This window comes from Geothrix fermentans DSM 14018 (assembly GCF_000428885.1).
Classification (GTDB): Bacteria; Acidobacteriota; Holophagae; order Holophagales; family Holophagaceae; genus Geothrix; species Geothrix fermentans.
Genome location: NZ_AUAU01000018.1, coordinates 1 through 54,952, shown reverse-complemented (window position 1 = coordinate 54,952; position 54,952 = coordinate 1). Strand labels below are relative to the sequence as shown.

At 69.5% G+C, this 54,952-nt stretch carries 50 protein-coding genes, 3 tRNA genes and 1 pseudogene (1 of these 54 cut by a window edge); 26 read left to right on the top strand and 28 right to left on the bottom strand.

Features of this window, described 5'->3' with window-relative positions:
- From tig to G398_RS0107700, 6 genes and pseudogenes are all read right to left on the bottom strand, one after another.
- A protein-coding gene (gene tig / locus G398_RS0107725; protein WP_026853173.1) for a trigger factor crosses the window boundary here: on the bottom strand, positions 1-1,646 show its 5' portion. 31 nt of this gene lie to the left of the window's left edge; only the first 1,646 of its 1,677 coding nucleotides appear in the window; it begins with the start codon at positions 1,644-1,646; the stop codon falls past the left edge of the window.
- Between the two features lie 33 nt (positions 1,647-1,679).
- A tRNA-Leu gene (locus G398_RS0107720) sits at positions 1,680-1,764 on the bottom strand.
- Between the two features lie 25 nt (positions 1,765-1,789).
- Positions 1,790-1,866, bottom strand: a tRNA-Arg gene (locus G398_RS0107715).
- 302 nt (positions 1,867-2,168) lie between these two features.
- Complete coding sequence (locus G398_RS17055; protein WP_052571663.1) at positions 2,169-3,089, bottom strand: adenosine deaminase family protein; 921 nt, start codon at positions 3,087-3,089, stop codon at positions 2,169-2,171.
- Between the two features lie 44 nt (positions 3,090-3,133).
- Positions 3,134-3,430 (bottom strand): annotated as a pseudogene (locus G398_RS17050) (FYDLN acid domain-containing protein); the annotation flags it as partial.
- A gap of 79 nt (positions 3,431-3,509) precedes the next feature.
- Positions 3,510-4,568 carry a hypothetical protein gene (locus tag G398_RS0107700; protein WP_026853172.1) on the bottom strand — a complete coding sequence of 353 codons (1,059 nt, stop codon included), beginning with the start codon at positions 4,566-4,568 and terminating at the stop codon, positions 3,510-3,512.
- Positions 4,569-4,685: 117 nt separating this feature from the next.
- Between G398_RS0107700 and G398_RS0107695 the strand changes: the two genes are divergently transcribed.
- From G398_RS0107695 to htpX, 4 genes are read left to right on the top strand one after another with little or no spacing between them, the layout of a single operon-like run.
- Complete coding sequence (locus G398_RS0107695; RefSeq protein WP_026853171.1) at positions 4,686-5,045, top strand: STAS domain-containing protein; 360 nt, start codon at positions 4,686-4,688, stop codon at positions 5,043-5,045.
- Between the two features lie 14 nt (positions 5,046-5,059).
- Entirely contained in the window at positions 5,060-5,485 is a 426-nt protein-coding gene (locus tag G398_RS17045) for an ATP-binding protein (RefSeq protein WP_157492323.1), read from the top strand.
- Between the two features lie 14 nt (positions 5,486-5,499).
- Positions 5,500-7,071, top strand: a complete 1,572-nt coding sequence (locus G398_RS0107685) for a PP2C family protein-serine/threonine phosphatase (RefSeq protein WP_026853170.1) — start codon at positions 5,500-5,502, stop codon at positions 7,069-7,071.
- 34 nt (positions 7,072-7,105) lie between these two features.
- On the top strand, positions 7,106-7,945 hold the full coding sequence (gene htpX, locus G398_RS0107680) for a zinc metalloprotease HtpX (RefSeq protein ID WP_026853169.1): 840 nt from the start codon (positions 7,106-7,108) through the stop codon (positions 7,943-7,945).
- 285 nt (positions 7,946-8,230) lie between these two features.
- On the opposite strand, the gene ychF is transcribed toward htpX, so the two are convergent.
- Positions 8,231-9,331, bottom strand: coding sequence for a redox-regulated ATPase YchF (gene ychF, locus G398_RS0107675; protein ID WP_026853168.1), 1,101 nt, complete (start codon positions 9,329-9,331; stop codon positions 8,231-8,233).
- A gap of 130 nt (positions 9,332-9,461) precedes the next feature.
- On the opposite strand from ychF, the gene G398_RS21050 reads away from it, so the two are divergent.
- The 5 genes from G398_RS21050 (at position 9,462) to G398_RS0107650 (ending at position 11,855) form a co-directional block, all read left to right on the top strand.
- The gene (locus G398_RS21050; protein WP_026853167.1) at positions 9,462-9,698 is read left to right on the top strand and encodes an acyl-CoA carboxylase biotin carboxyl carrier protein subunit; all 237 of its coding nucleotides are present in this window, start codon (positions 9,462-9,464) and stop codon (positions 9,696-9,698) included.
- 48 nt (positions 9,699-9,746) lie between these two features.
- Positions 9,747-9,959, top strand: a complete 213-nt coding sequence (locus G398_RS0107665) for an acyl-CoA carboxylase biotin carboxyl carrier protein subunit (RefSeq protein WP_026853166.1) — start codon at positions 9,747-9,749, stop codon at positions 9,957-9,959.
- Between the two features lie 65 nt (positions 9,960-10,024).
- Positions 10,025-10,129: a biotin/lipoyl attachment domain-containing protein gene (locus G398_RS22175; protein ID WP_482184092.1), complete on the top strand. Its 105-nt coding sequence runs from the start codon at positions 10,025-10,027 to the stop codon at positions 10,127-10,129.
- Complete coding sequence (locus G398_RS0107655; RefSeq protein ID WP_026853165.1) at positions 10,129-10,914, top strand: enoyl-CoA hydratase-related protein; 786 nt, start codon at positions 10,129-10,131, stop codon at positions 10,912-10,914. The genes G398_RS22175 and G398_RS0107655 overlap by 1 nt, the downstream gene beginning before the upstream one ends.
- Complete coding sequence (locus G398_RS0107650) at positions 10,914-11,855, top strand: cation diffusion facilitator family transporter (protein WP_026853164.1); 942 nt, start codon at positions 10,914-10,916, stop codon at positions 11,853-11,855. Before G398_RS0107655 ends, G398_RS0107650 begins: the two co-directional genes overlap by 1 nt.
- A gap of 115 nt (positions 11,856-11,970) precedes the next feature.
- On the opposite strand, the gene G398_RS0107645 is transcribed toward G398_RS0107650, so the two are convergent.
- From G398_RS0107645 to G398_RS17040, 4 genes are all read right to left on the bottom strand, one after another.
- On the bottom strand, positions 11,971-13,017 hold the full coding sequence (locus G398_RS0107645) for an SPFH domain-containing protein (protein ID WP_026853163.1): 1,047 nt from the start codon (positions 13,015-13,017) through the stop codon (positions 11,971-11,973).
- Between the two features lie 117 nt (positions 13,018-13,134).
- Positions 13,135-13,485, bottom strand: a complete 351-nt coding sequence (locus G398_RS0107640) for a PepSY domain-containing protein (protein ID WP_026853162.1) — start codon at positions 13,483-13,485, stop codon at positions 13,135-13,137.
- A 50-nt stretch (positions 13,486-13,535) separates the two neighbouring features.
- The gene (locus G398_RS0107635; protein ID WP_026853161.1) at positions 13,536-14,594 is read right to left on the bottom strand and encodes a 3-oxoacyl-ACP synthase III family protein; all 1,059 of its coding nucleotides are present in this window, start codon (positions 14,592-14,594) and stop codon (positions 13,536-13,538) included.
- Between the two features lie 43 nt (positions 14,595-14,637).
- Positions 14,638-15,558 carry a formyltransferase family protein gene (locus tag G398_RS17040; RefSeq protein WP_052571660.1) on the bottom strand — a complete coding sequence of 307 codons (921 nt, stop codon included), beginning with the start codon at positions 15,556-15,558 and terminating at the stop codon, positions 14,638-14,640.
- Between the two features lie 77 nt (positions 15,559-15,635).
- On the opposite strand from G398_RS17040, the gene G398_RS0107625 reads away from it, so the two are divergent.
- Positions 15,636-16,694 (top strand): tetratricopeptide repeat protein, encoded by a 1,059-nt coding sequence (locus tag G398_RS0107625; RefSeq protein WP_026853160.1) that lies wholly within the window; start codon positions 15,636-15,638, stop codon positions 16,692-16,694.
- Between the two features lie 4 nt (positions 16,695-16,698).
- Here G398_RS0107625 and G398_RS0107620 read toward each other — a convergent pair whose 3' ends face one another.
- The 3 genes from G398_RS0107620 to G398_RS0107610 all read right to left on the bottom strand — a co-directional run bounded on the left by G398_RS0107620 (position 16,699) and on the right by G398_RS0107610 (position 20,203).
- Entirely contained in the window at positions 16,699-18,381 is a 1,683-nt protein-coding gene (locus G398_RS0107620; protein ID WP_026853159.1) for a tetratricopeptide repeat protein, read from the bottom strand.
- Between the two features lie 64 nt (positions 18,382-18,445).
- The gene (locus G398_RS0107615) at positions 18,446-18,649 is read right to left on the bottom strand and encodes a cold-shock protein (RefSeq protein ID WP_026853158.1); all 204 of its coding nucleotides are present in this window, start codon (positions 18,647-18,649) and stop codon (positions 18,446-18,448) included.
- Positions 18,650-19,057: 408 nt separating this feature from the next.
- Positions 19,058-20,203, bottom strand: coding sequence for an acyl-CoA dehydrogenase family protein (locus G398_RS0107610; protein ID WP_026853157.1), 1,146 nt, complete (start codon positions 20,201-20,203; stop codon positions 19,058-19,060).
- A gap of 165 nt (positions 20,204-20,368) precedes the next feature.
- Here G398_RS0107610 and G398_RS0107605 point away from each other — a divergent pair, with 165 nt between their 5' ends.
- The 3 genes from G398_RS0107605 to G398_RS0107595 all read left to right on the top strand — a co-directional run bounded on the left by G398_RS0107605 (position 20,369) and on the right by G398_RS0107595 (position 23,107).
- Positions 20,369-21,724 (top strand): aminotransferase class I/II-fold pyridoxal phosphate-dependent enzyme, encoded by a 1,356-nt coding sequence (locus G398_RS0107605; protein WP_026853156.1) that lies wholly within the window; start codon positions 20,369-20,371, stop codon positions 21,722-21,724.
- Positions 21,725-21,872: 148 nt separating this feature from the next.
- Positions 21,873-22,640: an SDR family NAD(P)-dependent oxidoreductase gene (locus G398_RS0107600; protein WP_026853155.1), complete on the top strand. Its 768-nt coding sequence runs from the start codon at positions 21,873-21,875 to the stop codon at positions 22,638-22,640.
- A gap of 83 nt (positions 22,641-22,723) precedes the next feature.
- Positions 22,724-23,107 (top strand): DUF302 domain-containing protein, encoded by a 384-nt coding sequence (locus tag G398_RS0107595; RefSeq protein ID WP_026853154.1) that lies wholly within the window; start codon positions 22,724-22,726, stop codon positions 23,105-23,107.
- 293 nt (positions 23,108-23,400) lie between these two features.
- Here G398_RS0107595 and G398_RS0107590 read toward each other — a convergent pair whose 3' ends face one another.
- Both G398_RS0107590 and G398_RS0107585 read right to left on the bottom strand, forming a co-directional pair.
- Positions 23,401-24,546, bottom strand: a complete 1,146-nt coding sequence (locus G398_RS0107590) for an MFS transporter (RefSeq protein ID WP_026853153.1) — start codon at positions 24,544-24,546, stop codon at positions 23,401-23,403.
- Positions 24,543-25,736: an MFS transporter gene (locus G398_RS0107585; protein ID WP_026853152.1), complete on the bottom strand. Its 1,194-nt coding sequence runs from the start codon at positions 25,734-25,736 to the stop codon at positions 24,543-24,545. Before G398_RS0107585 ends, G398_RS0107590 begins: the two co-directional genes overlap by 4 nt.
- Positions 25,737-25,805: 69 nt before the next feature.
- On the opposite strand from G398_RS0107585, the gene G398_RS0107580 reads away from it, so the two are divergent.
- Complete coding sequence (locus tag G398_RS0107580; protein WP_026853151.1) at positions 25,806-27,329, top strand: acyl-CoA carboxylase subunit beta; 1,524 nt, start codon at positions 25,806-25,808, stop codon at positions 27,327-27,329.
- Between the two features lie 52 nt (positions 27,330-27,381).
- Entirely contained in the window at positions 27,382-27,903 is a 522-nt protein-coding gene (locus G398_RS0107575; protein WP_026853150.1) for a DinB family protein, read from the top strand.
- Positions 27,904-27,910: 7 nt separating this feature from the next.
- Here the strand turns inward: G398_RS0107575 and G398_RS0107570 are convergent, their stop codons facing one another.
- Positions 27,911-28,753, bottom strand: a complete 843-nt coding sequence (locus G398_RS0107570) for an RMD1 family protein (RefSeq protein WP_026853149.1) — start codon at positions 28,751-28,753, stop codon at positions 27,911-27,913.
- 237 nt (positions 28,754-28,990) lie between these two features.
- Between G398_RS0107570 and G398_RS17035 the strand changes: the two genes are divergently transcribed.
- The 5 genes from G398_RS17035 (at position 28,991) to G398_RS17030 (ending at position 36,461) form a co-directional block, all read left to right on the top strand.
- A complete protein-coding gene (locus G398_RS17035) occupies positions 28,991-30,487 on the top strand; it encodes a methyl-accepting chemotaxis protein (RefSeq protein ID WP_157492322.1) in 1,497 nt (498 codons plus the stop codon).
- 76 nt (positions 30,488-30,563) lie between these two features.
- Positions 30,564-32,213, top strand: coding sequence for a tetratricopeptide repeat protein (locus tag G398_RS0107560; protein WP_052571658.1), 1,650 nt, complete (start codon positions 30,564-30,566; stop codon positions 32,211-32,213).
- Between the two features lie 150 nt (positions 32,214-32,363).
- A complete protein-coding gene (locus G398_RS0107555) occupies positions 32,364-32,957 on the top strand; it encodes a YceI family protein (protein ID WP_026853147.1) in 594 nt (197 codons plus the stop codon).
- A gap of 92 nt (positions 32,958-33,049) precedes the next feature.
- A complete protein-coding gene (locus tag G398_RS0107550) occupies positions 33,050-33,745 on the top strand; it encodes an alpha/beta hydrolase (protein ID WP_043484259.1) in 696 nt (231 codons plus the stop codon).
- An 88-nt stretch (positions 33,746-33,833) separates the two neighbouring features.
- A complete protein-coding gene (locus tag G398_RS17030; protein WP_043484257.1) occupies positions 33,834-36,461 on the top strand; it encodes a zinc-dependent metalloprotease in 2,628 nt (875 codons plus the stop codon).
- Positions 36,462-36,529: 68 nt separating this feature from the next.
- On the opposite strand, the gene G398_RS17025 is transcribed toward G398_RS17030, so the two are convergent.
- The gene (locus tag G398_RS17025) at positions 36,530-37,279 is read right to left on the bottom strand and encodes an outer membrane protein (RefSeq protein ID WP_043484255.1); all 750 of its coding nucleotides are present in this window, start codon (positions 37,277-37,279) and stop codon (positions 36,530-36,532) included.
- 112 nt (positions 37,280-37,391) lie between these two features.
- On the opposite strand from G398_RS17025, the gene G398_RS0107535 reads away from it, so the two are divergent.
- Together G398_RS0107535 and G398_RS0107530 are read left to right on the top strand one after the other, a co-directional pair.
- Positions 37,392-38,270 (top strand): hypothetical protein, encoded by an 879-nt coding sequence (locus G398_RS0107535; protein WP_026853145.1) that lies wholly within the window; start codon positions 37,392-37,394, stop codon positions 38,268-38,270.
- A complete protein-coding gene (locus tag G398_RS0107530; RefSeq protein WP_026853144.1) occupies positions 38,267-39,136 on the top strand; it encodes a phosphatase PAP2 family protein in 870 nt (289 codons plus the stop codon). The genes G398_RS0107535 and G398_RS0107530 overlap by 4 nt, the downstream gene beginning before the upstream one ends.
- Here the strand turns inward: G398_RS0107530 and dtd are convergent.
- Positions 39,120-39,554, bottom strand: a complete 435-nt coding sequence (dtd, locus tag G398_RS0107525) for a D-aminoacyl-tRNA deacylase (RefSeq protein WP_026853143.1) — start codon at positions 39,552-39,554, stop codon at positions 39,120-39,122. The two genes, G398_RS0107530 and dtd, sit on opposite strands and share 17 nt — an antisense overlap.
- A gap of 125 nt (positions 39,555-39,679) precedes the next feature.
- On the opposite strand from dtd, the gene G398_RS17020 reads away from it, so the two are divergent.
- Complete coding sequence (locus G398_RS17020) at positions 39,680-42,397, top strand: S9 family peptidase (protein WP_084512217.1); 2,718 nt, start codon at positions 39,680-39,682, stop codon at positions 42,395-42,397.
- A gap of 65 nt (positions 42,398-42,462) precedes the next feature.
- Here G398_RS17020 and murJ read toward each other — a convergent pair whose 3' ends face one another.
- From murJ to ggt, 8 genes are all read right to left on the bottom strand, one after another.
- On the bottom strand, positions 42,463-44,058 hold the full coding sequence (gene murJ / locus G398_RS0107515) for a murein biosynthesis integral membrane protein MurJ (protein ID WP_026853142.1): 1,596 nt from the start codon (positions 44,056-44,058) through the stop codon (positions 42,463-42,465).
- 40 nt (positions 44,059-44,098) lie between these two features.
- Positions 44,099-44,174, bottom strand: a tRNA-Thr gene (locus G398_RS0107510).
- Positions 44,175-44,468: 294 nt separating this feature from the next.
- Positions 44,469-45,899, bottom strand: a complete 1,431-nt coding sequence (gene accC / locus G398_RS0107505; protein ID WP_084512215.1) for an acetyl-CoA carboxylase biotin carboxylase subunit — start codon at positions 45,897-45,899, stop codon at positions 44,469-44,471.
- Between the two features lie 3 nt (positions 45,900-45,902).
- Positions 45,903-46,496, bottom strand: a complete 594-nt coding sequence (gene accB, locus G398_RS0107500) for an acetyl-CoA carboxylase biotin carboxyl carrier protein (protein WP_084512212.1) — start codon at positions 46,494-46,496, stop codon at positions 45,903-45,905.
- Between the two features lie 69 nt (positions 46,497-46,565).
- A complete protein-coding gene (nusB, locus tag G398_RS17015) occupies positions 46,566-47,033 on the bottom strand; it encodes a transcription antitermination factor NusB (RefSeq protein ID WP_052571657.1) in 468 nt (155 codons plus the stop codon).
- Positions 47,034-47,519 carry a 6,7-dimethyl-8-ribityllumazine synthase gene (gene ribH, locus G398_RS0107490; protein ID WP_026853139.1) on the bottom strand — a complete coding sequence of 162 codons (486 nt, stop codon included), beginning with the start codon at positions 47,517-47,519 and terminating at the stop codon, positions 47,034-47,036. It lies immediately after the preceding gene.
- A 116-nt stretch (positions 47,520-47,635) separates the two neighbouring features.
- Complete coding sequence (gene acnB, locus G398_RS0107485; RefSeq protein WP_026853138.1) at positions 47,636-50,212, bottom strand: bifunctional aconitate hydratase 2/2-methylisocitrate dehydratase; 2,577 nt, start codon at positions 50,210-50,212, stop codon at positions 47,636-47,638.
- 161 nt (positions 50,213-50,373) lie between these two features.
- Positions 50,374-52,068: a gamma-glutamyltransferase gene (gene ggt / locus G398_RS0107480; RefSeq protein WP_026853137.1), complete on the bottom strand. Its 1,695-nt coding sequence runs from the start codon at positions 52,066-52,068 to the stop codon at positions 50,374-50,376.
- Between the two features lie 96 nt (positions 52,069-52,164).
- Here ggt and G398_RS19515 point away from each other — a divergent pair, with 96 nt between their 5' ends.
- Positions 52,165-52,656 (top strand): DinB family protein, encoded by a 492-nt coding sequence (locus tag G398_RS19515; protein ID WP_052571656.1) that lies wholly within the window; start codon positions 52,165-52,167, stop codon positions 52,654-52,656.
- A complete protein-coding gene (locus tag G398_RS0107470) occupies positions 52,646-53,443 on the top strand; it encodes an arylamine N-acetyltransferase family protein (RefSeq protein ID WP_043484252.1) in 798 nt (265 codons plus the stop codon). Before G398_RS19515 ends, G398_RS0107470 begins: the two co-directional genes overlap by 11 nt.
- Here the strand turns inward: G398_RS0107470 and G398_RS20720 are convergent.
- Complete coding sequence (locus tag G398_RS20720) at positions 53,424-54,143, bottom strand: hemerythrin domain-containing protein (RefSeq protein WP_245576283.1); 720 nt, start codon at positions 54,141-54,143, stop codon at positions 53,424-53,426. The genes G398_RS0107470 and G398_RS20720 overlap by 20 nt on opposite strands.
- A gap of 39 nt (positions 54,144-54,182) precedes the next feature.
- Between G398_RS20720 and ybaK the strand changes: the two genes are divergently transcribed.
- Positions 54,183-54,662, top strand: coding sequence for a Cys-tRNA(Pro) deacylase (ybaK, locus tag G398_RS0107460; protein ID WP_026853135.1), 480 nt, complete (start codon positions 54,183-54,185; stop codon positions 54,660-54,662).
- The last annotated feature ends 290 nt before the right edge of the window (positions 54,663-54,952 follow it).

Here is a 54,952-nt window from a genome sequence, read left to right as displayed (position 1 = left end):
GGCTTCTCTTCGGCGGGCTCATCCTTCTTGGCGGCGGCCTTCTTGGGCTTCTCCGCGGCGGGTTCGTCCTTTTTCACAGAGGCCTTCTTGGGCTTCTCTTCGGCTTCGGGCTCGACCTTGGCGGCCTTCTTGGCCGCGGGCTTCTTGGCCGGGGCGGCCTCCTCCGCATGGCCGTGGTCGTGGCCATGATCGTGATCGTGGTCATGGTCGCAGTCGGGGCCGTGGACGTGGCCGGCGGGGGCCACGGCGGCGGGCTCGCCGCCCTCCTGGCCCTCCAGGTCGCCGCCCTCCAGGCCGCCGGCGTCGAAGCGGTTCACGGGAATGCCGGCCTCGCGCTTGCGCTCCAGCTCCACCAGGGCTTCGAAGGCCTCCTTGTCCAGCTGCTCCTCCGTGACCTTGGCGGTTCCGAGCAGGTGGGTGAAGATGCGGTCGGTGCGCAGGCGGCCCTTGATCTCAGTGGTGTTGCCGCGCTTCTCCAGCTCGGCCTTGAAGGCGTCGAAGGGCTGCTGCACCTGGTTCTCGGCCATGAAGTTCCGGATCTCGGCGTCGATGTCCTCGTCGGGCACTTCGATGTTCTCGGCGTTGCCGATGGCCTGGAGCAGGTAGCCGCTGCGGACGGCGCGCTCGGCGTCATTGAGGCGGAACTGGCGGTAGCCCTGCCAGTTCACCTTCTTGGGATCCATGCCCTGGCGGGCCACGTGCTGAGCGAACTCCTGGCAGTAGTCGTCCAGCTGCAGGGCCACCATGGAGCGGGGCACCTCGAAGGGGGCGGCATCCAGCAGGGTGTCCAGCATGCTGGCGTGGAGGCGGGCCACGGCGTCGCGCTCGGCGGCCTCCTCCAGGTCCTTCTTCACCGCGGCGGTCAGGGCTTCGAGGTTCTCGAAGGCGCCCATGTCCTTGGCGAAGTCGTCGCCCAGGGCGGGCACTTCCTTGCGGCGGATGTCCTTGATCTGAACCTCGTAGGCCAGGGTCTTGCCGGCGAGGACGCGGTTCGTGTCGTCGTCGGGGTGGGTGAGGTCGAAGGACTTCTTCTCGTCTACCTTCATGCCGAGGATCTGGGCGTCGAAGGGGCGCTTGCCGTCGAGTTCCAGCACCTGGTCCTGGTAGGTCTGGGCCTTGAGGCCCTGGGGCTTCACCCGGATGTCGCAGGTGACCACGAGGCCCTCGGCCGCGGCGCCGTCCTCCACGGGCAGGAGCTTGGTGGCCCGCTGGCGGAGGCCCTCCAGGTGCTCGGCCACGGTGGCCTCGTCGATGGCCCGCTTCTTCTTGGTGAGGACCATGGCCTTGTAGTCGGGCAGGGCCACTTCAGGGGCCACGTCGAACTGGGCGCGGAAGACGGCATCGGCGCCCTCCTTCAGGTCCAGCTTCTCCAGCGAGGGGTGGGAGATGGGCAGGGCGCCCGCCTCCTGGGCGGCCTTCCAGAAGTGCTTTTCCACCAGCTGCTGCGCGACATCGGACTGGATCTCGCGCGCGTAGCGCTGCATCAGGACGGGGCGGGGGGCCTTGCCGGGGCGGAAGCCGGGGATGCGGACCTTCGGGGCGATCTTGGCCACCACCTCGTTGAAGGCGGCGCTCACCTCGGCGGCGGGCACCGTCACCTCGACGGCTTTGCGGGTGGGGGACTGGTGGTGCAGGGTGGCGGACATGGATGCTCCGTGTGATGCGGGGGTCATGCGAAGTGGTGCGAACGGTCGGACTCGAACCGACACGGTGTGAACCGCTGGAACCTAAATCCAGTGCGTCTACCAGTTCCGCCACGCTCGCAGGGTTGCCGAATTGTCATTGCCGGTGGTGCGCCCAGAGCGACTCGAACGCCCGACCCTCAGGTTCGAAGCCTGATGCTCTATCCAGCTGAGCTATGGGCGCGCACCGAATCCCCTAGTCTACCTGGAAGGCCGGGGCGCTTCGACCCCCGGGTTGGCTGGATAGAGCGCCGGATGCTGAAGGCTCTATCCAGCTTCGCCCGTGGCCTATCGGACGCGCCGTCTGGCGCGTCCTCCCGCTCGCCTCGCTCGCGGAGGCCGGAGCCGGGCGCGCACCGAATCCCCTAGTCTACCTGGAAGGCCCGGGCGCTTCGAGCCCTGGTCGACCGCCGGACCGCAGAATGGCCTGCGGGGCAGGCCATGGCGCGAGGGTCCGGCGAGGAGACCATGCCACCTGCCGCGGTGTCAGGCCAGGCACCAGGCATCCTCGGCGCCATTCCGCCGGAGGGTCTCCAGGGCGGTGGCATCCAGGCCCATGGCCCGGGCCGCGGCGGCCTCGGTGCCGAGGTCGCAGGGGGCCACGCCGGGGTCGTCCGTGCCCAGGGCGCAGCGCACGCCGGCCGCCAGCATGCGGGGCAGGGGATGGGGCACCACGTCGGCGGCCAGGGCCCGGTTGGAGGTGGGGCAGATGTCCACGGAGATGCCCCGCTCCGCCAGCAGCTCCAGGGTGGCGCCGTCGGCCCGGATGCCGTGGACGATGCGGGCCACGCCGCCCTCGAGCACGGCCTCGCGGACGTTCGAGCCCGGGCCGTTCTCGCCCGCGTGGGCGGCGATGCGCAGGCCCGCGCTCCGGGCGCGCTCGAAGACGGGGGCCCAGTCGCGGAAGGGGGTGCCCTCCAGGCCCCCGGTGGAGAAGCCCTTCACGAAGGGCGGCAGCTCCGGCAGCACCAGGTTGAGGACCGAGTGGCCGTGCTTGGGGCCGAAGTGGTTCACGGCATCCACCACCACGCAGCCCCGGACGCCCTGGGCCGCGGCCTCGGCCAGGCCGTCCTCCAAACCCCGCCAGAAGGCGTCGAGGCTGATCTGGCCGCGGTGGGCCACCAGGAAGTGGGGCGAGGCCCAGAGGTCGAAGCCTGATCCGCCGCAGGCCCGCGTCCGCCCGGCCACGGCCCCGACGGCCGCGCGCACCGCCTCGCGGCTGTCCAGCAACGCGGCACCGAAGAGGAAGGCCTCGATGAAGCCCTCGAACGGCACACTGGCGCCGGACCAAAGGGCCTCCAGGGGGTCCGGCAGCGCCAGCCCGCGCCGCTCCGCCTCGGCCCGAACCCAGGCCGGATCAAGGGCGCCCTCCAGGTGCGTGTGACGATCCACGAGCGGATGAATCACGCACCCTCCGGCACTTTCCCTACCCATGAGCGCAGCTCATGGGCCTATTCGTCGTAGTCATCCATGCGCAGGTCGCCGGGATCGAAGCCTTCGCCGCGTCCGCGCTCCAGGGGCACGCCGCTCTCGCTGAAGGCCTCCTCGAGGTTCTCGGCCTCGGGCTCGGCGGTGAAGTCGTCCTCGATGACGTGGACGCTCTTCTCCTTCTTCACAGCGCGCGGCTTGGCAGGGGCGGCCTTCTGGTTCGCGCCGCACTTCGGACAGACCGCCTCCGGCTTGCCGAAGTCATAGAACTTCGTCGCGCACTGGAAACACGTGAATTTCTTGCCGAGATCCGCCATTGACCTGTTCCTCGCCCATGCCCAAAGGAACAAGGTTCTACCAGAGTCGGCTCCGGTTGTCACCAGTGTTTATGGGGAAGGCTCAGGCCCAGGGAGCCCCGCCCAGCTTGGAGGCATCGTCATCGCACAGCTGGTGTACGACGGTGCTGGTGAAAATCCGGTACTGAGCCTCTACATCCTCACCGAAACGCTCCACGAAGGTGGCCCGGCTCCGGTCGAGCTCGTCGCGGAGCAGCCCGTAGAGGTTCCCCTGGGTGCGGGCCTGGGCGACCTTCCCGGGGAAGTACAGCTCCACATCCCCCACCAGGACGCGGGCGAGCCGGTCGGCGGCGGCGCGGGTCTTGGGATCCAGCTCCGCGGCATGGGGCGGCTCGATGGGCTCGGGCACCATCTGGGTGGGGGCGCTGGACTGGGTTCCGGGGTGGGTCCCGGTGCCGGGCGCGGGGTGGGGGATGGCCGGGGACGGCTCGTCCTTCCCCGCGGCCAGGGCGCCCAGCGAGGCGGAGGCCGCCAGTACCAGGGCGCGCACCAGCTCCGGGTGGTCCAGCTTCTGGCGCAGGCCGCTGTCCACCAGGAGCAGGGCCACGGCCTTCCGCTTGTGCCGGAGGGGGAGGATGGCCAGGTCCGCGGCTTCGTAGGGGCTGAGGGGCGAGAGCAGGGCGGAGTAGGCGGTGCCCTTCTTCCGGAGGGAGCGGCCCAGGCCCTGGATGACCGCTTCCAGGTCCGGGGGCGGCACCACGGCGCCGGGTTTCAGGGGCGCCTGGGCCTCGAAGCCGCGGTGGGCGTACAGGGAGGCGAGTCCCTGCTTGAGGATGAAGATGGCGCTGCGCTCCACCAGGGGCTCCAGGCCGTCCAGCAGCCGCTTGAGGAGGTCGCTCTGGGAGGGGGCCCCCTCCACGAGGTCCAGGGCGGCGGAGAAGGCGGCCGCGGCGCCGCCATCGGTCTCGACGGGAGCCGGGGCCGGGAGGGCCTGGCGGATCCGCTCCAGCAGCGCCTCGTCGGGATGGAACCGCTCCATGGCCAGCTGCCAGGTGGCGATCACCTCTTCGAGCAGGCTCTGGTTCTTCTGGTTCAGCCAGGCTTCCAGCGGGCCGCGGAGGGCGTCGTGGATGGGCTGGTCCTCAGGACGGGCGGCGCTCATGGGGGGCTCGGACGAAAGGTTCGGGTCCAGGGTATCCCAAGTTCGGGCGGGAACCTCGTCTGCTGGTATTTACCTTGGGGAACCGATAGGATGACCCAGGTTCCTTGGAGATGGCGGATGGCGGATCTTTCCATTGCGGTGAGGCAGGCGGGGGATGTGGCGGTGCTGCTTCCGGCCGGTTTCATCAACGCCCACACCGTCCGCGAGTTCGAGGAGGCCCTGGAGGGGCTGGTCCGGGACGGGCGCTACACGATCCTCCTCAACTGCAAGAACCTCAACTACATCAGCTCCGCCGGCCTGGGGGCCATCATGGGCCTCATCGAGACCGTCCGGGAGCACCGCGGCGACATCCTGCTGTCCGACCTCCAGCCGAACGTCTTCGCCATCTTCGACACCCTGGGATTCACCCAGCTCTACCGGGTCTTCAACGACGAGGACCAGGCGCTGGCCGCCGTGACCCCCGAGCGGAAGGGGTGAACGTGGCGCCCAGCATGGAACCAGCCGAGTTCCGACTCGTAATCCCCAGTCAGACCCGCTACCTGAACCTGGTGACGGGGCTGGCCAAGCGGGCTTCGCTCGTGGCCGGCCTCGATGACGCCACCGCCGCCAAGGTGAGCATCGCCGTGGACGAGGCCGTGACCAACGTGATCCTCCACGCCTACCACGGCGAGGGCGAGCACAGCGTCGAGCTGGAGCTGCGCTTCACCGAGCAGGCCCTGGAGATCCACATCCTCCATTCCGGCCAGGGCCTCCGCGGCGACCAGATCGTGCTGCCGGATCCCAAGGAATACATCAAGCACCCCCGCAAGGGCGGCCTGGGCCTGCTGCTCATGAGCCGGTTCATGGACGAGGTGCGGTTCAAAGCGGACGAGGGCTCCGGCCGGAACGAGTGCTGCCTGATCAAGAAGCTCGACTGAAGCCCGGGTCCCCCATGCCCACCAACCCCTTCGACCGTCTCCGCCACCTGGCGCTGAAGATCCCGGAGGGGGCCCAGGAGCTGCTGCCCCTCATCGACTTCCTGGAGACCTTCCCGGACCAGGGCACCGAGGAGGACCTCGTCCACCTGGTGGGGGTCACCGTCATGGGCATCGCCCGGACAGGGCAGGGCGGGCTCTGGGATGGCGGCAAGTGGCTGTTCCTGCGGGGTGCGGCCCCGGCCTTCCCCACCCATCCCGGGGAGGGCTGGCAGGTCCTGCCCTGGGCCTACGGCGGGGAGGTCTACGGCCACCTGGTGCTCCGGGCGGGGGAGCTGCCGGACGCCGTGCCGCTGCTGCTGTCCATCAGCGCGCCCCTGCTGGCCTGGCGGCGGGCCGAGGCGGTCCGCAGCACCCAGAACCAGGCCCTGGCCCTGCAGCTCTCCCGCCTGAACACGGTCTTCGAGCTCACTCGCAACCTGGGCCAGGTGGAGACCCGCCAGGATCTCGTGCGGCTCATGGCCAACACGCTCATGGGCGAGTTCCGGATCATGCGGCTCCTGGTGGTGGACGCCCAGGGCGCCGTGCTGCACGCCAAGGGGCTGGGCCAGGTCCCGGAGGTGCTGGAAGGGGACAGCCTGCATGAGCTGGTGGAGGCCAAGGGCCTGGTCCACGCGGTCGAACTGCAGGACCAGAGCCACAGCCACGGCTTCGCCTACGCCGCTGATCCGGCCGTCGGAAAGCTGTCGGAGGACGACGAGGTCTTCCTGCACACCCTGCTGAACCTCACGTCCTCCCAGCTGTCCAGCCTGGAGTTCCGGGAGGCCCGGCGCCAGGCCGAGCGCATGGAGAAGGACCTGGACCTGGCCCGGGACATCCAGCGCCGCCTGCTGCCGAAGACCCTGCCGGAGCCTCCGGGCTGGCAGTGCGCCGCGGCGAACCTGCCCTACCAGGCCGTGGGCGGGGACCTCTACGACCTCTGGATGGCCCGGGACGAGGACCAGGGCAGCCGGCTCCACATGGCCGTGGGGGACATCTCCGGCAAGGGCCTGCCGGCCTCCATGATGATGACGCAGCTCTCGGCCTTCCTGCGGGCCCTGGCGGACCGCCGCGTGAAGGACTGGGGGCGGCTGGCGGAGCGCCTCAACCGCCGCATGGACGCGGTGCGCGACGGCAACCGCTACACCACGCTGTTCGCCGCGAGCCTGAACCCCGAGACCGGGGACCTCCGGTATGTGAACGGCGGCCACAACCCGCCGCTGCTGGTCCGCGCCGGCGGGGAAGTCGTCCGCCTCTCCCCCACCGGCCCCATGGTGGGCCTGCTGCCCGGCGCTGTGTTCCGCGAGGGACGGGCGTCCATGGCGCCGGGGGACGTGCTGGTGGTCTTCACGGATGGCCTGGTGGAAGCCGAGAACGCCGTCGGGGAGGAACTGGGCGACCACCGGCTGGCGGAGGTCATCCGCCGGCGCCCGGAGGCCGGGGCCGATGAGCTGTTCGAGGCCCTGCTGGTGGAGGCTTTCCAGCACCTGGAGGAGGGCCGCTTCCGGGACGATGTGACCCTGGTGGTCGTCAAGCGCATGGGCGCTTGATCCATTCCGTATCCTGGTACGTGGAGGACGCTTCATGAACCAGGCGAAAACCCTTCTCATCATCGTGGCCATGACGGGCCTGCTGGTGTGGATCGGCGGCTACTTCGGAGGCCAGTCCGGCATGGTGCTGGCCCTGGCCATCGGTCTCGTGATGAACGGGGTCAGCTACTTCTTCTCCGACAAGATCGTGCTGGCCAGCTACGGCGCGCGCGTGGTCGACCAGGCCGATGCCCCCGAGCTCTACGCCATCGTGGCCAACCTGGCCCAGCGCGCGGGCCTTCCCACGCCCCGCATCGCCATCATCCCCGAGGACACGCCCAACGCCTTCGCCACGGGCCGCAACCCCGAGCACGCCGTGGTGGCGGTGACCGAGGGCATCATGCGCATCCTCAGCCGCCCGGAGCTGGAGGCGGTCATTGGCCACGAGCTGGGCCACGTGAAGCACCGGGACATCCTCATCGGCAGCCTGGCCGCCGTGCTGGCCCAGGCCATCATGTTCCTCTCCCGCATGGCCTTCTGGATCTCGCCCCGGGACGAGGAGGGCCGCTCGAACCCCCTGGCGGGCATCGCCATCATGATCCTCGGACCCCTGGCCGCCATCCTGCTCCAGATGGCCGTGAGCCGCTCCCGCGAGTATCTGGCGGACGACTACAGCGCCCACCTCACGGGCCGGCCCGACATGCTGGCCTCGGCCCTGGAGCGCCTGCAGGCCTACAACCAGCAGCTGCCCATGGCCTCCGCCGAGCCCGCCACGGCGCACATGATGATCGTGAACCCCCTGAGCGGCGGCGGGCTCATGAGCCTCTTCTCCACCCACCCCCCCATGGAGGTGCGGGTGGAGCGCCTGCGGCGCATGCCCATCGAGGCCCGGTAGGCCTTGAGCGATTAAGGATCCACCACGGAGCCACGGAGGGCACTGAGGGACGCGGCTGGGTGGCTTCGCTAGGCCAGCCGGCGCGGGCGGTCGGCCACGCGATCGCGCGGATCCCGCCCGCGCCGACTGGCGGGGCCGCATGCGGCCCCTGGGCGCGTCGCGCCCCGCGAAGGAGGAGGGGGGGCACGGAGAACTGCCTGGCCCCCAATCCGGTCCGAGGCTCCGTGACACTCCGTGGGTTCCGTGTCTCCGTGGTGAAGTTCTGTTTATGAACGCTGCTCGATATCAGACGTTGAACAGGAAGTTCATCAGGTCGCCGTCCTTGACGACGTAGTCCTTCCCTTCCGTGCGCATCTTCCCGGCATCCTTGGCGCCCTGCTCGCCCCGGTACTGGATGAAGTCCTCGTAGGCGATGACCTGGGCCCGGATGAAGCCCTTCTCGAAGTCCGTGTGGATGACGCCGGCGGCCTGGGGGGCCGTGTCGCCCTTGTGGATGGTCCAGGCCCGCACCTCCTTCACCCCGGCGGTGAAGTAGGTCTGGAGCCCCAGCAGGTCGTAGCTGGCGTGGATGAGCACGTTCAGGCCCGGCTCCGAGAGGCCCGCCTCCTCCAGGAAGAGGGGGCGGTCCTCCTCGGGCAGGTCCTGGATCTCGGCCTCCAGCTTGGAGCAGATGGGGATGCAGGGGGCCTGGCGCACCGCCGCCAGCTCCTGGAGCTTGCGGTAGTGGGCGTTGCCCTCGGGGTGGCGGATGTCCTCCTCCCCGATGTTGCCCACGAAGAGGGTGGGCTTGAGGGTGAGCAGGCCGTAGGACTTGATGAGGGCCCGGTCCTCGGCGGAGAGGCCGGCGGTGCGGGCCCACTGGCCCTCGTTCAGCACGGCGTGGAGGCGCTCCAGGACCGCCACCAGGGCCACGGATTCCTTGTTGCCGGTCTTGGCGACCTTGCGGTGGCGCTCCAGGCCCTTCTCCACGCCGTCCAGGTCCTTGATGACCAGCTCGGTCTCGATGATGGAGAGGTCCCGCTCGGGATTCACGCCGCCCTCCACGTGGGTGACGTTGCCATCCTCGAAGCAGCGGACCACCTGCACGATGGCGTCCGTCTCACGGATATGGCCCAGGAAGGCGTTGCCCAGCCCCTCGCCCTTGCTGGCGCCGCGCACCAGGCCGGCGATGTCCACGAACTCCTGGGCCGCCGGCAGGATGCGCTGGGGCTTCACGATGTCCGCCAGGAACTGGAGGCGCGGATCCGGCACGTCCACCACGCCCGTGTTGGGCTCGATGGTGCAGAAGGGGTAGTTGGCCGAAGCCGCGCCCGCACGGGTGAGGGCGTTGAAAAGGGTGGACTTTCCCACATTGGGCAGACCCACGATGCCACAGGCGACAGCCATGCCTTCCTCCAAGCCCTCCAGTATCACCTACCCGAGATGTGACGAAAAGAACGGCTTCCGGGGCTTGCGCAGGGGCCCGGGCCGCCATACTCTCCCGGCCAAGGTCGCGGACGGGCGAAGGGGAGGCAGCATGATCGTGAGGGCGGAATGGCCGGGTTATGTGGTGGACGTCCTCGTCCGCCCCGGCCAGGAGGTAGAGGAGGACGAGCCCCTGATGATCCTCGAGGGCACGGATTCTTCCCGTACCGCCTTCTACATCAACTCCCCCGAGTCGGGGAAGGTCCGCGAGGTCCTCATGGAGGAGGGCGACTTCGCCTACGAGGACGACGACCTGGTGGTCATCGGCGATTCCGACCGGGACGAGTAGGACGCCCACCGCTACACTGGGCCCATCGTCCTTTTCATGAGGTGGTGGATGGCCCTGGTGCGAGCCGAGATGGCGGGGAAGGTCCTGGAAGTCTGCGTGTCGGAAGGCGACACCGTGGGCGAGGACCAGGACCTGGTGATCATCGAGTCGATGAAGATGCAGATTCCCGTGGGCAGCCCCGAGGAGGGGACGGTCAGCCGGGTGTTCGTGGCCCCCGACCAGTTCCTGAACGAAGGGGATCCCATCGTCGAGCTTTCGTGAGGTGTCTCGTGCGCGGAATGACGGGTGTTGAGGTCTCGCGTATCCCCGCAGGGGATACCGAGAAGATGCAGATTCCCGTGGGCAGCCCCGAGGAGGGGACGGTCAAGAAGGTCTTCGTGACCCCGGACCAGTTCCTGAACGAGGGGGATTCCATCGTCGAGCTGGGTTGATGGAGATCCGGCTCGAGCGCCTCGCCGGAGAGGATGGCGGCATTGTCCTGCTGGGCCTCGACCGCCCCGCCGCGAAGAACGCCCTTGGGCGCCAGCTCATGACCGAGTTCCGGCAGGCCCTGGCCGACCTGCGCTCCGATCCCGCGGCGCGGGTGCTGGTGGTGCACAGCCTGGTGCCCGGCGTCTTCTGCGCCGGGGCCGACCTCAAGGAGCGGGCCGGCATGTCCCAGGCCGAGGCGGCCACCTTCGTCCAGGGCCTGCGTGACGCCTTCACGGAGTTGGAGGACCTGCCCATGCCCGTGCTCGCCGCGCTGGAGGGCGCGGCTTTCGGCGGCGGACTGGAGCTGGCCCTGGCCGCGGATCTCCGCATCGCGGGGGCGGAGGCCAGGATGGGCCTCGTGGAGACCTCGCTCGCCATCATCCCGGGGGCCGGGGGCACCCAGCGCCTGCCCCGGCTCATCGGCGCCGCGCGCGCCAAGGAGCTGATCTTCACGGCCCGGCGCCTCGACGCCGCCGAGGCGGAACGGCTGGGCCTGGTGGACCGGGTGGCGCCCGCTGGGGGCGCGCTGGATGCGGCCCTGGCCCTGGCCCGGGAGATCCTCCCCAACGGCCCCGTGGCCCTGCGGATGGCGAAGCTGGCGGTGAACCGGGGCCTGGAGATGGACCGGAACTCGGGCCTGGCCTTCGAGCGGGCCTGCTACGCCCAGGTCATCCCGACGAAGGACCGCCTCGAGGGGCTGGCCGCCTTCCGGGAGAAGCGGAAACCCCAGTACCGGGGCGAGTGATGTCGGACCATCACCACCATCACGGGCCCAGCACCACCGGGCGCCTGGCCTGGAGCGCCGGCATCTTCTTCGCCAGCTTCGTCCTCCAGGGGCTCGGCGGCTGGTGGACCGGGTCCATCGGTCTGGTGAGCGACAGCCTGGAGAACCTGAACGATGTGCTGGTGAACAGCCTGGGCATCCTGAGCCTGTGGCTGGCCAACCGGCGGGATCCCGACGACCGCTGGACCTTCGGCTGGCATCGCCTGGAGGTGTTCAACAGCCTGGTGGGCGTGGGCTTCCTCCTCTTCCTCGGCGGCGCCGTGGGTTGGGAGGCTCTGGCCCGCTTCCGCCACCCCGTGCCCATCCAGACGGGCTGGGTGCTGGTGTTCTCGGGCATCGGCCTCCTGCTGAACATCGCCGCCACGGTGGTGCTGGTGCCCCGCGACCGGAGCCTGCTGGACCGCGACGCCAACCTGAAGGCCGCCTACCTCCACGCCTTCGCCGACAGCCTCACCAGCGTGTCCCTGGTGGGAAGCATGGTCCTCATCCGCCTCACGGGCTGGCGCTGGGTGGACCCGGCCATCGCCCTGGTGATCCTGGTGGTCATCCTGCGGGGCGCCGTGCTCCTGCTCCGCGACGCCGTGGGCATCCTCATGCACCGCGCCGCCTTCGAGCACGAATCCGTGAAGGCCGAGCTGATGGCCCTGCCGGGCATCCTCGGCGTGGAGGACTTCCACAGCTGGAAGATGTGCAGCCACCTCACCGTGGCCACGGCCCACATCATCGTCGCGGCGGAGCGCCTGGGGGAGACCGAGGCCTTCCTGGAGCGCATCGAGCGCCTGCTCTGGGAGCGCCACGGCGTCCGCCACCTCACCGTCCACTTCGAGACCCGCGACATGGCCGACCGCCACCACCACCGGTTCCTCCACCGGCATGAGGTGGAGGGGGGGCATCACCATTAGGGACAGTCTTCAGTCCTCAGTCCTCAGCCTTCAGGAAGGGCGGCCCCGGGCCGCCCTTCTGCAGTTGCTGAAGACTGAAGACTGATCCCTGAAGTCTGATCCCTGAAGACTGCCCTCAGTTCCCCATCCCGTGCTTCTTCATGATGGCGGCGCGCTGGGTGTCGTACTCGGCCTGGGTGATGAGCTGGCCGTCGAAGAGCTCCTTGAGATCCGTGAGTTCCTCCTTGAGGGACTTCGCCGGGGCGGCCGGAGCGGCGGGGGCGCTGCCCGCGGGGAAGCCCTGCTGGCCCATCTGCTGGGCGGCGCCGGCCATCTGCTGGCCCATCATGTTGCCCATGCCGAAGCCCAGGCCCACGCCCATGCCCATGCCGGCCACGCCGCCGGGGTTCTGGGCGGCCAGCGGGATGCTGTCGGCCACCTGCATCTGCGTGTAGGCGCCCATGACGGGGGCCATCATGCCCACGCCGGTGCGCTTGTCCATCATGGCTTCCACTTCCTCGGGGAGGCTGATGTTCTCCACGAAGAACTTGGACAGCTCCAGGCCCATGGTCTTGAACTCGTCCTGGAGCTTCTGCTTCACCAGGTCGGAGATCTCGTCGTACTTGGCGGCCAGGTCGAGGGCGGGGATCTTGGCCTCGCCCAGGGCATCCGTGAAGCGGCTCATGATGGTCTTGCGGAGCTGCTCGGAGATGTCGGGCACGGTGTAGACGCCGTTGGTGCCCACCAGCTGCTTGAGGAAGGTGCCGCTGTCCGCCACCTTGATGGAGTAGATGCCGAAGGCCCGGATGCGCAGCATGCCGAAGTCGGCGTCGCGCAGCATGATGGGGTTCGAGGTGCCCCACTTCAGGTCGTTGTAGAGCTTGGTGGAGATGAAGTAGACATCGCTCTTGAAGGGGCTCTCGAAGCCGTACTTCCAGCCCTTCAGCGTGGCGAGGATGGGCAGGTTCTGGGTGGTGAGGTTGTGCGTGCCCGGCTTGAACACGTCCGCCAGCTGGCCCTCGTTGACGAAGACGGCCTCCTGGCTCTCGCGCACCACCAGCTTGCCGCCGTTCTGGATCTCCTGGCCCCGCATGGGGAAGCGCCAGGCCAGCGTGTCGTTGGAGTCATCCAGCCATTCGAGGATGTCGAGGAATTGGGCTTTGCCCCAGTCCATCAGACCCATGTGTCGTTCTCCTTGTGGCATCGGCCACAGGTACGATTCTAGGCTCCCCTGTCAATCCAGACAGGGCGGAGCGTGTCAAAAACCGGCGAACGATCGGCGCCCGCCGGACAGCCGCCGTCAGCGGCTGCCCTTGACCATGCGGACCGGGCCATCGCCCTTGCCCTTGGCGCCGGGCTGGTCGATGCGGGCCTTGCTGTGGACCATGTGGGTGTCGCTGTCGATGATGCAGCGCCAGCCCCGCTCCTCGCCAGGCATGCGGAGATCCACCTCCCACCCGCCGGAGGCGCCGTTCAGGGGGATGCGCCGGGCGGTGATGGCCCGTCCGCCGGTTTCCCGCTCGGCGATGGCTTTGGCTTCGCCGGCGGTTTTCACGGGGCCGCCTGCGTGCTTGCGGGATCGGGGGGTGCCTGCGGACAGGACGAGGGCGGGGACCAGCGCCAGGGCGGCGCCGAAGGCCAGGACACGCATGGGGACTCCGGGATTTGCCTGGATTCTACCGCGGCCGGGCCGGCGGGCAATCAGGCCCGGTAGAGGGCCGCGCCCCAGTGCAGGCCCGAGCCGAGCGCGGTGAAGGCCACGAGCATGCCGGGCTTGATGTGTCCGGCCTCCATGCACTCGTGGAAGAGGATGGGCAGGGTGGCCGCGGTGGTGTTGCCATAGCGCTCGATGTTGTGGGGCACCTTCTCCGGCGGCAGGCCCAGGGCCTTCTGCACGCCCTCGATGATGCGGAGGTTGGCCTGGTGGACCAGCACCAAGTCGAGTGATTCCACGGCCACCCCGGCCTCCTCGCAGACCTGGCGGATGGCCTGGGGCATGAGGGTCACGGCGGACCGGAAGACCTCCTTGCCGGACATGATCGGGATGGTCTCGCCGGCCTGGATCTGCTCGGGGGTCACGAAGGGCCGCCGCTTGAAGCTGGCGCCGGTCATGGTCAGCACCCCGGCGCCGGTGCCATCGGTGAAGAGGCGGGTCTTCAGCAGCCCGGCCTCCCCTTCGCGGGCCTCCATCACCACGGCCCCGGCGCCGTCGCCGAAGAGCACCGTGCGGTCGCGGCTGAGGGTGTTCTCGGCGCGCTCGGCCTCCGTGATCTCCCGGGTGGACTGGCCGATGAGGGTGTCCCAGCCCAGGTGCCAGGGCATGAAGGCCGTATGCACCTCGGCGCCCACCAGCAGGACCCGCCGGTAGCGGCCGCTCTGGAGGAGGAGGTCCGCCAGCTCCAGGCCGTAGAGGAAGCCGCTGCACTGCTGCCGCAGGTCGAAGGTCGGGATGTCCGTGCGCAGGCCCATGGCCGCCTGGAGCAGGGGGCCGTTGCCCGGCAGCACGTGGTCCGGGGTCATGGTGGCGAAGACCACGGCGTCGATGTCCTCCATGCGGAGGCCGGCCTTGGCCACGGCGGCGCGGGCGGCCATGGTGCCGAGCTCCGCGGAGCCCTGGCCCGGTTCCGCGTAGCGCCGCTCCTGGATGCCGCTGCGCACCCGGATCCACTCGTCGGAGGTGTCCATGAGCCGCGCCAGCGCCTCGTTGGGGACGATATGCGGAGGCACGCCGATGCCTGTTCCAGTGATCACGGTTCGCATGGAATGCCTCTCTGCAGATGGGAGCGGACCAGCATACCCCAGGTCAGCGCTCGGGCACACCCAGCCGCCGGAGGGCCGTGGCCTGCTCGCTGGGGCGCTCCAGGCGCGCGCCCTCGAGCTTCAGGGTGTGGATCCGCAGGGCGCCGTCGGCGAATCCCAGCAGCACGCCCTCCCGCGAGGCGCGGAAGGCGCCCTTGGGGCAGGGCAGCTCCGTGGGCAGCGCCCAGGCCACCTTGACGGTTCCCTCCGCGGTCTCGAGGAAGGCATTGGGCCAGGGGTCGGCCACGGCGCGGATCTGGTTGAAGGCCTCCCCGGCGGTCATGGCGAAGTCCAGCCGGGAGTCCGCGGGCTTCCGGCCGCCGAAGTAGGTGGAGGGGCCGAGGCTCTTCTGGTCGATGCGAGGCAGGCTGCCGTCCGCCAGGCCAGGCGCGGCCTCGCGCACCAGGCCGCGGCCCGCATCCGCGGCCTTCAGGGTGAGGCTCAGGGCCGTCTCGTCCCAGTCGATGGCCAGCCGCGCCTGGGCCAGGATGTGGCCGTCGTCGGGCTTGGGAGTCATGGCGTGGAGGGTGACGCCGGTCTCCTGCTCGCCCTTCACCAGCACCCAGTTGATGGGGGCCCGGCCCCGGTACTTGGGCAGGAGGCTGCCGTGCAGGTTGTAGGCGCCGAGGCGGGGGAGCTCCAGGAAGCGCGCCTGGATCATCTCCCGGAAGTAGAAGCTGAAGAGGAAGTCGGGCCGGTGGGCCCGGATGGCCTCGAAGACCTCATCGGTGTTGAAGCTGTCCGCCATGTGGACGGGGATCCCGCGGGCCGCGGCCACCTCGGCGGGAGGGGTGAACCAGCGCTCGTCCGGGCTTTGGGCGTAGGTGTAGAGCGCCTTCACCTCGACCCCGGCCTCCAGGAGGCCCTCCAGGGCCGCGGTGCCCACGCTGGAATAGGCGCATACGACGGCAGTCGACCCAGGCATAATCCCTCCTTGTCCAGCATCGCATAACCCGTTGACCAACCCCTTCGTAGCCCCCATGTTGTGCCGGGAGTACTCCCATGCGCGTACGAGTCCTGACCCTTCTGCTCGGCGCCGCGATGCTGACGGCTGGCGACGATCCCTTCGAACCGCCGCCGGAGATCCAGGCCTTCGCCCGCCAGCACACCATCGCCCGGGAGAGCGTTCCCGCCAAGGTCGGGGCCCTGCTCCGGGCCTTCTTCTCGCCGGTGGAGGAGGGTGGCCTGGGGATCGTCTACGACAACGCCTACACCCGCACGCCCAAGGAGGTCTGGCGGGACCGCAAAGCCAACTGCCTCGGGCTGACGGCCCTCTATGTTGGGGCCTGCAAGTCCATCGGCCTCGGGGTCCGGTATGGCGAGCCGCTCCGCATCAGCCGCTGGCGCCGGGTGGGGACCACGGTGCGCTTCGAGCGGCACGTGGTGGCCGTGGTGCAGGGGGGGACGCCGGGCCAGGAACTGGTGGCCGACTTCCTGCCGGAGGTGCGCCGGGACAGCCTGCTCATCGCGCCGCTGGAGCCCAAGCGCGTGCTGGCCCTCTTCCACAGCAACCGGGCCGTGGAGCTGATGGCGGAGTCCCACAACGATGAGGCCCTCGTCTCGGCCCACCGCTCGATCCAGGTGGATCCGAACCTGGGCGTGGGCTGGAACATCCTTGGCGTGGTGCAGCGGGCCCAGGGGCTCGAGGCCGATGCGGAGGCATCCTTCCGCAAGGCCCTGGCCGTGGATCCCAAGGACGGCGCCCCCTGCGGGAACCTGGAGAACCTCCTGCGGGCCCAGGGGCGCGTGGAGGAAGCCCAGACCTTCCGCGAGCGCGGGCTGGAGATCCGGAAGCGCGACCCCTTCTTCAACGCGTTCCTGGCGGAGGAGGCCCTGGGGGAGCAGCAGGTGGAGGAGGCGGGCCGCCGCATCAAGCAAGCCATCAAGCTCCTGCCCATGGAGCCCGAGTTCTACTGGATCCAGGCCCGGATCGCCCTGGCCCAGGGGCGGACGAAGGACGCCATCAAGGCCCTGGAGAAGGCCCGGAAATGGGCCCAGCCGGAGGCGCAGGCACGCTACGACAGCAAGCTCACGCTGCTCCGGAACATCTCGCCGGGCTGAGTTCTCAGTTGGCTTCCAGCTCCGCCAGCCGGGCCTGGGCGTCGGCGCTTTCCGGGTGGTGCAGGAGGCACTCCCGCAGGTAGCGCCGGGCCCCCTCCAGGTCCTCCAGCTCCCGCCGGGCCTCCGCGAGGTGGATCAGGGCCTCCTCGGACTGGCCATCCACCTGGAGGGCCTGCCGCCAGTGGCCTTCGGCGCGATCCCAGTCGCCCAGCTCGGCGCAGCCGTGCCCCGCATCCAGCAGGTAGCGGAGATTCTCCGGGTCCATGCGCGCGGCGCGCTCCAGGTCCGCCCGGGCATGGGCATGGTCGCCCAGGTTGGCCCGGCCGAGCCCCCGCAGGTGCCAGAAACCGGCCCGCTCCCGGCAGGCCTCGCCCAGCCCGTCCAGGAAGGGCAGCAGGGCCTCCCAGGCCTCCAGTCCCGCCAGACAGTCCGCCTGGAGCAGGAGGAGGTCCGTGTCGCCTGGGATCCGCTGGAGCAAGGCGGCGACTTCCCCGCAGGCGGCCTCGTACTCCCCGAGGGCCACCTTGACCTGGAGGAGGAGGGGCGGGTGGTGGTCACCCTGGCCTTCCGGCGGGAGCTTGGCCAGCAACTCCCGGGCAAGGGCGGGGTCGTCCTCCCACCAGAAGGCGAACTCGGCGCGCCGGAGCTGCCACTCCTGCCGGAGGGCCTCGCCGGCGCCTTCGTCGCCGGCGGGAATGGCCCGCCAGGCCCGCCCGAGGCTCTGGAGCGCCTCGTCGTCGCGGCGCAGCTCGAGGGCGGTCTGGTACCGCTCCATCCAGAGGCGGAAGCTGTCCGGCCAGTGGTCCATGGCGGCCCCGATCATCCGCCAGGCTCCCTCCAGGTCCCCCAGGCGGCGGCGGGAGACGCTCTCCGCGAGCCAGAGCTGGGCCGGGCGCCGCTGGTCCAGGGGCAGGCCCCGGACCAGGGCCAGGGCCTCGGCGGGGCGGCCCTGCCGCAGCAGGTGCATGGCCGCGGCGCCCCGATCCCAGGGCAGGCGGGGGTCGCCGTGGCGGGTGGCCAGGAGCTCCAGGGCCCGCTCCGCCACATCCTCGCGGCCATGCTGGAGGCCGGCCAGCATCAGGTCCTCGAGCACCAGGGGATCGTCCCAGGCCAGGGGCAGGGCGGCTTCGAAGTGGACCCAGGCCTCGTGCAGGGCGTCCTCCCGGCCCGAACGCAGCAGGAGGATGCCCTGGAGGTGGCGCAGCCGGGCCATGCGGGGGGCGAGGCGGATGAACCGGTCCCCCCAGGCCAGACGCCGGACCGAGGGGGTGTCGCCGACGCGGCGGAACGCCTGGGCCACCAGCGGGCGCTTCCAGAGGGGGAGCCGCGCCAGGTGCGCGTCCAGGGCGTCCAGCCAGGCCCGGTCCCGGTAGCCCAGGGCCAGGTCCGCCGCGCTGCGCAGGAGCCGGATCCGGTAGCCCAGCTCGCCGGTGGCCAGGGGGGTCCGGTCAAGGCACTCCGCCACGGCCGAGGCGGGCTCGCCCGCCGCCCACATGGCCTCGGCGCGGGCCAGCTGCGCCGGGTAGATCCAGGCCTGCCGGAGCGCCCACCCCAGCCACGCCCCGGCGATCACGGTGAGGGGGAGGATCCACCCGAAGGCCGGGCTCAGGCGGAACCCCTCCACGGAGAGGAGAACCAGCAGGAGGATCAGCAGCGCGCCCAGGGCCGGGCGGAGAGAGGCCTTCATCATGGCACCAGGGTACGCGACGAGCCCCGGTCCCGGGGGGGCCGGGGCCCGGAAAACGGGGCGGTCAGATCTTGTTGACGTTGGCCGCCTGGGGTCCCTTGGGCCCCTGCACCACGTCGAAGCTGACGCGCTGCTTCTCGTCCAGGGTGCGGAACCCCTTGGTCTGCACGGCTGAGTAGTGGACGAAGATGTCGGCCCCCCCCTCGTCGGGGGTGATGAAGCCGAAGCCCTTTTCGGCGTTGAACCACTTGACGGTGCCTTCGGACATGACTTTCTTCCCGGGGACCATGCCCCTCACGCCTGGGGGTTGATCGCGCGATACGCACCAGGCATGCGCATCACGGGGGCCTTCGCCCGAGTGAAACCGGGATCCCCGGCGGGAGTCCCTCCCCCACTTTCACGGCTTGTTGAGCTGATAAAGATGGATGGTTGACAGGGATTCTAGGGTCGGGTGTTGTGCCCATCAAGACCCAAATCCCTTCAAGTGCTCAAAAGGCGGCCGATGGGCCGCCTTTTGAGCATAGGGGCCTCTGGCCGGTCAGTTCCCCTGCTGGATCTCTGGCCAGGAATAGGTGGCCAACCTGGTTGCTTGAACGAACCAGCGGATCCCCACTCGGAACGCGCCATTCAGGCGCGTTCCGAGTGGGGACCCGCTGGTTCGTCCGTTCTCTGACCGTCAATTCCCCTGCTGGATTTCCTTGGCGATCACCAGCCGCTGGATCTGGTTCGTTCCTTCATAAATCTGGAGGAGCTTGGCGTCGCGCATGCACTTCTCCACCAGGTAGTCGCGGCTGTAGCCGTTGCCGCCGAGGATCTGCACGGCGTCGGTGGTGACCTCCATGGCGGTGTCTGTGGCGAAGGTCTTGGCGATGGCGCTCTGCTTGGAGTTCTTGATGCCGTTGTCGGTCATCCAGGCGGCCTGCCAGGTGAGCAGGCGGGCGGCCTCGATCTTCTTGGCCATGTCGGCCAGCATGAAGCTGATGGCCTGGTTGGCGAAGATGGGCTGGCCGAACTGGATGCGGGTCTTGGCGTACTGCAGGGCGATCTCGTAGGCGGCGCGGGCCACGCCCACGCCTCCCGCAGCCACGGCGGCGCGGGTCTGGTCGAGGGTCTTCATGGCGATGACGAAGCCCATGCCCTCCTTGCCCAGGAGGTTCTCCGCGGGCACCTCGGCGTCGTTGAAGTAGAGCTCCACCTGGTTGGAGGCGCGCTGGCCCATCTTGTCCAGCGCCTTGCCCACCACCAGGCCCGGCGTGTCGCGGGGCACCACGATGCAGCTGGTGCCGCGGGCACCCTTGCTGGGATCGGTGCTGCAGAAGAGGGCATACCAGTCGGCGTAGCCGCCGTTGGTGCAGTAGCACTTGGTGCCGTTGATGATGTACTTGTCGCCCTTCTTCTCGGCGCGGCAGGTCATGCCGCCGGCATCGGAGCCGGCGTTGGGCTCGGACAGCGAGAAGGCCGCGAACTTGGGCTCCTCGGCGATCATGCCCAGCCACTTCTTCTTCTGCTCGGGGCTGGCGGCGATGAGCAGGGGGGTCATGGCCAGGCCGTTGGCCATGATGGAGGTGTAGAGGCCGCCACAGCCCCAGGAGAGCTCCTCGCAGACGATAGCCTCGTCCATCTGCGACGCGCCGGGCCCGCCGCAGTCCTCGGGCACCAGGGCCTGGAGGTAGCCGAAGTCGAAGGCGGCCTTGTAGACGTCCACGGCCCACTCGCCGGTCTCGTCATACTTGCGGGCCACGGGGCGCATGATCTTCTCGGCGAAGGTGTGGGCCCGTTCTTTTTCGGCCAGCTGTTCGGGGGTGAGCGAGAAACCGAGCATGGATGCCTCTTCTGGAAAGGAGGGGAGGTGGCGTGGCTGGAAGGATCCGGAGCGTCCAGTCTATCTTCCCCGCCTGCTTCCACCCAAGGTAGGAAGGGCTGACACGGAGTAGGATGACTCGGATCACAGACCGGCCCCGCGCTAGACTTGAGGGTTGGAGTGTTCATGACCATTCATCTGACCGACCTCGGGAAGGCCGTCCTCGAGACCGAATACGCCGTGCGGGGTCCCATCGTGGCCCGGGCCGCAGAGCTGGAGAAGCAGGGCCGCGAGATCATCTACTGCAACATCGGCAACCCCCAGTCCCTGGGGCAGAAGCCCCTGACTTGGAACCGCCAGATCCTGGCCCTCTGCGAGTATCCGGACCTGATGGATCTGGCCCCCGGCGCCTTCCCGGCGGACGTGGTCGAGACCGCGAGGGCCATCCTCGCGGGCACGAGGCACGGTCTCGGTGCCTACAGCGAGAGTCGGGGCGTGCGGTTCATCCGCGAAGGCGTGGCCGAGTTCATCCTCGAGCGCGACCACATGCGGGTGGATCCCGATGCCATCTTCCTTACGGACGGCGCCAGCAAGGGCGTGCAGACCATCCTCCGCCTCCTCATCAGCGGACCCGGGGACGGCGTCATGGTCCCCATCCCCCAGTACCCGCTCTACTCGGCCACCATCACGCTGTACGAAGGGCGCATGGTGCCCTACTACCTGGACGAGGCCAACGGCTGGAAGCTGAGCCGCCCCATGCTGGAGGCCTCCCTGGCCAAGGCGAAGGCCGAGGGCACCCACGTGAAGGGCATCTGCGTCATCAACCCGGGCAACCCCACCGGCGCGGTGCTGGACGAGGCGAACATCGAGATGATCATCGACTTCGCCAGGGCCCACGGGCTCTCCATCCTGGCCGACGAGGTCTACCAGGAGAACATCTACCTGGCCGGCGACGAGTTCACCTCCTTCGCCAAGGTGCTCCACCAGGTGGAGGCGAAGGACGTCTCGCTCTTCAGCTTCCACTCCTGCTCCAAGGGCTTCCTGGGCGAGTGCGGCGTGCGCGGCGGCTATTTCGAGTACCGGAACGTGCCCGAGGATGTGGCCGCGCAGATCCTCAAGCTCCAGAGCGTGAGCCTCTGCGCCAACCTCGCGGGCCAGGCGGCCACCTACGCCATGGTGCGGCCGCCGAAACCCGGCATGCCCTCCTATGCCCGGTACGCCGCGGAGAAGGCCGCCATCCTGGACGCGCTGAAGCAGCGGGCCATCCTGCTGGCCGAGGGCCTGAACCGCATCGAGGGCATCACCTGCAACATCATCGCCGGGGCCATGTACGCCTTCCCCAGCATCACCCTCCCGCCCGGGCGCACGGACTCCGACTACGCCATGGCGCTGCTGGAACAGACCGGCATCTGCGTGGTGCCGGGCTCGGGCTTCGGCCAGGCCGAGGGCACCGCCCACTTCCGCACCACCATCCTCCCGCCCACCGACAAGATCCAGAAGGTGGTGGACGCGCTGGGCGAGTTCCACAGGAACTACCGCTGAAAGACACTCGCCGAGAGAAGATGAGGAAACGGAGGGACACAGAGGGAAGAGACGGGATCCAATTCCCATCTCTGTGATCTCCGCTTTCTTCGCGAGCCCCAACGAGTGCAGTTTTCCTTCTTGCAGCCAGAACATCAGAGGAGGCCCCATGCGTCCCGAGCATCCCATCGTCCTCATCACCGGCGCCTCCAGCGGCTTCGGCGAAGCCATGGCGCGTCTGCTGGCCTCCCAGGGCTGCCACCTGGCCCTGGGCGCCCGCCGCGTGGAGCGGGTGCAGGCCCTGGCCGATGAGCTCCGGAAGGCCCATGGTGTGAAGGTCTTCGCGGGGGCCGTGGACACCCGCCACACCTCCAGCGTGGACACCTTCGTGGCCGAGGCCGCTGCCGCCCTCGGCGGGCTGCACGTGCTGGTGGCCAACGCGGGCCTGGCCAGCGGCGTCTACAAGATGTGGGAGACGCCGGACGAGGACCTGGAAGCCATGATGCGCACCAACGTCGAAGGCGTGGTGAAGACCGTCCGCGCCGGCCTGCCGCACCTCCGCAAGGCCGGGTGGGGCCACGTCTTCTTCATCGGCTCCACGGCGGGCCACCAGCCCTACGAGGGCGGCAGCGTCTACTGCGCCTCCAAGTTCGGCGTGAAGGCCATGGCCCACAGCCTGCGCCTGGAACTGAACGGCGAGCAGATCCGCGTGACCTCCGTGGATCCCGGCATGGCCGAGACCGAGTTCTCCAACGTGCGCCTCAAGGATGGCGACAAGGCCAAGGCCGTCTACCAGGGCGTGAAGCCCCTTACCGCCCTGGACGTGGCCGAGTGCGTGCGTTGGTGCCTCATGCTCCCGGACCACGTGAACATCGACGAGATCCTCGTGAAGTGCGTGGATCAGGCTTCCGTCCACAAGCTCCACCGCCGCAGCTGAAGGCCGCTTTTCCCTCTGAGCCGGAGCCGTTGCGGGGGCTCCGGCCCTGACCTATGCTCTGGGATCCCTCAGGAGGAGCGGCGATGAGCTACTGCATGACGAAGGTCCTGGCGGAAGACCCTGCGGCCTGCGAGGCCAAGGCGCGGGCCGCGCTCATGGCGGAGGGGTTCGGCATCCTCACGGAGATCGACGTGGAGGCCACCCTGCGGGCCAAGGTCGGGGCGGAGATCGGCACTTACAAAATCCTGGGCGCCTGCAACCCCGCCTTCGCCAAGGGCGCCATCGACCTGGAATCCCGCGTCGGCGTCATGCTGCCCTGCAATGTGGTGCTGCGCGGCGTGGCGGGCGGCACGGAAGTCTCCGTCGTGGATCCGGTGGCATCCATGGCCGCCATCGACAATGCGGCCCTGAGGGCCCATGCCGAGACCGTCCGGACCCGCCTCCAGGCCGCGTTCGAGGCGCTCTAGGAGGTCGTATCAAAACCCCCACGTGGCCGCGCGAGGGAACCGGGCGAGCGAGGCGAGGAAAGCGAGGAGATGCGTAGCAGGCACTACGCGCGACGAGCTTGACGCGGCATCGCGACGCCCGGTGCCCTCGCCCGGAGGGATGAAGCCAGGCGGGCGCCCCGCGGCGTCACCGCCCTTGAACGATGTCCCGCATCGCCCTGCGGGCGCTTCCTTTCGGTGCATCCCGCCTGGCTTCATCGCGGCCTCGTCGGGGTTTTGATACGACCTCTGAGCCCAGGTTCTGCCGGGCGCTCTCAGTTCCGGGCGAGGCGCCTCGCCACGGGAAGGGAAGCCAGGATGGCCACCGCGCCCAGGGCCCAGCCCAGACGGTAGCCGTGGTGTCCGATGACCCAGCCCAGGCTGAAGCTGCCGAGGCCGATGCCGGAGTCGAAGGCGAAGAGCAGGGCGCCGAAGGCCGCGCCCCGCCGCTTCGGGTCCGCTGTCTCCAGCAGCTTCGCGTTGAGCAGGGTGTGCACCATGCTGTAGCCCGCCCCGTAGAGCACGGCCGATGCCACGTGGCGCCCGGTCCCGCCCGGCAGGACCGCCAGCAGGACCATGCCCGCCATGGCACCGGCCAGCATGGCCGGCAGCAGGCGGATGGGGCGCCGGCCGAAGCCCGTCCGGAGCATGGCGAGGCGCATGAGCACCATGCCCACGGCCATGCAGGACAGGAAGGCCGAGGGCACGGGCATGCCCAGGGCCAGGGCCTCCTGGGCGGTGTAGCTGCCTAGGGCGCCGTAGCCCAGGGCCACGCAGAAGAGGACCAGGCTGGGACCCAGGGCCGAGGAATCGGGCCACTGGAAACCCTCCGCCCGGCCGTGGGGATGGTCCTTGGGCAGGGTGGTTCCCAGGGCGCCGAGGGCGAGGAAGATCAGCGCCAGGTACCACCCGATGGGCGCGAAGCCCCAGCGCTGGTAGATCCAGAGGCCCAGCAGGGGGCCCACGATGACCCCGCCTGGGCTGGCCAGGCCGTAGAGGCTGAGGCCGTCCGCCGAGCGGTCCGGCGGCAGCACGTGGGCCAGTGAGGCCATGGTGGCCGTCAGCAGGCCCGACCACACGATCCCGTGGGGGAAGGCCAGCACATAGAAGCCCCAGCGCACGGGCATCAGGGCGTAGGCGCCCAGGAAGAGCGTGTAGAGCGAGGCAGAGAGGATCACCAGCCGGCGATGGCCCACCCGGTCGCCCAGGGGCCCGGTGAACAGGGCCCCGAGGGCGCTGCCCGCCGTGAAGAGGCTCATGAAGCGGCCGCTCTCCGCCAGGCTCGCCCCCAGTTCCCGCAGGCGCAGCGGCACCGTGGGGAAGAGCTGGAAGGCCGCGAAGAAGGTCAGGAAGGTGATGGCCCAGACCAGGGCGAACTGGCGCGTGATGAGGCGCGGCCGGGTGCTCGAAAGATCCGTCATCCCTCCAGGATGGCAGAGGGGTCCGCCGCGGGTGTCACGCGGGGCTGGACGACGCGGTGGGCCACGGGGATGCACAGGACCATCAGGCCCGTGCCGATGGCCCAGCCCCAGCGGAAGCCGCCGTGCTGCATGACCCAGCCCAGGCCCAGGGAACCCAGGGCGGTGGTGGCGTCGAAGGCGAAGAAGAAAGCCCCCGTGGCCGCGCCCCGGCGCTCCGGCGGAGTGGTCTCCATGAGGTGCGTGAGCATCAGGGTGTGCACCATGCCGTAGCCGGCGCCGTAGACCAGGCCCGACAGCAGGTGCCGGGCCAGGCCCCCGGGAAGGAAGGCCAGCAGGCCGTAGCCCAGGGCGGTCAGGGCGGCCATGCCCGGCAGCAGGGCCACGGGCCGCCGGCCCATGCCTGTGAGCGCCAGCAGGCCGCGCATGGCCATCATGCCCAGGGCGAAGCAGGTGAGGAAGGCCGCGGGCCAGGCCAGGCCCAGGGCCTTGGCCTCCTGGGCGCTGTAGGGCGGCATGGGGCCAAAGCTCAGGCCCACCAGGCCCATGACGGCCACGGTCCCCCAGATGCTGCGGTCCGGCCACTGGAAGATCGGGCCTTCGATCTCGCGGGCCTGCTCGCGGGGCAGGGAGCCGATGAGGGCGAACAGCACCGCGAAGACACCCGCCAGCAAGACCAGCATCCAGGTGAAGCCCAGGCGGGGCATGAGCCAGAGTCCCACCAGGGGGCCCACCGCCACGCCGCCGGGACCCGTGAGGCCGAAGATGGACAGGCCCTGGGCCCGGTGCTCCAGGGGCAGGATGCCGCCCACCTTGGCCACGGAGGCCGTGCGCAGGGCGGACCACAGCAGGCCGTGCAGGGGCGCCAGCAGGTAGAACACCCAGCGGACCTTCAGCAGCGCGTAGACCAGGAGGATCCCCACCACGGCCACGGAGGCCACGCGCAGCACTCGGCGCGGGCCCAGGCGGTCGCCCAGGGGCCCCGTGAACAGCGCGCCGAAGCCCGAGCCCAGCATGAAGGCCGTCTGGAAGCGTCCGCTCTCCGCCAGGCTGGCGCCGAACTCCCGCAGGCGCAGGGGCACCACCGGGAAGAGCTGGTAGCCCGCCGCGAAGACCAGGAAGTAGAACGTGCAGACCACGAGGAAGGGCGCCGTGAGGTACCCAGGCCGCCTTCTTCCGCCCGCGCCGTGCATCGCTCCAGGATCGCATGCCGCGGCTCCGGAGTCGCCCCGCTATGCTGGAGGATCCATCCCGAGGTCCCCATGCAGCCCGAGCAGTTCCACGCGGAAGTCGACCGCATCAAGAAAGGCGGCGCCGTCAAGGCCCACGAGAAGAATGCGGAGGCGGGCAAGCTCTTCGCCCGGGAGCGCATCCGCCTGCTGGTGGATGAGGGCAGCTTCGCCGAGGACGGTCTCTTCGCCAACGCCCTGTGCAAGGACCTTCCGGCCGATGGCGTCATCACCGGCACGGCCACGGTGGGCGGGCGCCCCGTGGCGCTCATGGCCAATGACAGCACCATCAAGGCCGGCAGCTGGGGCGCCCGCACGGTGGAGAAGATCATCCGCATCCAGGAGGTGGCCCTGCGGATGAAGGTCCCCATGCTCTACCTGGTGGACAGCGCCGGGGCCCGCATCACGGATCAGCTCGACATGTTCCCCGGCCGGCGCCACGCCGGGACCATCTTCCACATGGAGGTGGCGCTCTCCGGCCTGGTGCCCCAGGTCTGCCTGCTCTTCGGGCCCTCGGCGGCGGGCGGCGCCTACATCCCCGCCTTCTGCGACGTGGTGATGATGGTAGAGGGCAACGCCAGCATGTACCTGGGCTCACCGCGCATGGCCGAGATGGTCATCGGCGAGAAGATCAGCCTCGAGGACCTGGGCGGCGCCCGCATGCACTGCAGCGTGAGCGGCTGCGGCGACTTCCTCTGCAAGACCGAGGAGGAGGCCATCGCCCTCTGCCGCCAGTATCTCGCCTACTTCCCCCAGAACTGCGAAGATGCCCTGCCTACCGTTCCGCCGAAGGCGGTTACGCCCAAGGCGAAGGCCTTGGGCGCCCTCGTTCCCAAGGACATCAACTCCCCCTTCCAGATGAAGGATTTCATCGAGGGACTGGTGGACGAGGGCAGCTTCCTGGAGGTGAAGAAGCTCTTCGCCGGCGAGATCATCACGGGCCTGGCGCGCCTGGACGGCAAGCCCGTGGGCATCCTCGCCAACCAGCCCCGGGTGAAGGGCGGGGTGCTCTTCGTGGACAGCGCGGACAAGGCCACGCGCTTCATGACGCTCTGCGACGCCTTCGGCATCCCGCTGGTCTTCCTCAGCGACGTGCCCGGCTTCATGATCGGCAGCGCCGTGGAGAAGCAGGGCATCATCCGCCACGGGGCGAAGATGATCAGCGCCATGGCCTCCTGCTCGACGCCCCGCATCTGTGTGGTGGTCCGGAAGGCATATGGCGCGGGCCTCTACGCCATGAGCGGGCCCGGCTTCGACCCCGACGCCACGCTGGCCCTGCCCACGGCCAGCATCGCCGTGATGGGGGCGGAGGCCGCCGTGAACGCGGTGTTCGCCAACAAGATCGCGGAGAAGCCGGAAGAAGAGCGCGCCGCCTACGTCCAGCAGCTCCGCGACGAGTACAACGAGGACATCGACCTCAAGAAGCTGGGCGCCGATCTCCACGTGGACGCCATCGTGGATCCCGCCGACCTCCGCCATGAGCTCATCACCCGTCTCGCCCGGGCCCGCCGCCGCGAGGCTTGGCCCGCCAAGCGCCGGAGCGTCACGCCGGTCTGAGCATTCGCGGAATCATTGCGCTATGCTTCCGGGGACTTTCCAGGAGGCAGGCATGTTCCGTCGCGTGGAGGACTTCAAGACCATCTGGGAGCAGGAGGCGGAGAAGACCCTGGCGGTCCTCTCGGCCATCCCCGACGCCGCGGCCCATCAGGCCGTGGACGAGCAGCACCGGGACCTGCGGCGCCTGGCCTGGCACCTGGTGGAGTCCGTCCTGGAGCTGCCCCAGAACCTGGGCCTGAAGGTGAAGGGGCCCGTGGGCCTGGGACCCGACGGGTTCATCGCCACGCCGCCTCCGCCCACCATGGCCGAGATCCTCGCGGCCTACCGCGCCGTGAGCGAGTCCCTGCTCGACCACGTGGGCAGCTGGAGCAACACGGAACTGGGCCGGAACTTCACGCTCTACGGCGAGAGCTGGACCGGGGCCTTCGCGCTCTATGTGCTGGTGAGCCACCAGGCCCACCACCGCGGCCAGATGACGGTGCTCATGCGGCAGGCGGGCCTGCACGTGCCCAGCATCTACGGCCCCACGAAGGAGGGCTGGGCCCAGTTCGGGATGGAGGCGCCGAGGGTGTAGGCGCCGCCTACTTGATGGGGAACTCCTTCCAGACGAAGAGCACCACCTCCACCAGGATGAGGACGATGATGATCCACTCCAGCCGCTGATCCTTGCGGTGGGCCAGCACGTCCAGCACCGTGGCGCCCGCGTCCTGGAGGTAGGCCACCTTCTGGTTCACGGCCGCGAGGCGCTCCTCCAGGTCGAACTGGTCGAAGAGGGCGCTGTCCAGGTGGGCCAGTGCCTCGCTCTCCCAGGTCTCCGGCGGGTCGTCGAAGAGCGTGAGGGTATCCAGCACCGCGGCCCGCACCGCCATGGCGAACCCCACGGTCCGCAGCAGCTCCTTTTGTCCTGAGACCAGCCGCCCCTCGTCGCGGAGAGCCGTCACCACGGGACCGAACCGGGCCATGGCCCGGCTCACCTCGGCCTCCACCGAGTCCAGGGCCACGCTCTGGGCCAGGGCCAGGGAGACGATCTTCAGCTTGTCCAGGGTGAGGTCGCGCAGCCAGACCTCTGAGAAGTCCACGCGATCCGCCTCGGCGCCCAGGTGCACCCGCAGGTCGTCCCGGGCCGCTTCCGCCCGGGCGCCCATGCCGGGCAGATCCTCCAGGTCCCGGATCACCGAGGCCACGACCGCGGGGGAGGCGTTCCAGAACACCGCGGCGCCGAAGCGGGCGAGGTAGACCCAGGTCCCGGCCTCGGGCTCCAGCACCAGGGGGTTGGAGGAGAGCACCCGGTGGTGCGGGTGGCGGGCGGCGAAGGCCCGGGTGTCGATCGGCCCCTGGAAATACTCCGCCCGGAGCAGCACGCCGCCAGGGGACATCTCCGCGGGGAGCAGGGGGCGCGGGAGCGGCCAGGACCCGGATTCCATGGCTCAAATGTAGTCCCGGGCGCCAGAGGGGGTTGGTCAAGATTTGACCATGGCGAATAACAATTGATCTCTCATCTGTTTCGACAACCGGCCGATAAGGTGCATCAACTCTGCTTAGTACATGAGCTTGGGGCCTCCCTGATGGGTTGGCTCCAAGATTGCTGTATTCCTACTCAGCATTATTTTTCCCTGCTTTGCCATCTTTCCGAGAAAGGGGGGCCACGGGTGCTCAAGGACATGACGATTCGATGGAGGCTGAACCTGCTCTTCGGGTTCATCATCCTGAGCCTCGTGACGATCGGGGTTCTGTCGCATCGCCAGCGGCGCCAGATGGAGGTCTCCATCACGGCGATGGTCGACCGGGACCTCCAACTCCTCGTGGAGCTCAACCGGATCCAGGCCGGCGGCCTCCAGATGGGGCAGGCCACCCGGAACGTCCTGCTGGATCCCTCCGACGCCAGGGCCGGGCAGGCCTTCGAAGCGGCCCACCGGCAGTCGCTTGAATCCCTGGAGCGGGCGGCCCGGTTGGCCCCCGAGGCCATGCGCCCGCGCCTGCGGGCCCTGTCCATCCTCTGGGCCCGGGACCAGGCGCTGCAAGCCGATGTCCAGCGCGAAGCCGCCCTGGGAACCCGGGAGGCCGCCACCGCGCTGCTGGTGGAGAAGGAGGCGCCGATCTGGCGTGAGGCCGAAACGCTCCTCCTGGGACTCATCGGGGAGCAGGAGGAGGCCTTCACCGCCCGGAAGGAGGCTGAGGTCTCCGGCATGGCGAGGACCCGGAACCTTCTCGCCGTCGGGCTGGTCCTCGTCGGCCTCGTCTTCATCCTGCTGGCCGTCTCCATCGCCCGCAGCATCGCCAAGCCCCTCCGCGCGAGCATCGAGGCCGTCAAGCTGCTGGCCCGGGGGGACCTCACCCTCGAGATCCAGGTGCCCGGGAGGGATGAGGCCAGCTGGGTGCTCCGGGCCATGAAGAAGATGATGGAGAGCATGCACCAGGTGATGTCCGGCATCCGGGATGCCGCCGCCCATGTCGCCGGAGGCAGCCGCCAGATCTCCTCCGCCGCGGAGGACCTGTCCCAGGGCACCTCCCGGCAGGCGGCCGCGGCGGAGGAGGCGGCCGCCTCCATCGAGGAGATGAACGCCACCATCCGGCAGAACGCGGACAATGCCAGCCAGACGGAGCAGCTGGCGATCAGGGCGGCGGAGGATGCCCGGAAGAGCGGCGCCGCCGTCGCCGAGGCCGTCTCGGCCATGAAGGACATCGCCGCCCGCATCGCGATCATCGACGACATCGCCTGGCAGACGAACCTTCTCGCCCTCAACGCCGCCATCGAGGCGGCACGGGCCGGGGAGCACGGGAAGGGCTTCGCCGTGGTGGCCTCCGAGGTCCGCAACCTGGCCGAGCGCAGCCAGGTCGCCGCCGGGGAGATCGGCCAGCTGTCCTCCTCCAGCGTGGAGGTGGCGGAGCGCGCGGGCCAGATGCTCGCGAAGCTCGTGCCCGACATCCGGAAGACCGCGGACCTGGTCCAGGAGATCAGCGCCGCGTCGCGGGAGCAGGCCACGGGCGCGGACCACATCAACACCGCCATCCAGCAGCTCAGCCAGGTGATCCAGCAGAATGCCGGGGCCGCCGAGGAGATCGCCTCCACGGCGGAGGAGCTCTCGGCTCAGGCCGAGCAGCTCCAATCCACCGTGGGGTTCTTCCGGCTGAAGGGGGCGGGGCCGGCGACGAATTGATCGCGCATGAGACTCTAATTCACTTTTTTATCATGGCGAAGTAGAGTCGACACCGAGCTTCTTCGAGGGGTGATCCATGCGCTTCCTTTCCCCGGTCCTGCTCTTCGCCTGCGCCCTGGCCGTCGGCGCTCCCCCGGAATCCGGGACGGCCCCGGCCCCCTGGCGGCCCTACGACCTGGGCCGCCACCACCGGCGCATCGCCACCCAGGTCCCCGGCGCCCAGGCGGCCTTCGACCAGGGGCTGGTGTGGGCCTACGCCTTCAACCACGAGGCCGCGGCCCGGGCCTTCCAGGAGGCGCTGCGCCTGGATCCCGGCTGCGCCATGGCCTGGTGGGGCCTCGCCCTGGTGAACGGTCCCCACATCAACAACCCCGCCATGGACGAGGTCCAGGCCAAGGCGGCCTGGGAGGCCCTCGGCCAGGCCCGGAAGCGCGCCGCCGGGGCGCCGCCGGTGGAGCGGGCCCTCATCGAGGCCCTGGCGTCCCGCTACGCCATGCCCAACCCCGCGGACCGCAGCGCCCTGGACGCGGCCTACGCCCGAGCCATGGGCCGGGTGGCGGCCCGCTTCCCCAAGGACGCCGACGTGGCGGCGCTCTATGCCGAGGCCCTCATGGATACGCGGCCCTGGGACCAGTGGACCCGGGCCGGCGAGCCCCAGCCCGGCACCCTGGAGATCCTGGGCGCCCTCCGCCGGGCCCTGGCCCTGGCCCCGAACCATCCCCTGGCCCTCCACCTCACCATCCACGCCTATGAGGGCTCGCCCCATCCCGGGCGGGCCAAGGCGGCGGCGGACCGGCTGCGCCGGCTGGTGCCCGATGCGGGGCACCTGGTCCACATGCCCGGCCACATCTATGCCCGGATCGGCGACTGGGGCGGGGCGGCCGAGGCCAACGAGCGGGCCATGGAGGCCGACGGCCGCTACCGGGCCCGCCAGCCGGAGATCGGCTTCTACGGGATCTACATGGTGCACAACGCGGACTTCCTGGCCTACACGGCCCTCATGGAAGGCCGCAAGGAGGTGGCCCTGGCCCAGACCAGGGCCGTGGTGACGGCCTTCCCCCTGGACTGGGTGGTGGCCAACGCCCCCTTCGCCGAGGCCTTCACCACGCGGCAATGGGAGGCCCAGAAGCGGTTCGGCCTCTGGGAGGAGCTGCTGGCGGAACCCGCTCCGGACGCCCGGCTGCCCCTGGCCACCGCCAGCTGGCACGCCCTGCGGGGAACGGCCTTCGCCGCCACGGGCCGGAGCGGGGAGGCCCTGAAGGAACAGGCGGCCTTCGAGGCGGCGCTGCCGAAGATCCCCGAGACCCACCTCTGGGGGTCCAACCACGCCCGCCAGGTGATGCAGGTGTCCCGCGCCTTCCTGGCCGGCGAGATCGCCTTCGGCCAGGGCCGGGTGGACGAGGCGATCCAGCGCCTCCAGGAGGCCGTGCATCTGGAGGACGCCCTCAAGTACGACGAGCCGCCCGCCTGCGTCGTCCCCGCCCGCCACGCCCTGGGGGCCGTGCTCCTGTCCGCAGGGCGCGCCAAGGAGGCCGAGACGGTCTACCGCGCGGACCTCCGGGCCTACCCCGCCAACTACTGGTCCCTCCTGGGCCTCCAGAAAGCGCTGGCGGCCCAGGGTCGCGAAGCCGAGGCCTTCGCTGCCGGGGAGGATCTCCGGCGCGCCCAGGCCCGGGCCCAGGTGCGGGCCGAGACCTCCTGCCTCTGCGTGAAGGGGAAGGGCTGAACCGCGCCATGCGAAGGGATTTCGCAATTTATCTGCTGTAAATGTAGGTGTTGCCACTAGGGGTTCAAGATTTCGAAAAAAAGGTGTTGCAACTTCGTTTGCAGGATCTACACTAATTGCATGGTGAAACACCTATTCTCTGGAGGTCACATGCGACACCCCTTCCGCGCCCTTCTCGCCACCCTCGCCTTGGCGGCCGTGCCCGCCCTGGCCGGCGAGGACACCTACAAGATCGACCCCGTCCACAGCGAGGTGAGCTTCAAGGTCAGCCACCTGCTCGCCAAGGTCAGCGGCCGCTTCACGAAGTTCGACGGCACCATCAAGGTGGATACCTCGGACATCAGCAAGTCCACCGTGGAGGTCACCATCGCCTCCGCCAGCCTCAGCACCGACAACGAGGCCCGGGACAAGCACCTCAAGTCCCCCGACTTCTTCGACGTGGAGAAGTACCCCACCATCACCTTCAAGAGCACGTCCGTGAAGGAAGTGGCCAAGGGCAAGCTCGAGATCACCGGTGACTTCACCATGCACGGGGTCACCAAGCGCATCACCTTCCCCATCTCCAATGCGGGGACCCAGGCCGGCATGACGCCCGGCAGCGTGGTGGCCGGCTTCGTGGACGGCGCCCTCACCCTCAACCGCAACGAGTTCGGCATCAAGACCTTCCCCGGCGTCATCGGCGAGTCCGTGGCCGTGAGCCTCAACGTGGAAGCCGGCAAGGTCGCCCAGGCGGCCAAGAAGTAAGCCCGGCCGACCCGTCGTTCCCATCCGCCTCCGGTCGTTCCTCGGGAGCGGCCGGAGGTGGACGCGTTTCAGCCCTTCCTGGAGGTTCCGCCATGACTCCATCCTTCCATTCCCTCGGGGCCCTGCAGCAGGACGCGGCCTCGGGCCTGTCCTACCGCGTGCTCCAGCCGCAGCCCGAGCGGCCCCGGGCCCTCGTGGTGCTCCTGCACGGCGTCGGAGGCCAGGAGACGGACCTGGCCGACCTCGCGGCGGGCGTGGATCCCGGAACCCTGGTGGTGCTGGTCCGCAGCCGTCTCCAGCTCGGCCCCGGGCAGTTCGGGTGGTTCCGGGTGGCCTTCACCACCGAGGGCCCCAGGATCGCGGCCGATGAGGCCGAGGACAGCCGCCACGCGCTCATCCGGTTCATCGACCACCTCCAGGCCGCCCACGGCGTGGAGGCGCGCCGCACCGTCCTCGCCGGCTTCAGCCAGGGCGGCATCATGAGCGCCAGTGTGGCCCTCACGGCCCCGGAGCGGGTGGCCGGCTTCGCGCTCCTCTCCGGCCGCATCCTGCCGGAGATCGAGCCCCGCATCGCCGGCCGGGAGTGGCTCGCCCACCTGCGCGGCTTCATCGGCCACGGCGAGCGGGACCACACCCTGCCCCCGGACTGGGCCCAGCGCGCCGACCGGTGGCTGGAGGACCTGGGCATCCCCCACGTCACCCGCCTCTATCCCGTCGGCCACACCCTCAGCCCCGAGATGCGTGCCGACGTCCTGGCCTGGATCGGGGGATTGGCCGGAGCGGCCTGAGCCTTCTCGGGCATCGGAAAATCCCTAAACGCGGATAAGGACGTCCGCGTATGGTATGGCACATGTCTCCATAAGGAGGAGGGTCCGTATGTGCCATCATCCGCGCCTCGCCGCGCTCCTGCCCCTGTTCTGCCTGAGCCTGGCGGCCCAGACGGCGCCGAACGGCGCCAAGCCCCCGGCCGGAGCGCCCGCGGCAGCCCCGGCGCCCGGCGCCCTGAAGCCCTTCGCCGAGGTCGTCAAGGAAGCCAAGGAGCAGAAGGGGTTCTTCACGCTCTGGACCAAGGACGAGAAGGTCTGGATCGAGGTGCGGCCCGAGCAGCTGGACAAGCCGTTCTTCTTCGCGGTCAGCAGCACCCGCGGCCTTGGGGAGCGCGGCATCTATGGCGGCATGATGGACGCCAGCTACATGGCCACCTTCCGCCGGGTGGGGAACTCCCTCCAGCTGCTGGCGAAGAACACCTCCTTCACCGCCCCCGAGGGCTCTGCCGCCGCGCGGGCCGTGGCGGAGGGCTTCACGGACAGCCTGCTCTCCAGCGCTCCCGTGCTCAGCCAGCCCCATCCCGAGCGGAAGTCCTTCCTGGTGGAGGCCAATGCCCTGCTGCTGAAGGACATCCCCATGGGCGCCACCCGGCTGGAGGCCACCTACCGCCAGCCCTATGGCTTCGATGCCGCCAACAGCTTCTTCGAGAAGGTCCGCAGTTCTGAGGACCAGGCGGCCTTCCGGATCGAGGCCCACTACGCCCTGGCGCGTCTCATCCTGCCCCCGGTCCAGATGCCGGGGGCCCCGCCCATGCCCTTCACGCCGCTTCCGGGTACGTTGGAGGACATCCGCAGCCTGTTCCTGGGCTGGCATGTCTCCTTCGCCAAGCTGCCGGACCAGCCCATGGCGCCGCGCCTGGCGGACGACCGGCTGGGCTACTTCGCCACCACCCGCTGGGACTTCGGCGACGACACCAAGGTGGATCCCAAGGTGCACTACATCCACCGCTGGCGCCTGGAGAAGAAGGACCCCGCCGCCCCGCTCTCGGAGCCGAAGCAGCCCATCGTGTTCTGGCTGGACCGGAACATCCCCGAGAAGTACCGCCCCGCCGTCACGGCGGGGGTGCTGGCCTGGAACAAGGCCTTCGAGGAGCAGGGCTTCAAGGACGCCATCCAGGTGAAGGTCCAGCCCGCCGACGCGGACTGGGACACCCATGATGCCCGCCACGCCTCTCTCCGCTGGCTCACGGGCACGGACATCGGCTTCGCCATCGGGCCCAGCCAGGTGGATCCCCGCAGCGGGGAGATCCTGGACGCGGACATCGGCATCGGAGAGGTCTGGGCCCGCGGCACCCGCACCGAGGCCCGCGAGACCCTGCCGCCCCGGGCCCAGGAGCCCTTCCTGTTCCGGCACGACCAGGACCTCTGCACCTACGCGGCCGAGGCCCACCAGGAGATGGGCTTCGCCCTCGACCTCCTGGAGACCCGCGGCGAGATCACGCCCGGCAGCCCGGAGGAGGACGCCTACGTGGCCGCCGTGCTCAAGGACGTGATCACCCACGAGGTGGGCCACACCCTGGGCCTGCGCCACAACTTCCGGGCCTCGACCATCTACTCCCTGGAGCAGGTCTCGGATCCGGAGTTCACCAAGACCCACGGCCTGACCGGGTCCGTCATGGACTACAACGCGCTGAACCTGGCGCTCAAGGGCCAGCGCCAGGGCGAGTACGTGATGAGCACCCTGGGGCCCTACGACCACTGGGTCATCGAGTACGGCTACAAGCCGCTGGCCCCCGCGGAGGAGAAGGCGGCCCTCGCGAAGATCGCCGGACGCAGCTCCGAGCCGGAGCTGGCCTACGGCACGGATGAGGAGGCCCTGGGCTTCATGGGCCTCGAGGGCATGGATCCGGAGGTGAACCGCCGCGACCTGGGTTCGGATCCCCTGGCCTTCTACCAGAAGCGCCTGAACCTCTCGAAGGAGCTCTGGGAGCGCCTCCAGGCCAAGACCTTCAAGGACGGGGATGACTACCAGCCCCTGCGCCGGGGGCTGCTGCGGGCCCTGGGGCAGGTGGGCCTCTCCGCCAACCTGAGCGCCAAATACATCGGCGGCGTGGTCCATCTGCGCGACCACGCGGGCACGGGCCGGGCGCCCATCACGCCCGTTCCCGCCGCCCGTCAGCGCCAGGCCCTGAAGCTGCTGGAGACGGGACTCTTCTCCGTGGACGCCTTCCGTTTCAAGCCCGAGTTCATGTCCCGGCTCACCACCGACCGCTTCGGCGGCCCCGTGAATGCCGATCCGTCGCCCGCCCAGTGGGTGCTGCGCACCCAGACCCAGGTGCTGGCCCAGCTGTTCCAGCCCGCCGTGGCCCAGCGCATCCTGGACGCGCCGGACAAGCTGGCGGATCCCAAGGGCGTCTTCCGCCTGTCGGAGCTCTACGACACCCTCCAGGGCGCCATCTGGACCGAGCTCAAGAGCGGCCGCGAGGTCCCGGTGATGCGGCGCAACCTGCAGCGGGAGCACCTGCGCCAGCTCAGCGCCCAGGTGCTGAAGGCCAACCCCCTCACGCCCGCCGATGCCCGGGCCCTGGCCCGGGAGGCCCTGCGCGCCCTCCAGCCCGCCCTCAAGGCCGCCCCCATGAAGCCCGGCTTCAGCAAGGAGACCAAGGCCCACTTCGCCGACTGCCTCGCCATCGTCGACGAGAGCCTCAAGGCCAGCCTCCAGCGCATGACGCTCTGAACCCCCCGCAGGACTCCGGCGCCCCGGGCATCATCCCCCGGGGCGCCGCCGCGTCCGGGGGCCGGGCCCTAGAACCGCCGCCCGACGCCCAGCCACACGTTGGGGCCGGTGGAGTCGGTGTCGGCGGTGACGGTGGGCGGGGCCAGGGAGCCGCTGGCGGCGACGTCGTGCTTGAGGCGGGCCCAGGTGTAGCTCACGCCCGCCTCGGCGTACCAGGTGCGCTTCTCCGAGAGGTAGACATCCACCCCGGCGCCCACGGTGAACATCGGGAACCAGCCGTCGTTGTCCACATGGAGCAGGGTCTCGTCCAGGTAGGGGTTCCGCAGCGTGAGGGTGGTGCGGTCCTTCTCGTAGGCCACGCCCAGGCCCCCCTGGAGGAAGGGGATCCAGCGGCCGCCCGCGCCCAGGGGCCGGAACTGGACCAGGGCCAGGAGGTCCGCGTAGACGGTGTACTTCTGCTCGAAGGAGAGGTTGGCCGGGCCGGCGGGCGTGTCCACCAGGGCGGTGCCGTCGATCTTCCCCCGGGAGTAGTCCAGCTCGAGCCCCACCTTCCAGCGGGGATCCAGGTCCCGGAAGGCCTGGACGCCCAGGTTCAGGTTCGCCACGTCGTCCCAGGTCTTGAAGGAGGAGCCGAGCGCGGCGTTGATGTCCTTGATCTGGCGGTTGGTCTCCGTCTGCTTGGGCCAGCTCTGCTGGAGGTAGACGGTGGCGGTCCAGGGACCGGGCGCCTGGGCCCGGGCCGGCGCGCCCGTGAGGAGGAGGCCGGCGGCGAGCAGGCCGGAAGCGGGCAGGCGGAGGCGTGCGGAAGGCGTCGTCATGGGGTCACCGGAAAAGTTGCCCCATGGATAATCCCGGCCCCATCAGGTGTCAACGCAAAAGAGGAGCCGAGGGTCGCCTTGACAGGGCAGGGCCGGATGACAACCCTGATCCATGCCCCTCTTCTCCCGTCCCGATGGCGACCTGGTCCGCGGTGAGGCCCCGGTGCGGCGCATCATGCCCTACCTCATGCGCGGCCGGAACGAGAGCTGCGTCTACCAGGAATCCGTCTACCGCATCGCGGCCACGCGCACTTGGCTCAAGGCCTACAACCGTGCGCACCACCCCCGGGCCACGATGTTCCACCTCGTGGCCTACGCCACCGCCGTGGCCCTGGAGGCCCGCCCCCGCCTGAACCGCTTCGTCTCGGGTGGGCGGATCTACCAGCGGCGGGGCGTGTCCATCTCCTTCGTGGCCAAGCGCGAGTTCACCGATGACGGTCCCGACGTCACGGTGAAGCTGGCGTGCCCCCGGGGGGAGCGCTTCGCGGCCTTCTCCCGGCGCCTCTCGACCCAGGTGGATGAGGCCCGGGACACGGACTGCGCCGTGGACAAGGAGGTGGGGCTGATCATGCGGCTACCGGGTCCCCTGGTACGCGCGCTGGTGGGTCTGGCGCGGACGCTGGACCACTGGAACCTCTTCCCGGCCTTCATGATCCGGGACGATCCCATGTACGCGAGCCTCTTCCTGGCGAACCTCGGCTCCGTGGGCGTGTCCGACGTCTACCACCACCTTTACGAGTACGGCACCGTCTCCATCTTCGGGGCCGTGTCCGCGCCCCGGCGCGCGGGCTTCGCGGGCCGGGACGGCGTGACGTCCGAGGAGGCGCTCTCCGTGCGCTGGACCTTCGACGAGCGCATCGACGACGCCTTCTCCTGCGCCCGCTCCCTGGCCCTGGTGCAGAAGATCCTGGAGGATCCGGGACGCTGGCTGGGCCCGCCGGAGGGCGATCCCGTCTGGACCGGCGAGGAACGGGGAGCGCCGGAACCATGATCCGCGGGGCGATCGCCGCCCTGCGGCCCTCGGAGCGGCTCACGGCCCTGGTCCTGGCGGGCCTTCTGGCGCTGGCGGTCTTCGCGCGCCCGGGGGGCTGGGCGCCGAGGTCGGCCACCTTCGCCGGGCTGCTCCTGGTCCTGCTGGTGCTGGGCCTGGCCCGGGGACGGGCCGCCCCGGCACTGCGGGACTTCCTGTCGATCCTGGTGGTGCTCCTGGTGTTCCTGCTCCTCCAGCCGCTGGTGGTGGCGGTGAACGGCCACCGCTGGGACTCGGCCCTGGCGGCGGCGGACCGGCGATGGTTCGGCGCCCTGGCGGCGCACTGGCACGGGGCCTTCGGCCGGCCCGCGGCCTTCACGGATCTGGTCTACCTCGCCTACGCCAGCTTCTACTTCCTGCCCATCACCGTGGCCGTGCTGGCGAGGATCCGGTCGGGGCCCGAAGGCTTCGAGCGGGTGGCCTTCCGGATCCTGCTCGGCTTCTACCTCTCCTTCCTGGGCTACTTCCTGTGGCCCGCCGAGGGTCCCCGGGTGCCCGAGGCGCTGGCCGCGGCGCAGCTGGGCGGCGGCGCGGTCTCCCAGGCCGTGCGGGCCTTCCTGAACGGCGCCGAGTCCACCACGCTGGACGCCTTCCCCAGCGGCCACACGGCGCTCTCGGTGCTGCCGGCCCTGCTGGCGACGCGGCCCTTCCCCCGGCTGGCGCCGCTGCTCTGGGCCTGGGCCCTGGCCGTGGTCTTCGCCACGGTCTACATCGGTGTCCACTACGTGGCGGACGTGGCGGCGGGCCTGCTGTTCGCGGGGCTGACCCTGGTCCTGGCGCCTCCGCTGGAGCGCTGGCTGGGACGCCCCTTCAGCGCTCCAGGATGAAGGTCACCGGGCCGTCGTTCAGCAGCTCCACCTCCATGTGTTCCTGGAAGAAGCCCGATTTCACGCGGGGATGCTGGGCCCTGAGCAGGTCGAGGAACCGGCGGAAGAGCACCCGGGCTGCATCCGGGGCCATGGCCTGATCGAAGGAGGGGCGCCGCCCCCTCGCGATGCTGCCCGCCAGCGTGAACTGGCTGATGGCCAGGATCTCGCCGCCCACCTCCGCGAGGCCCAGGTTCATCTTCCCGTCCGCGTCCTCGAAGATCCGCAGGGAGGCGATCTTGGCGGCGGCCCAGGCGCAGGTCTCCTCCGTGTCCCCGGCTTCGAGCCCCGCCAGCACCAGCAGGCCCGGCCCGATGGCGGCCTCCAGCTCCCCGCTGCGCACCGAGGCCCGCTTCACGCGCTGGATGACGGCTTTCATGGGACCTCCACCTCGACTGTCGCATGGATCGAGAGGTCAGGTCCTTCCTGGGACGGGGATCAACCGATAGCGGATTCCAGCGTAGACTTCACTTCTCCCTCTCCATTATCCAAGGAGTTCCACCCATGGATTCATCCCCGACCCTGAAGGCCCTCCTGCGGGTGGGCCTCGCCCTCGTTCTGGCGCTGCCCCTGGCGGCCGAGGGCGCCAAGCCGCCCGCACCCGCCGCCCGGAAGGGCCAGCTTCCGCCGCTCATCGACCGCGACAAGTTCTTCGGCAACCCCGAGATCGCCGGCGCCCAGCTGTCACCGGACGGCAAGTGGATCGCCTTCCTCAAGCCGTACAGGGAGACCCGCAACATCTGGGTGAAGAAGGTGGGCGAACCCTACGCCAAGGGCCACCTGATCACCGCCGACCCCAAGCGCCCCATCCCCGCCTTCTTCTGGAGCCGGGACGGCAAGCAGATCCTCTTCGTGCAGGACAGGGACGGCGACGAGAACTACAACGTCTACGCCGTGGATCCGGCGGCTCCCGCAGCGGCCGGCAAGGAGGTGCCCGAGGCCCGCAACCTGACCGCCGCCAAGGGCGCCCGGGCCATGATCTACGCCGTGCCCAAGGCCGATCCCGACACGATCTATGTGGGCCTCAACGACCGCGACGCGGCCTGGCACGACGTCTACAAGGTGAAGATCTCCACGGGCGAGCGGACCCTGGTGCGCAAGAACACTGAGCGCATCGCCGGCTGGGTCTTCGACAAGCAGGCGAACCTGCGCCTGGCCCTGCGCACCACGGACAAGGGCGACACCGAGATCCTCCGCGTGGATCCCGAGGGCTTCACCAAGGTCTACGAGTGCTCGATCTTCGAGTCCGCCGCCCCGATCAACTTCCACAAGGACGGCAAGCGGGTCTACCTGGAGACCAACAAGGGCCACCGCGACCTGACCGAGCTGGTGCTCTTCGACCCCGCCACGGGGAAGGAGGAGAAGCTCGAATCCGATCCCAAGGGCCGCGTGGACTTCGGCTCGGCCCTGTTCTCGGACCTCACGGACGAGCTCATCGCCACCACCTACCAGGACGACCGCACCCGGATCTACTGGAAGGACAAGGCCTGGGAGGCGGACTTCAAGCGCATCCAGGCGAAGCTCCCCGGCCGCGAGATCGGCCTGGCCTCCATGACGAACGACGAGCAGCTGGTGATGGTGGCCGCCTACAGCGACCAGGATCCCGGCAGCCGCTACCTCTTCGACCGCCGCACCAAGAAGCTGAGCCTGGAATACGTGTCCCGGGAAGACCTGCCCCGGAAGGACATGGTCGCCATGCGGCCCATCCGCTACAAGTCCAGCGACGGCCTGGAGATCCCCGCCTACCTGAGCCTGCCCAAGGGCGTGCCCGCCAAGGGGCTGCCCCTGGTGGTGGTGCCCCACGGCGGCCCCTGGGCCCGGGATGCCTGGGGCTTCAACAACCTGGCCCAGTTCCTGGCCAACCGCGGCTATGCCGTGCTGCAGCCCAACTTCCGCGGCTCCACGGGCTACGGCAAGAAGTTCCTCAATGCCGGCAACAAGCAGTGGGGCGACCTCATGCAGGACGACCTCACCTGGGGCGTGAAGCACCTGGTGGCCCAGGGCATCGCCGATCCCAAGCGCGTGGGGATCATGGGCGGCTCCTACGGCGGCTACGCCACCCTGGCCGGCGTGGCCTTCACGCCGGACCTCTACGCGGCGGCCGTGAGCATCGTCGGCCCCTCCAACCTGCTGACCCTGCTGGAGACCATCCCGCCCTACTGGGAGGCCGGCCGCATCGTGTTCCACGAGCGCATGGGCAACCCCAACACGCCCGAGGGAAGGAAGCAGCTGGAGCGCCAGTCGCCCCTGAACTCCGCGGCGAAGATCCACACCCCGCTCATGGTCATCCAGGGCGCCAATGATCCCCGCGTGAAGAAGGCCGAGAGCGACCAGATCGTCATCGCCCTGCGGGACCGCGGCTTCCCGGTGGAGTACCTGTGTGCGCCCGACGAGGGCCACGGCTTCGCCCGGCCCGTGAACAACCAGGCCATGTTCGCCGCCGCCGAGACCTTCCTGGCGAAGTACCTCAAGGCCCGCCACCAGGAGGGCGGCAAGCCGGACGTCATGAAGCGCCTGCCGGAGATCACCGTGGATCCCAAGACGGTGGTCCTGGCCAAAAAGGCCGACGCGGCGGCGGTGGGCGTCCCCAGACCCGTCGCGAAGCCCACGGCCGGCACCTTCACCTATGCGGGCACCATCGCCATGGGCCCTCGCTCCATGCCCATCTCCATGGTCCGGACCGTGAAGGAGGAAGGGGGCGCCTGGGTGGTGACGGATGCCGCCAAGCTGCCCGGCGGGGAGGCGGTGGAGACCACCACCATGGCCCAGGACAGCCTCGTGCCCCTGAAGCGCCTCGTGAAGCAGGGGGCCGTGACCATCGAGCTGGCCTATGAGGGCTCCAAGGCCACGGGCTCCATGGCCATGGGCGGCAACGCCAGGCCCTTCAGCATCGAGCTGGGCGGCGGGGCCTACGCCGAGGGTTCGGGTTCCGAGGATGCTCTGGCCTGTCTGCCCCTGGCGGACGGCTACACCACCACCTTCCGCAACGCGGACCTCCAGCGCCAGAAGGTCCAGCTCAAGCAGCTCAAGGTCGCGGGCCAGGAGGATCTGAAGGTGCCCGCGGGCAGCTTCAAGGCCTGGAAGGTGGAGCTCACCTCCGCCGAGGGCGAGCCCGGCACCACGACCGTGTGGGTGGACACCGCCACCCGCAAGGTGCTCAAGACCGTGGCGACGGGCCCCCAGATGGGCGGCGCCGTGGTGACGGTGGAACTGCAGAACTGAACACGGTCTGCGCACAGAGGGGCCGGGCCACGTTCCACTGGGCCCGGCCCCTCGTCTGTCAGCAGCTACCGGCGCAGCTTCCCGAGGACCTTCCCGGACAGCTCCCGGGCCTCGGGATGGCCGAGGGCCACGGCGGCCAGGCCGTAGGCGGCGGCGCAGGCGGCGATGAGGGGCAGCAGGCGCAGGGCCAGGCCCGCCCGGCGGAAGGCGTGGGGGGCGTCCAGGCCCAGGAGGCCCGCCCCGGCCCAGGCCAGCAGGCCCATGAGGATTGAAGCCAGCAGCGCCCGGGCGGCGGCGTTCCGGAGGGGGCGCAGGTCCAGGCCGGGGAGGCGGGGGCGCAGGCGCAACAGCACGCCGAGCCATCCGGCAAGGCTGGCCAGCCCATTGGCCAGGGCGAGGCCGCCGGTGCCCAGGGGCTTCAGCAGGGCGAGGCTGAGGGCCACGTTCAGCAGCAGCGTGCCGGCGGCCAGGGCGGCGGGGCCGCGGTAGTCCTTGAGGGCGTAGAGGGCCTGGTTGCCTAGGCGCTGGGCCGCCACGAAGACCAGGCCCACGCACTGGAACACCAGCGTCAGGGCCGTCCAGTCCGAGGCTGCCGGTGTGTAGGCGCCGGTGCGGAAGAGCAGCGCGCACACGGGCCGCGAGAGCACCGCCAGGCCCACGGAGGCCGGCAGCACCAGCAGGGCCGAGGCCGAGATGGACTGGGTGAGGCTGCGGTTCATGGCGGGCCAGTCCCGGACCTCGGCCTGGCGCGACAGGGCGGGCAGGCTCGCCGTGGCGAGGCTCATGGCGAAGAGGCCCATGACCATCTCGCTCATCATGCCGCTGTTGAAGAGCACGGTCTGGGCGCCGTTGGGCAGCTCCGAGGCCAGGGTGGTGCTGATGAGGGCGTTGATGGGATAGATCCCCGCCGCCAGCAGGCCGGGTCCCATGCGCCTGAGGGTCTTGAGCACCCAGGGATCCCGCAGGTGCAGGCCGAAGGAGAGGCCGAAGCCCTCCTTCCGGATGGCGGGCAGCAGCACCAGCAGTTGCAGCACGCCGCCCGCCAGCACCGCCAGGGCGCACACGACCGCCACGGTCTCGTAGGGTACGCGCCCCGTCCGCTCCAGCACGCGCAGGCTCGTCCAGCCGAAGGCGATGAAGGCCACGTTCCAGAAGATGGAGACCGATGCCGCCAGCGCGAAACGGTGCCGCAGGTTCAGCAGGCCGCCGAAGCCCGCCGTGAGGCTCACCAGGGCCAGGTAGGGGAACATGATGCGGCCCAGGCGGGTGGTGAGCTCGCCCTGCACCTCCGGCCGCCCCAGGGTGAGCAGGCCCGCCAGGGGGCCCATGAAGAGCAGCACCAGGACGACGCCGATCAGGAGGATGGCCAGCAGGGTGCCCAGGAAGCGTGCCGCCACGGCCTTCACCGCGGCCTCGCCCTCGGCGGCCTCCGCCTCCGCCAGGGTCGGCAGGAAGGCGGCGGTCATGGTGCCTTCGGCCGTGAAGCGCCTCAGCAGGTTCGGCAGGCGGAAGGCCACGAAGTAGGCGTCCGCCGCGGCACCCGCGCCCAGCACGTGGCTGAGGAAGAAGGTCTGGAGCAGCCCGGTCAGCCGGCTCAGCAGCGTCATGAACCCCACCACCCCCGCAGAGCGGAGCAGGCTGGGGCGGGCGGGGGCAGTCATGGGCGTCGCCTGGCGTGATGGACCATGAAGCTCCCGGCATTGGAGCCGCCTGCCGGAATCGAACCGGCGACCTCCAGATTACAAGGCTGGAGCTCTACCAACTGAGCTAAGGCGGCGCAGGGACCAGTTTAGCGGAGTTTGAAATGCGAGCTGGGAGGGGCCGGGCCCAGGAAGTGGCCAACCTGGGTGTGACTCTCAGCGGTGCGGGGCCCCACTCGGGACAGCGCCGGTGCGCTGTCCCGAGTGGCCCGCATCCGCTTCGACCAACTGAGCTATGGCGGCACGGGGACCAATCTATCGGATTCCGCGAGGTTCCTGAACGTCGCGGGATTGTGGCCAACCTGGTTGTTATGGATCCGCGAGCGGGGCCCCGCTCGGAACAGCGCCTATGCGCTGTCCCTCGCGACCCGCTACCGCGGATCCCCGACCGGATCCCTCTTCAGCTCCTCCATGAAGGTCTCCATCCACTTGGTGGAGAAGCCCCCGGAGATGAAGTCGGGGTGGTCCATGATGCGGCGGTGCAGGGGGGCCGTGGTCTTGATGCCTTCGATGACCAGGGTGTCCAGGGCGCGGCGCATGCGGGCGATGGCCTCGGTGCGGTCGGCGCCGTAGGCGATGAGCTTGGCCACCATGGAGTCGTAGTGGGGCGGGATGACCGCATCCTGGTGCATGGCCGTGTCCACGCGGATGCCGGGGCCGCCAGGGAAGTGCAGGGCCGTGATGCGGCCAGGGCAGGGCGTGAACTTGAAGGGGTCCTCGGCGTTGATGCGGCACTCGATGGCATGGCCCTTCTGGACCACCTCCTCCTGGCGGAAGCTGAGCTTCTGGCCGGCGGCGATGCGGAGCTGCTCCTTCACGATGTCGATGCCCGTGACCAGCTCGGTGACGGGGTGCTCCACCTGGACGCGAGTGTTCATCTCCATGAAGAAGAAGTCGCCGCGCTTGTCGAGCAGGAACTCGATGGTGCCCGCGTTGTAGTAGCCCACGGCCCGGGCGGCCTTCACGGCGGTGTCGCAGATGCGCTTGCGCAGGTCCGGTGTCAGCGCGGCGCTGGGGCTCTCCTCGATGAGCTTCTGGTGGCGGCGCTGGATGGAGCACTCGCGCTCGCCCAGGTGCACCACGTTGCCGAAGAGGTCGCCCATGATCTGGACTTCGATGTGGCGCGGCTCCAGGAGGTACTTCTCCATGTAGACGGCATCGTCGCCGAAGGCGCTCTTGGCCTCGCTGCGGGCGGTGTTGTAGAGGTCCGGCAGCTCCTCGGGGTTGTTGACGATGCGCATGCCGCGCCCGCCGCCTCCGGCGCTGGCCTTCACGATGACGGGATAGCCGATCTGCTCGGCCACCACGAGGGCCTCCTCCACCGTCTCGATGATGCCCTCGCTGCCGGGCATGAGGGGCACGCCGGCCTCCTGCATGGTGGCCTTGGCCTGGGCCTTGTTGCCCATCTTGCGGATGATCTCGGCGTTGGGGCCGATGAAGGTGATGCCGCAGGCCTGGCAGACTTCCACGAAGTGGGGGTTCTCGCTGAGGAAGCCATAGCCCGGATGGATCGCCTCGGCGCCGGTGACTTCCGCGGCGGCGATGACCTGGGGGATGTTCAGGTAGGACTTCGAGGAGGCCGCGGGGCCGATGCACACCTCTTCGTCGGCGAACCGCACGTGGAGGGCGTTGCGGTCGGCCTCGGAGTAGACGGCCACGGTCTGGATGCCCATCTCCTTGCAGGCCAGGATCACGCGCAGCGCGATCTCGCCGCGGTTGGCGATGAGGATCTTCTTGAATGGCGGTTCGTCCGCGTGGGCCTGCACGGCGGGAGACGACTTGCGCTTGATGGCGGCGCCCATGGCCTAGCCGATCCGGACCGCGAAGAGGCGCTCGCCATACTCGACGGGGGTGCCGTTCTCCACCAGCACCTTCACCACCTCGCCCGAGACGTCGCACTCGATCTCGTTCATGAGCTTCATGGCCTCCACGATGCAGAGGGTCTGGCCGGGCTTCACGAAGTCGCCGGGGGAGACATAGGGCGCGGCGGTGGGGTTGGAGGCCCGGTAGAAGGTGCCGACGATGGGGCTGGTGACGTAATGGATGCCGGGCTCGTCCGCGGGAACGGCGGGCTGGGCCGCGGGGATCGCCGCCGCCGGGAAGGGCTGGGGCGCCGGGGCGGCGGCGACCACCACCTGCTGGGGGGCCGGGGCTGCCTGGACCACGGGGGCCGGGCCATCCTTGCGGATGCGGAAGCGCATGTCGCCGGCCTCGAACTCGAACTCCTGGAAGGGCTCCCGGCCCACCAGGGCGATGAGGGCCTTGATCTCCTCCAGGCCCAGAGGGGCGCCGGGAGTGGTCCGGGGAGCCGCTGTCTTGAGGGCGGCCTTGGCAGGCGCGGGCTTGGGGGCCGGCGCGGATTTCTTGGGTGCAGTGGATTTCTTGCGTGAGGTGCTCATCAAGGCTCCAACGGTCGGATCAGGCTGGGGAAGGGAACGAGCATAGCAAACCAGCCGGTCAAGGTCAGGTCACGATTCGTCCTGGGGATCCGCGGCCACGGCCTTCTTGCGGAGGCGCGGGCCGGTTTCTTCGGGGCGGAACTCTTTGCGCGCGGCGTCCAGGATGCCGTTGAGGAATTGGGTGCCCTCCTGGTCGCTGAACTCCTTCACGATCTCCAGGGCCTCGTTGATGACGATGGGGAAGGGCACTTCCTTCACGAACATCAGCTCGAAGAGCCCCAGGCGCAGGAGGTTGCGGTCCACCGCGGCCATGCGGTGGATCTTCCAGTGCTCGGCGTACTTCGCCAGCACCGCATCGATCTCGTCGAGGTTGCCGTAGACTCCGTCCACCAGGCGCCGGGCGTAGTAGAAGGCATCCCGGTTCAGGTCCTGGATGGCGTAGAACCCCGCGAACACCTGATCCGGCGCGTAGCCGGTGAGGTCCATGGCGTACAGCATCTGAAGGGCGTACTCGCGCCCCCGGCGGCGGACTCCCATCTACTTCTTTCCCTTCCCAGCCTTGAGGGTGTGGGCGAGGTCAGCCATCTCGAGGACGCTCTGGGCGGCCTCCCAGCCCTTGTTGCCCATCTTGGCGCCGGCCCGGTCGATGGCCTGCTCCACGCTGTCCGTGGTCAGCACGCCGAAGGCCAGGGGCAGGCCCGTGTCCAGGGCCACCTGGGCGGCGCCCTTGGTGACCTCGGCGGCGATCATGTCGAAGTGGGGCGTGCCGCCGCGGATCACCGAGCCCAGCACGATGACGCCGGCGTAGCGGCCGCTCTGGGCCGCCAGCTTGGCCGCCTGGGGCAGCTCGAAGCTCCCGGGGACGCGGATGAGGTCCATCTGCTCCTCGCGGCCGCCGTGGCGGAGGATGCAGTCCTTCGCGCCCTCGATGAGGCGGTCGACGATGAAGTCGTTCCAGCGCGAGGCCACCAAGGCGAAGCGGTCGCCGTCGTGGACGCGGATGTGGCCCTCAAAGATCCCCATGGGAACCCCCCGAAAGGTGGTCAAGAATTGATGAGGTTAGCACACATGGATGAATCGCTTACTCGGAAAATGGCCCGGGGGCAGTGCCCCCGGGCCATTTTCCGAGCAGGGAGAAGCTAGACCTGCACCGTGTCCGCGACTTCGCGGAAGTCGGCGATCTGGTCGAAGTTCATGTAGCGGTAGATGTCGGCGGACTTCTTGCCGACGATGCCGATCTGCTCCATGTACTCGGCCACGGTGGGGATCTTCCCCATCAGGGCGCAGATGGCGGCCAGCTCGGCGCTGCCGAGGTAGACGCGGGTGTCGAGGCCCAGGCGGTTGGGGAAGTTGCGGGTGGAGGTGGACATGGCCGTGCTGCCCTTGCGGACCTGGGCTTGGTTGCCCATGCACAGCGAGCAGCCGGGCATCTCCATGCGGGCGCCGGTGCGGCCGAGGATGCCGTAGTAGCCCTCCTGGGTGAGGATGTAGGCGTCCATCTTGGTGGGCGGGGCGATCCAGAGCCGGGTGGAGAGGTCGGTCTTGCCGTCCAGCAGCTTCCCGGCGGCGCGGAAGTGGCCGATGTTGGTCATGCAGGAGCCGATGAACACCTCGTCGATCTTGTCGCCGGCCACCGTGGACAGCAGCTTCACGTCGTCGGGGTCGTTGGGGCAGGCCACGATGGGCTCCTTCACGTCCGCGAGGTCGATCTCGATGACAGCGGCGTATTCGGCGTCCGCATCCGGGGCCAGCAGCTCGGGCTTGGCGATCCAGGCCTGCATGGCCTTGATGCGGTTCTCCAGGGTCTCGCGGTGCTCGTAGCCGTTGGCGATCATCCACTTCATGAGCGTGATGTTCGAGGTCATGTACTCGATGATCGGTTCCTTGTCCAAGCGCACGGTGCAGCCCGCGGCGCTGCGCTCGGCGGAGGCGTCCGTCAGCTCGAAGGCCTGCTCGACCTTCAGCTTGGGCAGGCCCTCGATCTCGAGGATGCGGCCGCTGAAGATGTTCTTCTTGCCCTTCTTCTCGACGGTGAGCAGCCCCTGCTGGATGGCGTAGTAGGGGATGGCGTTCACCAGGTCGCGCAGGGTGACGCCGGGCTGCAGCTCACCCTTGAATCGCACCAGCACGGATTCCGGCATGTCCAGGGGCATGACGCCCGTGGCGGCGGCGAAGGCCACCAGGCCCGAGCCCGCGGGGAAGGAGATGCCGATGGGGAAGCGGGTGTGGGAGTCGCCGCCGGTGCCCACGGTGTCGGGCAGGAGCAGGCGGTTCAGCCAGCTGTGGATGACGCCGTCGCCGGGCTTCAGCGACACGCCGCCGCGGTTCGTGATGAAGGGCGGCAGCTCGCGGTGCGTCTTCACGTCCACGGGCTTGGGGTAGGGCGCGGTGTGGCAGAAGGACTGCATCACCATGTCGGCGGAGAACTGCAGGCAGGCCAGGTCCTTCAGCTCGTCGCGGGTCATGGGGCCCGTGGTGTCCTGGGAGCCCACGGTGGTCATCTTGGGCTCGCAGTAAGTGCCGGGCCGGATGCCCTTCACACCGCAGGCGCGGCCCACCATCTTCTGGGCCAGGCTGAAGCCCTTGCCGGTGTCCTTGGGCGTGGCGGGCAGGCGGAACGTGGTGGATTCGGGCAGGCCCAGGGCCTTGCGGGCCTTGGCCGTGAGACCACGGCCCACGATGAGGGGGATGCGGCCGCCGGCGCGGACCTCGTCGAAGATCACCTCGGACTTCACCTTGAACTCGGCGATGACCTTCCCGTTCTTCAGGGCCTTGCCCTCGTAGGGGCGCAGCTCGATGACGTCGCCCATGTCCATGCTGTTGACGTCCAGCTCGATGGGCAGGGCGCCGGCATCTTCCATGGTGTTGTAGAAGATGGGGGCGATCTTGGAACCGAGGCAGACGCCGCCGAAGCGCTTGTTGGGCACGAAGGGGATGTCCTCACCCGTGAACCAGAGCACGGAGTTGGTGGCGGACTTGCGGCTGGAGCCCGTGCCCACCACGTCGCCCACGTAGGCCACCAGGTTCCCCTGGGCCTTCAGCGCATCCAGCTGCTTGAGGGGGCCGACCTTGCCGGGCTCGTCAGGGGTGATGCCGGGCCGGGCGTTCTTCAGCATCGCGAGGGCGTGGAGCGGGATGTCGGGGCGGCTCCAGGCGTCGGGCGCGGGGGAGAGGTCGTCCGTGTTGGTCTCGCCGGTCACCTTGAACACGGTGAGGGTCAGGCTCTGGGGCACCTCGGGGCGGCTGGTGAACCACTCGGCCTCGGCCCAGCTCTTCAGGACGGCCTTGGCGTTCGCGTTGCCCTTGTCGGCCTTGGCCTTCACGTCCTCGAAGGCGTCGAAGACCAGCAGGGTCTTCTTGAGACCCTCGGCGGCGATCCCGCCCACGGTGGCGTCGTCCAGCAGGTCGATGAGGGGCTTCACGTTGAAGCCGCCCAGCATGGTGCCCAGCAGCTCCGTGGCCTTCTCGCGGGAGACCAGGGCCACTTTCTCCTTGCCGCTGGCCACGGCGGCCAGGAAGCCGGCCTTCACCCGCGCCGCGTCATCCACGCCCGCGGGCACACGGTGGGTCAGCAGGTCGAGGAGGAAGGCCTCCTCGCCCTTGGGCGGGGTGGCGAGCAGTCCGGTGAGTTCATGGGTCTGCGCTTCGGTCAGCGGCAGGGGCGGGATCCCGAGGGCGGCACGCTCGGCAACGTGTTGGCGATAGGCTTGCAGCACGGTCAACTCCCCTGGAAGCGCCGCTTGGCGCGAACGACCTGACGATATGGCTTTGGCGGGGCACCATCCCCCGCAGAGGGCAGGCATAGACTCCCGCCACGTCCATTCTACATGGGCGACCGCTGGAGCAGGCCCATGGCCGCCGTCTTCGAGGCTAATTCCTAGTAGCCGGCCGCCTGGCCGTCCTTCCGGGACTCGCTGGCCCCGAAGTAGACCTTCTGCTTCGGATCCCAGCGGATGGCCTGGTAGCCGCCGTAGCCACCGAACATCCAGCCCACGCCGTGGCCGCGGTTCATCAGCTCCCGCACGGTCTCGTAGGGGAAGCCACTTTCCAGCTGGATGGTACCTGGCAGCTTCCCCTTCTCACCCGTGGGCTCCGGCGAGCCGTCGTGGCTCATGCGGGGGGCGTCGCCGGCCTCCTGGGCGTTCATGCCGAAGTCGATGAGGTCCATGACGATCTGGACGTGCCCGATGGGCTGGAACTCCCCGCCCATGACGCCGTAGCTGAGGAAGGGCTGGCCGTCCTTGGTGATGAAGCCGGGAATGATGGTGTGGAAGGGTCGCTTGCCCGGCGCGTAGGTGTTGGCGTTGCCCTCTTCGAGGTTGAACAGCTCGCCGCGGTCCTGGAGGCAGAAGCCCAGGTCTCCGGGCGTCATGCCGCTGCCCATGCCGCGGTAGTTGCTCTGGATGAGGCTCACCATGTTGCCCTCGCCATCCGCCGTGGTGAGGTACACGGTGTCGCCTTCCTTCAGGGGCGGGTGGCCCGCCTCCAGGCGCCGGGAAGCCCGGTCGCCGATGAGGGCCCGGCGCTGGGTGGCGTACTCCTTCGAGAGCAGCCAGGAGAGCGGCACCTTCATGAAGGCGGCGTCGGCGTAGAACTTGGCCCGGTCCTCGAAGGCCAGCTTCTTGGCCTCGGTGAAGAGGTGCACGTGCTGCGGGCTGCCGAAGGGGATCTTCGAGAAGTCGTAGCCCTCGAGGATGTTCAGCATCTGGAGCGCGGCGATGCCCTGGCCGTTGGGGGGCAGCTCCCACACGTCATAGCCGCGGTAGTTCACGCTCACCGGCTCCACCCAGTCCGAGTGGTGGGCGGCCAGGTCCTCGTAGCTGAGGAAGCCGCCCTGGGCCTTCATGTAGGCGTCGATCTTCCGGGCGATCTCCCCCTTGTAGAAGGCGTCGCGGCCCTCCTTCGCGAGGATCTCCAGTGTCCTGGCCAGGCGCGGGTTGCGGAAGACCTCGCCGCTCACCGGTCCGCGCTTGCCGTCCACGGTGAAGGTCTCCAGGAAGCCCGGGTACTTGCCCAGCACGGGCACGCTGCGGCCCCAGTAGTAGACGATGAGCTCGCTGACGGGGAAGCCCTCCTTGGCGTACCGGATGGCCGGCGCCAGCACCTGGGCCATGGGCAGCTTGCCGAACTTCCGGTGCAGCTCGAACCAGCCATCCACGCAGCCCGGCACGCTCACGGGCAGGGGCCCCTGGGCGGGGATGTGCTTGAGGCCGAGCTTCTTGAAGTGATCCAAGGTGAGCGACTTGGGTGAGCGGCCGCTGCCGTTGAGGCCGTGGAGCTTCTTCGTCTTCGCGTCCCACACGATGGCGTAGAGGTCACCCCCCATGCCGCTGCCCGTGGGCTCCATGAGGCCCAGGGCCGCGTCCGCCGCGATGGCGGCATCCACGGCGGAGCCGCCCTGCTTGAGGATGTCCAGGGCGATCTGGGTCACGAGGGCCTGGCTGGTGCAGGCCATGCCGTGCTGGGCCGCCACCTCAGAGCGCGTGGCGAAGGCCCGGCCCGTGACGCGGTCGCCGGCCAGCAGGGAGAGGGCGGCCAGGGGAAGGGCGAAACATGCCGCAGCAAGGCGCATGGGACCTCCGGGGAGTGCTTCATGAAACCACGGATGCCTCACGAGTCGATGCTTCAACTTTCATCCGGCTGCGCCATGCTGGTGGCGAGGTGACCCATGACCTTCGACGCCGCCACCCGGGAGGCCCACCTCCTCCGCTACCGCCAGGGCCCCGCCCTGCTGCGCCGGGCCTGGGAGGAGGTACCCCCGGAGGCCCGCACTTGGCGCCCCGCTGAGGGCAAGTGGAGCACCCACGAGGTGGTGGTCCACTGCGCGGACTCCGAAACCTACGCGGCCACCCGCATCCGGCTCCTTTTGGCGGAGCCCGAGCCGCTCATCGTGGGCTACGACGAGAACGTCTGGGCCCGGCGCTTCGACTACCACGCCTCCGATCCGGAGCTGTCCCTGCGGCTGATCGAAGTGGTGCGCACCCACACCCTGGCGACCCTCCTCCGCCTGCCGGAAGAGGCCTGGGACCGCATGGGGCGCCACACCCAGAGCGGCCCCTACGGCACGGACGACTGGCTGCGGAGCTACGCCGCCCACCTGGAGGTCCATGCGGCCCAGATCCGGCGGAACCTCGATGCCTGGAGGATCCATGGCCGCTGACCTGGACCTGGCCGCCTACCTGCGGCGCATCGGCTTCGCCGGCGGGCCTCGGCCGGACCTGCCCACACTGCGGGCCCTGCACCTGGCCCACGCCACCCACATTCCCTTCGAGAACCTGGACATCCAGATGGGGTTGCCGATCCGGCTGGACCTGGGCTCCCTCCAGGCCAAGCTGGTGCAGCGCCGGCGCGGCGGCTACTGCTTCGAGCAGAATGGCCTGTTCCTGGCGGTGCTCCGGGAGGTGGGCTTCGACGTGATCCCCTGCGAGGCCCGGGTGCGCCGGGGGGCAACCGCCCTGCTGCCCCGCACCCACATGCTGCTGCTCGTGAGGCTGGAGGGCCTCCGCTGGCTCTGCGACGTGGGCTTCGGCGGCGAGGGGCTGCTGCACCCCCTGCCGCTGGATGGCCAGGCCCACGTCCAGTTCCTGCACCGCTACCGCGTGGTCGAGGAGACGGTCGGGGAGCCCCTGAACGTGCTCCAGTGCCTCCAGGCCGGCGACTGGATGGATCTCTACGCCTTCCGGGCCGAGGAGCGGTTTCCGGTGGACTACGAGATGGCCAACCACTACACCAGCACCCATCCCGAGTCCCGGTTCCTGACGACCCTCACGGCCCAGCTCCCGGGGCCCGAGGTGAGGCGGATCCTCCGCAACCGCGCCTACGCCGAGATTCGGGGCGAGGCGATCGAGGGCCGCGAGCTGGCGCCGGAGGAGGTCATCCCCCTCCTGCGGGAGGCCTTTGGGCTGGAGGTGCCCGAGGGGGCGAGGTTCAGGGCTCTGGAGGGCTGAGCGGTCCCTCGTCATAGCGCGTGGGAAGGGTGGCCAGCTCCCGGGAGATGTCGCCGGCCAGCTGCCTCCGCTGGGCCTCCGTGAGTCCATCGGCCACGGGGTAGACCCGTTCCTCCTCCAGGGCGTTGTGGGCGGCCAGGCGGCGCTGGACGGCCTCGAAGCCGGACCGGGCCGCGGTCCAGTCGGGCCCGGTCCCCTTCAAGGCGTTCACCAGCGTGGCCAGGGTGGCCATGAAGAAGTCGTGGTCCTCCCGCAGGGTCTGGAGCGTGCCGGCGAGGTCCGGGCGGGCTCCGGCCACGGCGGGGAAGAGCGCCTTGTGCTCGGCGCGGATGTGCACGGCCAGTCGCATCCAGATCCGGTCCAGGGCCCGGTGGGCCTCCGCCTGGAGGCCGCGGTCCAGGGCCGCCCGGGCCTCCCGGCACAGCGCGTCGATCTCTGCGTGGTCCTTCGCCAGGTGGCCCGCGATGGGATCGGGGCTCTCCTTCGCGGTGTCGTGCTTGGCGGCGAGGACGTGCTCGGCCTTGCCGGATTCGAAGATCTTCTGGAGCTCGAGGAAGGTGGAGCCCAGGGTCGAGCCCTGCGCCCGCCTCCGCCGCCAGTAGATCCAGCCGCGGGCCTCCATCCAGAGCCCCAGCCGGTCCAGGAGGGCCAGCGCCACCACGGCGAGCGCCAGCGCGAGGAGGGGATCGGGGGGCGACATGGACACGGGGGCTCCTGCCGGTCGTGGGATCATGGTGCCATGTCCAAGGCCCCGTCCACCAACGCCACGCGGATGCTCAGGCAGGCCGGCGTGGCCTACACCGAGCACCTCTACCGCTACGAGGACCATGGCGGCACGGCCGTGAGCGCCCGGGAACTGGGCGTGGCGGAGCACGCCGTCATCAAGACCCTGGTGATGGAGGATGAGAAGGGCGCGCCCCTCATCATCCTCATGCACGGGGACCGCGAGGTGAGCACCAAGGAACTGGCGCGCCAGATCGGCGCGAAGTCCGTGCAGCCCTGCAAGCCCGAGGTGGCCAACCGCCACAGCGGCTACCTGGTGGGCGGCACCAGCCCCCTGGGCACCAAGAAGGCCATGCCCGTGCACGCGGAGGCGAGCCTCTTCGGCCTGGACCGCATCTACCTCAACGGAGGCAGCCGCGGCTTCCTCGTGGGGCTCGATCCCAATGACCTCGACCGGGTGCTGAAGATCCGGCGCGTGTCAGTGGCGATCCCGTAGGCGCCGGCCCATTCGAACGGCTTCTCTCACCGCAGAGATCGCGGAGAACGCAGAGGAAAGAAAAAAAGGGATGAGCCACAAAAGGCACAGAGAATACAAGAAAAGCCTTTCCTGATTATCGGCGAGCCTCAGCCAGAAAAGCGGAACGCAGAGGGCGCAGAGACCGCCCATCGGGCGCACGGAGAGCGCGGAGGGGGCTCGACCCTGGCGCCCCCCATGGAGCCCACGCTTGCGAAGCTGCACCCCCAAATCAGCCGCAGCCCCGTTTTCAATCTGTGCAAATCTGTGGA

Excerpts from the sequence above, each read along its gene's own strand:
- G398_RS0107700 (WP_026853172.1), bottom strand. The coding sequence starts at position 4,568 with ATGAGCGCCGCCCGTCCTGAGGACCAGCCCATCCACGACGCCCTCCGC.
- G398_RS0107695 (WP_026853171.1), top strand. The coding sequence starts at position 4,686 with ATGGCGGATCTTTCCATTGCGGTGAGGCAGGCGGGGGATGTGGCGGTG.
- G398_RS17045 (WP_157492323.1), top strand. The coding sequence starts at position 5,060 with ATGGAACCAGCCGAGTTCCGACTCGTAATCCCCAGTCAGACCCGCTAC.
- G398_RS0107685 (WP_026853170.1), top strand. The coding sequence starts at position 5,500 with ATGCCCACCAACCCCTTCGACCGTCTCCGCCACCTGGCGCTGAAGATC.
- htpX (WP_026853169.1), top strand. The coding sequence starts at position 7,106 with ATGAACCAGGCGAAAACCCTTCTCATCATCGTGGCCATGACGGGCCTG.
- ychF (WP_026853168.1), bottom strand. The coding sequence starts at position 9,331 with ATGGCTGTCGCCTGTGGCATCGTGGGTCTGCCCAATGTGGGAAAGTCC.
- G398_RS21050 (WP_026853167.1), top strand. The coding sequence starts at position 9,462 with ATGATCGTGAGGGCGGAATGGCCGGGTTATGTGGTGGACGTCCTCGTC.
- G398_RS0107665 (WP_026853166.1), top strand. The coding sequence starts at position 9,747 with ATGGCCCTGGTGCGAGCCGAGATGGCGGGGAAGGTCCTGGAAGTCTGC.
- G398_RS22175 (WP_482184092.1), top strand. The coding sequence starts at position 10,025 with ATGCAGATTCCCGTGGGCAGCCCCGAGGAGGGGACGGTCAAGAAGGTC.
- G398_RS0107655 (WP_026853165.1), top strand. The coding sequence starts at position 10,129 with ATGGAGATCCGGCTCGAGCGCCTCGCCGGAGAGGATGGCGGCATTGTC.
- G398_RS0107650 (WP_026853164.1), top strand. The coding sequence starts at position 10,914 with ATGTCGGACCATCACCACCATCACGGGCCCAGCACCACCGGGCGCCTG.
- G398_RS0107645 (WP_026853163.1), bottom strand. The coding sequence starts at position 13,017 with ATGGGTCTGATGGACTGGGGCAAAGCCCAATTCCTCGACATCCTCGAA.
- G398_RS0107640 (WP_026853162.1), bottom strand. The coding sequence starts at position 13,485 with ATGCGTGTCCTGGCCTTCGGCGCCGCCCTGGCGCTGGTCCCCGCCCTC.
- G398_RS0107635 (WP_026853161.1), bottom strand. The coding sequence starts at position 14,594 with ATGCGAACCGTGATCACTGGAACAGGCATCGGCGTGCCTCCGCATATC.
- G398_RS17040 (WP_052571660.1), bottom strand. The coding sequence starts at position 15,558 with ATGCCTGGGTCGACTGCCGTCGTATGCGCCTATTCCAGCGTGGGCACC.
- G398_RS0107625 (WP_026853160.1), top strand. The coding sequence starts at position 15,636 with ATGCGCGTACGAGTCCTGACCCTTCTGCTCGGCGCCGCGATGCTGACG.
- G398_RS0107620 (WP_026853159.1), bottom strand. The coding sequence starts at position 18,381 with ATGAAGGCCTCTCTCCGCCCGGCCCTGGGCGCGCTGCTGATCCTCCTG.
- G398_RS0107615 (WP_026853158.1), bottom strand. The coding sequence starts at position 18,649 with ATGTCCGAAGGCACCGTCAAGTGGTTCAACGCCGAAAAGGGCTTCGGC.
- G398_RS0107610 (WP_026853157.1), bottom strand. The coding sequence starts at position 20,203 with ATGCTCGGTTTCTCGCTCACCCCCGAACAGCTGGCCGAAAAAGAACGG.
- G398_RS0107605 (WP_026853156.1), top strand. The coding sequence starts at position 20,369 with ATGACCATTCATCTGACCGACCTCGGGAAGGCCGTCCTCGAGACCGAA.
- G398_RS0107600 (WP_026853155.1), top strand. The coding sequence starts at position 21,873 with ATGCGTCCCGAGCATCCCATCGTCCTCATCACCGGCGCCTCCAGCGGC.
- G398_RS0107595 (WP_026853154.1), top strand. The coding sequence starts at position 22,724 with ATGAGCTACTGCATGACGAAGGTCCTGGCGGAAGACCCTGCGGCCTGC.
- G398_RS0107590 (WP_026853153.1), bottom strand. The coding sequence starts at position 24,546 with ATGACGGATCTTTCGAGCACCCGGCCGCGCCTCATCACGCGCCAGTTC.
- G398_RS0107585 (WP_026853152.1), bottom strand. The coding sequence starts at position 25,736 with ATGCACGGCGCGGGCGGAAGAAGGCGGCCTGGGTACCTCACGGCGCCC.
- G398_RS0107580 (WP_026853151.1), top strand. The coding sequence starts at position 25,806 with ATGCAGCCCGAGCAGTTCCACGCGGAAGTCGACCGCATCAAGAAAGGC.
- G398_RS0107575 (WP_026853150.1), top strand. The coding sequence starts at position 27,382 with ATGTTCCGTCGCGTGGAGGACTTCAAGACCATCTGGGAGCAGGAGGCG.
- G398_RS0107570 (WP_026853149.1), bottom strand. The coding sequence starts at position 28,753 with ATGGAATCCGGGTCCTGGCCGCTCCCGCGCCCCCTGCTCCCCGCGGAG.
- G398_RS17035 (WP_157492322.1), top strand. The coding sequence starts at position 28,991 with ATGACGATTCGATGGAGGCTGAACCTGCTCTTCGGGTTCATCATCCTG.
- G398_RS0107560 (WP_052571658.1), top strand. The coding sequence starts at position 30,564 with ATGCGCTTCCTTTCCCCGGTCCTGCTCTTCGCCTGCGCCCTGGCCGTC.
- G398_RS0107555 (WP_026853147.1), top strand. The coding sequence starts at position 32,364 with ATGCGACACCCCTTCCGCGCCCTTCTCGCCACCCTCGCCTTGGCGGCC.
- G398_RS0107550 (WP_043484259.1), top strand. The coding sequence starts at position 33,050 with ATGACTCCATCCTTCCATTCCCTCGGGGCCCTGCAGCAGGACGCGGCC.
- G398_RS17030 (WP_043484257.1), top strand. The coding sequence starts at position 33,834 with ATGTGCCATCATCCGCGCCTCGCCGCGCTCCTGCCCCTGTTCTGCCTG.
- G398_RS17025 (WP_043484255.1), bottom strand. The coding sequence starts at position 37,279 with ATGACGACGCCTTCCGCACGCCTCCGCCTGCCCGCTTCCGGCCTGCTC.
- G398_RS0107535 (WP_026853145.1), top strand. The coding sequence starts at position 37,392 with ATGCCCCTCTTCTCCCGTCCCGATGGCGACCTGGTCCGCGGTGAGGCC.
- G398_RS0107530 (WP_026853144.1), top strand. The coding sequence starts at position 38,267 with ATGATCCGCGGGGCGATCGCCGCCCTGCGGCCCTCGGAGCGGCTCACG.
- dtd (WP_026853143.1), bottom strand. The coding sequence starts at position 39,554 with ATGAAAGCCGTCATCCAGCGCGTGAAGCGGGCCTCGGTGCGCAGCGGG.
- G398_RS17020 (WP_084512217.1), top strand. The coding sequence starts at position 39,680 with ATGGATTCATCCCCGACCCTGAAGGCCCTCCTGCGGGTGGGCCTCGCC.
- murJ (WP_026853142.1), bottom strand. The coding sequence starts at position 44,058 with ATGACTGCCCCCGCCCGCCCCAGCCTGCTCCGCTCTGCGGGGGTGGTG.
- accC (WP_084512215.1), bottom strand. The coding sequence starts at position 45,899 with ATGGGCGCCGCCATCAAGCGCAAGTCGTCTCCCGCCGTGCAGGCCCAC.
- accB (WP_084512212.1), bottom strand. The coding sequence starts at position 46,496 with ATGAGCACCTCACGCAAGAAATCCACTGCACCCAAGAAATCCGCGCCG.
- nusB (WP_052571657.1), bottom strand. The coding sequence starts at position 47,033 with ATGGGAGTCCGCCGCCGGGGGCGCGAGTACGCCCTTCAGATGCTGTAC.
- ribH (WP_026853139.1), bottom strand. The coding sequence starts at position 47,519 with ATGGGGATCTTTGAGGGCCACATCCGCGTCCACGACGGCGACCGCTTC.
- ggt (WP_026853137.1), bottom strand. The coding sequence starts at position 52,068 with ATGCGCCTTGCTGCGGCATGTTTCGCCCTTCCCCTGGCCGCCCTCTCC.
- G398_RS19515 (WP_052571656.1), top strand. The coding sequence starts at position 52,165 with ATGACCTTCGACGCCGCCACCCGGGAGGCCCACCTCCTCCGCTACCGC.
- G398_RS0107470 (WP_043484252.1), top strand. The coding sequence starts at position 52,646 with ATGGCCGCTGACCTGGACCTGGCCGCCTACCTGCGGCGCATCGGCTTC.
- G398_RS20720 (WP_245576283.1), bottom strand. The coding sequence starts at position 54,143 with ATGTCGCCCCCCGATCCCCTCCTCGCGCTGGCGCTCGCCGTGGTGGCG.
- ybaK (WP_026853135.1), top strand. The coding sequence starts at position 54,183 with ATGTCCAAGGCCCCGTCCACCAACGCCACGCGGATGCTCAGGCAGGCC.